A 57,671-nucleotide genomic window follows, 5' to 3' on the forward strand; every position below is an offset into this window, starting at 1 on the left:
CTCTACACCGGTTCCGACGACGGCAGCCATGACATCGGATCCGACGACGGTAGTCAGGACAATGGCTCCGATGATGGCAGCCAGGACAACGGTTCCGGCGATAGCGGCTCACAAGACAACGGTTCTGACGACGGCAGCCAGGATAATGGCTCCGATGATGGCAGTCAGGACAACGGTTCCGACGACGGTAGCCAAGACAGCGGCTCCGGTGATAACGGATCACAAGACGATGGTTCCGATGACAGTAGTCAGGACAACGGTTCCGATGATGGCAGTCAGGACAATGGCTCCGGTGATAACGGATCACAAGACGACGGTTTCGATGACGGCAGTCAGGATAACGGTTCCGACGACGGCAGCCAGGACGACGGTTCTGATGACGGCAGTCAGGACAATGGCTCCGGTGATAACGGATCACAAGACGACGGTTCCGATGACGGCAGCCAGGACAACGGCTCGGACGATGGTAGTCAGGATAACGGGTCCGGCGACAACGGCTCGCAAGACACTGGCTCCGATGACGGCAGTCAGGACAACGGCTCCGATGACGGCAGTCAGGACAACGGCTCCGACGACGGCAGTCAGGACAACGGCTCCGATGACGGCGGTCAGGACAATGGCTCCGATGATGGTAGCCAGGACAGCGGCTCCGATGACGGGAGTCAGGACAATGGCTCCAACGACAACGGTAGTCGTCCTTGTGATGACCCGGCGATGCGAGAGGTGGGTTGCCAGACTGATGTCGTTGACGGGCGCCTGGCAGGAGAGGCCGTAGTATCTGGTACGATGTGTGATGATGTGATGTCCGACCAGGCTGGCGGGCAGATCATTCAGACATACCAGGGCGACGATATTGTCCTAGGTGCGATTGGTGATAACTCCGCTTACCTGGGTGAAGGTGATGATGTCTACAAAGTTGCGGGCGATGGCGATGATTTCGTCATGGGCTGTGACGGCAATGATGTAATCCTGTCCGGTGATGGTGAAGATGTAATCCTGGGCGGTAAAGACAATGACATTATTTACTCCGGTGCAGATCGTGATGTGCTTGAAGGTGGCGATGGAGATGACATCCTCTACGGTGAGGGTGGTAATGATGTTCTCTTCGGCGATGCGGGCAATGATATTCTGAAAGCGGGTGAGGGTAACGATGTTATCCACACCGGTTCCGGAGAAAACTTCGCAGATGGCGGTAGTGGTGATGACTACATCGTAGGCGGCGTAGATAGCGATACGCTACTGGGTGATCTGGGTGATGACACTATGCTGGGCGGCGAAGGCGCTGATGTGCTCGTCGGTGGTGAGGGTGACGATACGCTCCATGGTGGTCTCGGCGATGATGAGATGTATGGCGGTGAAGGTAATGATGCGGCCTATGGTGGCGAGGGGGCAGATATCTTTGTTGCGCACAGCGGCGTAGATTACTTCGACGGCGGTGAAGGTGGTTGGGTTGATACAGTTAAGTTTGAAACCCAGGCATTTAACAGCTTTGTTATCTATGCGAACGGCGAGCGTCAGGACTTTGATGTTGCAGATCAGTCGCTCGCACTGGATGCGAATAGCTCGGGTGCTGTGGCGTTTGCTGACGGATCGGAAATTTCGTTCGCCAACCTGGAGTTGATCGAGTGGGTGTAATTTAAGCTCGGGTCTATTTGGTAAAAAACTGCCACAGATCTTTGTCTAATTGTGACATCGATGTGCGGCAGTTTTTTATTGCCTGATTAAAGCCGCTGCAGGCGTTTTTGGGCCTTGCTGTGGTCCTGTGCAGCGGCTTTCTCATACCAGAATTTCGCCATCTCTCTTGGGTTTGTGCCGTTTAGGGGCGCGCGCTCATTCTCGTACATTAGTCCCAGATTAAACTGTGCAGCTCTGAAGCCGCTGTATGCGGAGCGTTGGTAGAGCGAGAAGGCGCGTTTCAGTTGCTGGTCGTTTTCCAAGCGGATCGCAACTGTATTCTGTGCGCGATCGTGACCGCTGTTGGCGGCTCGTTCGTACCAGTGGTTGGCTTTCTCGGTGTCATTCTGTTGGTCGTACAGGCGTGCCAGGTTGTATTGGCTGAAAGCGTTGCCGGCTTTGGCGCCCTCTGTGTACCACCTCACGGCTTGCTGAGTATTACCGAGGTTCATGTGTAGCAATGCCAGGTTGTTCTGGGCGCGGGCGAAGCCTGCGTTGGCTGCTTGCTCGTACCAATAGAGGGCTTCCTCTTTATTCTCATCTTCGCAGAGCAGAGCGTAACGATACTGGCCAAATGGAATATTTCGTCGTGCCGCTTCTGCAAAACACTCTTTTTCAGTGGGGGTGTTTGCTTTGTTCTTGCTGGGTTTCGGAAGTGGCGTGTTATTGAGTCGGTTGATATCCAGCGTTTGTAGTTGCTCTCTCAGCCGGTTTAATGTGATTCGCTTATCAATCGACTTCTCCATCATTGCCTTGATTAGCCGTTGCATGGGTTCGGAGAGCGCAGTAGGGAGCTGCACTGGCTGCGTGCAGTGGTTTAGCATCTTATTGGCGTCTGATGTCGCGTGGATTTTAAAGGGTAGTTCGCCGGTCACCAGGTAGTGGAGAGAGACGCCGAGGGAGTAGATGTCAGACGCTGCTGTCTGGCGGCCAAAGTATTTTTCCGGTGCGGTGTAGCTAAAGTCTGTTTTGGCCACTTCGCTGCGCTGCTTGTAGGCAGGTTCCGCGATACCAAAATCGGTGAGGGTGAGTTTCCCGTTGTTATCGATGAGTACGTTGGATGGTTTGATATCCAGGTGGTGTGTCTTTTTCTGGTGTAGCAGGTGTAGGGTGTCCGCAATGAAAGAGGCGATGCGAACGGCTTCGCGTTCGTCCAAAGGACCATCACGATCAATGCGTGATTTGAGGGATTCTCCCTCAACGTAGCGTGTCAGAATGATCAGCTCATCTTTGTGGCGGATGGCTCTGAATAGCTGTTGGATGCCGGGGGTTCCGGAAACGGTATCGAGAGAAAGGACTTCCTGTTCAAAAACGGCGTGGTCGCTGACATCATTAAATTTCTTGGCAGCAAATTCACGGTACGGAGGTTCAGTTTCCTGTACGCGATAAACGGTTGAAAAACCACCGGTTGCCACCTCATTGATGATTTCGTATCCACACAGAAATGCCATTGCTTAGTCGGAGTCCTTAGATAAATTCACTTAAGGATTCTAACACTGAAAGTAGGGGGCTGTAGTAGAGAGAATGGGGTGCTGATATGTGATAAGTGGTCGGAGTGGAGGGATTATTCGGCTGCGCCTCACCCTGCGGGCCGTCGCTGCGCTCCGTGATCTCGCTTCGCTCGGTTTGGACTCCCCTTCGGGTGTTCTCATCCCTCACAAACGCCTGTGTTCTTAATAGACTGTATAGATATATTTGAGGTGAGGAAAAAATATAGATGGTCGGAGTGGAGGGATTCGAACCCCCGACCCTCTGCTCCCAAAGCAGATGCGCTACCAAGCTGCGCTACACTCCGACGATGTACATCATTGGACAGCAAGTGTGTCGATTTGATGTTGATGACTTACAGATCATTATAAAGTGTTCTGTAAGTTAATGTGATGGTCGGAGTGGAGGGATTCGAACCCCCGACCCTCTGCTCCCAAAGCAGATGCGCTACCAAGCTGCGCTACACTCCGACTTGGCTCCTCGAGCTGGACTCGAACCAGCGACCAATAGATTAACAGTCTACTGCTCTACCAACTGAGCTATCGAGGAACACTTAAGCTCTTACTTTACTGATTGATACCGAGGTTGGCTCCTCGAGCTGGACTCGAACCAGCGACCAATAGATTAACAGTCTACTGCTCTACCAACTGAGCTATCGAGGAATCGTCTCAACCAGTGGCGGCGTATATTAATGATGCCCCCGGGGACCGTCAAGCGTTTTTTTTCAAATAATTTCAATAAGATCAGTTGATCACAGTTGCTCCACTATTTACGTTATAATCGACCACTTATGAGTCAGTCAGTCTGATCAAGAGGGGCCGATTCATACTAAAGATGTATCTGGTTGTATTACGCCGTCACATATAAAAAAGAGTTGGTGCGGAATATTCTTTGCCGCAGTAGTTGCCCGAGGCTGATCCCTCAGGCGTAACTCGAAAAATAAACGTTGGTGTGATCCCAACAGAGGATGATTCAGAATGACCCAAATTCTTGGTAAAGACGCTCCGGTAGACGAGTCGATTACTCGAATGACCAACGGGTTGCGTCAGCTGGGCTTTGATCTCGAAGAGGTAAACTGGCTGAATCCAGTGCCTAACGTATGGTCTGTGCATGTGCGCGACCGTAATTGCCCATTATTGGTTACCAATGGTAAAGGTGCTTCCCGCGAGGCGGCTCTGGCCAGCGCTTTAGGTGAGTTTTTTGAGCGTCTGAGTTGCAATCACTTCTTTACCGGATACTTTTTGGGTAGTGCCATTTCCGAAGGCAACTTTGTGCACTACCCGAACGAGCGCTGGTTCCCGTTGGAAGGGGATGATATTCCTGCCGGCTTGTTGGATGAGCCGACTCTGCATCATTACAACTTCAGCGATGACCTGAAAGGGCCGATGCTGGTTGATACCAATTCAGGCAATGCCACCCGTGGCATCTGTGCGATCCCATTTGAGCGCCAGCGTACCGGTGATCAGGTTTGGATCCCGATCAATATTATCGGCAACCTATATGCCAGCAATGGCATGGCTGCAGGTAACAGCAAGTACGAAGCCCGCGTACAGGCGTTGTCCGAAATCTTTAAACGTCATATTAAGAATACGATCATCTCATCGGGTATCAGTCTGCCGGGTATTCCGGATGAGGTGGTGGCGCGTTATCCACAGGCACAGGCCGCGATTGATGCGTTGCGGGAGAAAGGCTTTGGCATCGTCGTTAAGGATGCATCCCTGGGCGGAAAATTCCCGCTGGTAAACGTCACCCTTCTGAATCCTGAAAACGGTGGTGTTGTAGCCTCGTTTGGTGCGCACCCTAAGTTTGAAATGGCGCTGGAGCGTGCACTGACGGAACTGTTGCGTGGTCGTACGCTGGAACAGCTGAATACATTTGCTCCGGCAAGTCTGGATATTCGTACGGTAGCGGATCAGAAAAACATCGAAACCCACCTTATTGATTCGACCGGCATCGTGGCCTGGGATCTGCTGGCGGGTGAGAGTGACTACGAATACACCGAGTGGAATATCGAAGGTGACAGTAAAGCTGAGTTTGACCACCTGTGTTATCTGATCCACCGCGTTGATATGGACATCTATATCACCGACTACGAGCACCTCGGCATGTATGCTTGCCGGATTATTGTGCCAGGCATGTCAGAGATCTATCCGGTTGAAACACTGGTGCGTGATAACAACGCTGCAGGTGTGCCGCTGCGTAAGCGATGCCTGAATCTGCCTGCGCTGGATCGCGCAGCTTATGAAGAGCTGTTGGAAGAGTTGGAAGACCTGGCGGTGGATGATCAGCGCCTGGTTGCCGAATTCCTCGGTATCGTGACTGACCCGGATACTCCATGGGAAACCATGCGGGTGGGCGAGCTGAAAGCGTTGCTTAACCTGATGGTGGATAACCTGGAAGCTGCATTGACATGGGTTGAATGGACATTGCAGTACGGTGAAGTCTCCAAGGAGCGCAGTGCGCTTTTCCTTTGTTTGGCCCAGTGTCTTGCCTTCGAACTGGATGGTGAGCGTAATCTGGCGAAATATGAATCTGTATTGCGCCTGGCACACAAGCAGGAATATGTAGACCGTAGCCTTGAAATGCTGAAGGGTGAGGATGTGCTGTCTGATCTGCCGTGTGATGATGGGCGTCTGTGCCAGTTTGGTAATCACAGCCGCATGCTGGAGGTTTATCAGCGTTTGCAGGATGCCAAGGCGCGTAGCGTTACGGCCTGAGCCCGAGTTCTTTTGATATAAGGCCATAGTGGATAACTTATCTACTGTGGCTTTTTTGTTTCCGGTGTTGATTCGGGTAATTAACGCACAAAATCAAAGGCTGAACAGGGCAGTAATTGAACGGTTTCTTCCACTTAGCTGAAAGTCCTTCAGGTAAGTCCGGTTATCCCTTTTTTGTCAGCTCCGGCTGGGCTAGAATCCATCACTTCGGTCTGTGGAAACAGACACCAACAGCGAAAAGAATTTAAGGGTTCAGATGCTCTTTCATAAGTTGCCTGATGACTTATTCATGCCGCTCTCGGGGCAAAACCGCCAGATCTATCAGGTGGTATTGTTGTCCCTGGCGGATCTGTTTTTTGATGAGGATCTGATTGATCCCTTCGTCCCGAAAGACTTGGTGCGTTCCTCGATTGAAGATACGGTTGTCCGTATGGGTATTCGTCGTTGGGTGCCGGAAGAGGAAGAGGGCGAAGAGCAGGTCGAGATGCCGCGCTCCAGCAGCGATTACGCCAATCGCATCTACCGTCGTCTGGTAGCAACTGGCTGGTTGGAAGAGGAGCAGCGGGTGTACCGCACCTATGTGCTGCTGTCACCATCGATCAGCTTCCTGTTGCGAACCCTGGTATCGATCTCCAAGCTGGAAAAACGCAGTTACGGTGGTGCCGTACTGAACGTACTCAGCTCCATGGAAGCGGCGATCAACGATCCGGCTGGGCGTGGTATCACGCTGGCGGAAGCGGCGCAGACCGCGTCTGACTTCAGTGCCCACCTGACCGACATGATGCTGGGCCTGCGTGAGCTGAAGATCAACCTGTCGCAGAGCAACAACCCGCAGGAGATCGTACGTAACTTCTTCGAACGTTTCGTAGAGCACATCCTGGTCTCCGACTACAAAACGCTGAAAACCAAGAACAACCCGTTCCGTTTCCGCCGCCAGATTCTGGCGATGCTGCGCGAGCTGCAGTTCGACACCTATAAAGTGGATCTGCTGGCCAAGCACTATCAGGAGCAGTACGAAACGGACTACCACGATGCGGAAAGCATGGTGCACCAGCACATCAACCGTATCATCCGCATCTTCGAGTCGGTGGATCAGCGTCTGGCGACCATTGACGACTTCCGTTATCGCCTCGAGAAGCGCGTGGCGGATACCGTCCGCTACATGGACAAAACCACACCGGGCATGGCGGCCCGTATCTCCCGTGCGATCACCGAGATCGCCCGTCGGGATGATTGCGAGCTGCCGCCAATTACCACGCTGGAGACACAGGGCTTTATCTGTGATCGCAGTGTGCGTTCACCGATCCGTCGCCGTGTACAGGCTGCGCCTCGTGTTATCACCCAGGCTGAGATCGATCCGCGTGTACTGGAACTGCGTCGTCTGTTTAAAGAGTACAAAGATCGCCGTGAGGTAACGCCGGATAAGGTGGAGATGTACCTGGAGCGCAACTTGATCGGCCGCGATCAGATCAGCGCCGGTGAATTCGATATCCAGACCATCGAAGACTACATCTGCTTCAGTTATGTACGCCACCTGCCTTCGATGGGGAAAAAAGCCCGCAAAACGATCGATAAGTACGAGATCCGTTTTGAAGAACAGTATGTCAATGTTGCCGGCATGGTTGAGTGTCGGGACTTCGTGATCCAAAGGAAACGCTAGATGTTAGGTGACCTGCAAAAAATCATCAGTCGCAGTGACAAGTACCAGGCCGCAGACTTCGCGCGGGCTGCCAACCAGCTGCTGACCCACCAGTTCCTTTATGCGGATCGTCCCGCACACCGTGAGGCCTACTTTCTGGTGGCGTCCCACGTGGACTATTTCACCAACCTGATGGAAGCGATCGGCTGGAGCTTTGTGTATCAGCCGGACGAAGCCTACATGGGCATCCTGCCAAAAGGTGAAGAGCGCTACATGCGTCTGAAGCTGGATGAATCCCTACTGCTACTCTGCCTGCGCCAGGTGTACGAGACCAAGCTGGAAGCGTTTGAAGTGGATGCTGGCAAAGCGTTCACCAGCACAGACGAGCTGCTCACCACCTACGAGAACCTGACCGGTAAAGAGCTACCTAACGAGACTCGGATGAAAGAGATCTTGTCTTTGTTCTCCCGTCATGGGGTGATCGAACGCGGTAAACCGGATGAGACCGATCCGAAGAACCTGCCGTTGAGCATCAATCCGGTGATCCGTCAGGTGGTGGTTGAAGACTATATCGGACAGTTGGAAGGGCTGTGCGAGAACGAAGTAGAAATTGAAGCCGAAGCTGCGGCGGAAGCAAACGAAGAAACAGAAGGGGCGGTTGCCGATGAAGCAGCTCAATAGAATTGTACTGGTTAACTGGTATGTACTGGGCGCGATTGAGATCCCGATCAAAGGCAGCGTAGCCATTGTCGGACCCAACGGTTCCGGTAAATCCTCCCTGCTGGATGCGATCCAGACAGTGCTGATGGGTGGTCACAAACGCCACCTGAGCTTTAACGCCTCTGCCGGTGAAAAGAGTGAGCGTAGCCTGCGCACCTACTGTCTGGGTTTCTTGGATGGTGACGGCAAGAAGAGCACGGCGCGTGAAGACTCATTGAGCTATATGGCGCTGAGCTTCTTTGATACGGAAACCGCAAAAGAGAGCTGTATCGGTATCGCCATCAGTGCGTCCACCGCATCGCCGGACGAAGAGATCCTGGGCCGCTTTATCCTGCCGGATTTTTCCATACACCTGGATGACTTCACGACCAAAGAGGGTGAAGGTCGCCTGCCACGCCCGTGGACCGATGTGCGTGACAACCTGCTGAAGCAGTGCCCGGATATGGTGTTGGAGAAACGCGCCAGCCGCTTTATCCGCGAGATGGTGACGCATCTGAGTTACGACCCGCAGATGCCGAACGATGACGATAAGTTCATCAAGAACTTCAAAAACGCCCTCAAGTTCGTGCCGATCGACAGCCCGACCCGCTTTATTCGTGAGTTCGTACTGGATGAGAACATCGTGCACGTGGGTGCGTTCCGTAAGTCCCTGGACGAATACCGGGCGATGGAGCAGAAGACCAAGGAGGTCTCTGATCGTATCGCTGAACTGGAAAAGGTTCAGGACGCCTGTAAGGGTATCGAGCGTAACGTTAAGAACGCCGTGGAATACGAGTGGGTGGTCCACGAGAGCCGCTTTGAAAATGCCGACCTGAAGAAAGAGGAATCGGAAGAGCGTCTCGAAACCAACCAGGAAAAAGAGCAGCAGCTGCAGCAGGATCTGGAAAACACCGGTGAAGAGCTGAACACGGTGATGCAGCAGCTGGCGGAAGCCCGCGCGGACTTGAACAACACCGACTCTGCTCACAAGATCAAAGCGCTGGAAACCACGATTTCCGCCAAAACCCACGAACACAGTGTGGTGGAAGAGCGTGTGCAGAACGTCTACAACCTGCTGCGCACCGCGGTGAGTTTCGCCAACTACGAAAAACACCTGCCGGAGAACTTCCTGCCGGTGGTGAAAAAGTCGGTTGAGCTGTGGCGTGCCGGTCAGGACATGATGGGTGCGGTATGGCCGCAGAACCCGGTGGAAGTGGATCAGAACCTGGAAGCGCTGAAGAACAGTGTGGATGCGGTGCGCCGCGATATCGCCCGCCGTTTCGAAAGCTCCGTAATCCGCATGAACGAACTGCGCAGCGAGATCCAGAGCCAGAAGAGCAACATGGAGCAGCTGAAGCAGGGGCGTGCGCCGGTACGTCGTAACACCCGCGAGCTGATGGAGCTGCTGGAAGAGTATGGCATCGAATCCACGCCGATCTGTGAGCTGGTGGATATCAACGACGACAAATGGCGTATCGCTGTGGAATCCTTCCTGGGAGCCCGTCGTGAAGCGCTGATCGTTGAGCCGGACCGGGTGAAAGAAGCGATCACCCTGTACCGTCGTAAGGGCCGTCACCTGAAGGGCTGCCGTATCGTTAACACCACCAAGTCTTCTGAGTGGCTGGATCGATACAAAGCCGGTTCCCTGGCGTACTTCATCGATACCGACAACGATCATGCCCGCGCGTACATGAACCGTGCATTGGGCGGGGTGATGGCGGTTGAAACCGAAACCGAGCTGCTGCGTCACGAACGTGCACTGACCTATGACTGCATGTTGCAGACCGAAGGTTCCACCACTGCGATCAACGAACAGCAGCCGATCATGGGTATCCGCCGTCGCGGTAACCAGCTGGAGATCCAGGGTAAACAGGTCGACCAGATGGTGTCCGAGTTCACCGAACTGGGCAAAAACCACGACTCCCTGGAGAAACTGCGTGATGCGCTGATCAGCCTGACCACCAGTCTGGCGGGTGTGAACGAGCGTGTATTTGATCTGGTGACCCAGCGTGAACAGCTGAACACCGAGATCGAAGGCTACCGTCAGGCCGTGATTGATCTGCACAACCAGGACGACACCGGTATCCAGAACCGCATTACCGAGCTGGTTGCGTTGCAGAAAGAGACCGAACAGAAGCAGAAGTCCCTGATGGACAAGCTGCAGAAAGTCCGTACCGCGATGATCAAAGACACAGCGGCGCTGGAAGTATTGGCGCAGGAGCTGGAAGAGCACGCGGCGGCACGTACCGTCTGTGAAGAGAAGCCAGTCTTCGACGCACAGTCTGCGCAGGAAAAACGCGATTACCTGGATGAGTCCTGCAGCGGTGAGCTGGAGCGCATTATCTTTGAAGCGGCGAAGAAAGCGCAGTCCGAACTGTCGCTGCATGAGAAGAAGAAAAACGGTGTGCGTGACGCCGTGGCACAGTACAAGGCCCGTTACCACGGTGGTGGCTTGAGTCATCAGCAGCTGGATAAGATCAGTGCGGATTCCACCCATGAGGAGCTGGAAGCGTTTGTAAACGAAACCATGCAGGCACTGCGCGATTCTGAACTGGCACAGTACAGCCAGAAAGCGGAGCGTGCCCGTCTGGAAGCAGAAACCGCATTCCGTTCCGACTTCGTGGCGCACCTCAACGACCAGATCAACAAGATCAAGGATCTGATCCGCGAGTTGAACCAGCACCTGAAGAACCGTCCGTTCCACCGCGAGATGTACAGCTTCGAAATGATGCCAAACCCGGAATTGAAAGACATTCTGGAGCTGGTGGAAGCCTACACCCGCATCGATCAGGCGAATGTCGGTTCCCTGTTCGACATGAAGTTCGACGAAGATAAACCGCACCAGGATGCACTGGCCAAGATCCACGACGTACTGAAGGACGAAGGCGAGAGCAGCCTGCTGCAGGACTACCGTAACTTCTACAACTTCGAGCTGGTGGTACGTGACCTGGAAGGTAACCGTAAGACCACGCTGTCCCAGCGTATCAAGACCGGTTCCGGCGGTGAGCACCAGGTACCGTTCTACGTGGCGATTGCAGCAGCACAGGGCGCAACCTACCGTCTGCGCGAGAGTGCCGATGGTAAGCCGCTGGGCGGTATGAGCCTGGCGGTGTTCGATGAGGCGTTCAACAAGCTGGACTCCGAGAACACCGTAACCTCTCTGGGCTTCATGGATGATCTGGGTCTGCAGACCATCATCGCGGCACCGGATGAGAAGTACTCTCTGCTCAGCTCCTGCATGGACACCATCATTAACGTCTGCCGTGATGGCCGTGTCGTGGATGTGGATGTGGAGTTCCCAACCACTGCAGGACGTGAACTGCTGAACTCCGATAACCCGCTGAAGATCATGAAAGAGATCGACGCGGCGGAAGCAGAAGCACGGAACGAACTGGAAGAAACAACAGCTGATACGGAAGCTGAGCCGGTTTAAACCGGTTCAGCGTTCAGCGCACTGATTGAAAACGCCCGTTGAGTGGCACCTCGTTCAGAGGTACTGCTGGCGGGCGTTTCCTTTTGATTTCAGGCGAGGCCCCGGGGGGGTGAAGTCAGGGATCAGGCTGACCATCGGCTGACGCTCCCGGAACAGATGCAAGCGATCACCGTGGGGTTGGCCGATCCACTCCCAAGGCCTGTCCAGCAGCATCAGACGCAGACTGTTGATCGAAGGGACTGGAATGCCACCGGATGAAGTGTTGCCCTGAGTACCCGGCAGCGCGATCTGCTCGCTGCGCAGGTCTTGGTACTGGCCATTGGCAAGCAGGCGCAACAGGTTTTCCGCGTGCCAGATCTCCGGCGCGATCTTCAGTGGCTTTAGCAGGCCGACTTTGGAAGGTGCTACAACCGAGCGCTCCTTGGAGAAAAACTTCCGTGCTGTGAGATCGGTGTGTACCCCCAACAGGGAGTTATCGCGTACGTTGCTGCTGAAATCCATCTGCTCAAGACCTGCGACCACGGCCGAAAGGTCCCAGTTGCAGGCACGGATCAGCTTCCAGGCCGGTTCCACAGAACGACGTGAACCCAGGCTGTACTTGATCGCATCCTTACCTTGGGTGCGGTTGGAGAGCAGGGTGATCTGCAGATGGGTACTTTGAAAATCTACCAGGCACTCAGGCTGGTCGACGAAACAATAAGGTGTTTCGCGACGGCAGAAGTCGATCCACTGTTGGCGACTGTTGAGTTGGGGTAGAACACGTATGATCATTAACGGGCTGTGATCGGAAGATTAGACAGCCGAACAGTATATAGAAACCGCAGGATAAGAACCATGAAGCTGCTAAATCGTTCCGCATTTGCCGTGACTCCCAAACAGCCATTTGTGGATTGGGCCAACAGCCTGGAGCAGGATGATGAAGGACTGAACCAAACCCTTTCCCTTGAAGAACATCAGCGTGAAGGCACCGTGTACCTGATCGATGAAGTGGAGAGTGACGCCGATTTTGACGCAGCATTGGCTGCGCACTGGGCTGCAATCTTCGAAAACGAACTGGCCGCCTGGGACGAGATGGCCGATGCCTGGCCAGAGCCGCGTAGCCAGGAACTGTTTGCTGAGTGGTTTGAAGTAAAACCGCAGGTGATGGCGCTGGATCTGGCCTCTCAGCCACTGATGACGGCTGTACTGGAGCCATAACACCTGTTCTGCTGCACCCAAGGATGGAGAGGATTGGTACCTCTGTGCGGTTGCGAAAAATGTTCAAGAACGCTATCAATAGAGGCCCTGTAAATTACGGAGCCCAGATAGATGGATCAACTGCCCAACAATCCGTATGGATTGGACCTGCATCCTTTACGGGGCGCGCTGTACGACGAGCTGCATTCGCGTCCCTTTCAGGTTATCCCCAGCCCGTCGCGGCTGACGTTCCTCGCGGTACAGATTCCGAATGAATCCCGCGAGCAGGAATTTGAGCACTTCCAGAAGATTTACGAACACTTCGGGCATCGGGCGCCTGAAGAAGATGGCGTGTGTTACGAAGCGGACTTTGGGCAGGTCCGTGTTCGTCGTGAAAAGCATCTGGAGTTCATCACTTATACGTTCGTGAATCTGGATGTGGAGGCGTGTGCTGACCCGTTCGACTGTTCTGGCATCAGCCGGATTCCGGAGGAGTGGTTAAGAGCATTGCCGGGCACCGTGGTGGTGTCTTTCCACGTCGCCATTGAAGATGCACGCCAGCAACCGGAGCCACCGCTGCCGGTAGTCAAAAGCTTCTTCGAGGGTATGCGTCTGGTGGGTAGTAGTCCACAGGATGGCGATGCCCGGGTGTGGACCACCTTCCGTCTGCACAGTGACGGCTTTGGCCGCTTCCTGATCTACAACAAGAGGATGAGTGACAGCCAGTTAGGTCGTCTGACCCAGCGTGTGATGGAGATCGAAACCTACCGCCTGATGGCGCTGCTGGGGTTGCCACTGGCCAGGAAGTACAACCCGGAATTGACCGATATGGATCGCCAGCTGGCGGAAACCACCAGTAACCTGGCGGCCAACGGCGACTTGGATGAGCGAATCCTGTTGGGTAAGCTGACCGATATGGCGGCCTGGGTCGAAGCCTGTCGTGCACGCACCACTTTCCGATTCAGTGCCACCCGCGCATACCATGACCTGGTACTCAAACGCTTGGCAGAATTGCGAGAGGACGAGGTCTCCGGACACTTAACCATCACCGAGTTTATGACCCGTCGTCTGACACCGGCGGTGCGAACCTGTGAATCGGTGAGCGAACGTCTGGAAAACCTGTCCCGCCGTATCGACCGGGTGTCGGATATGATGCGTACCCGTGTTGAACTGTCGATTCAGGGACAGAACCAGGAGCTGCTAGCGTCGATGGACCGCCGTTCCAAGATCCAGCTGATGATGCAGCATACGGTGGAAGGCCTGTCGGTGGCGGCGATCAGTTATTACCTGGTCGGATTGCTCAAGTATCTGATCGAAGCGCTGTATAATAGCGGTGTCCCGATTGATAAGAGCCTGACGGTGGGGATCTCGGTGCCGATAGTGGTGCTGGTCGTCTGGTTCGCAACACGTAAGATCCACAAGAAATTCCTCAAACTGGCGACCGAACGGGCCGACCAGGACGATGAGAAACATTAGATTCTTCAGGCTGGAGTGAAGTAAGCATGAGTGTTCAGGCAACAATCGAACAGAAACTGCAGGCGGGTATTGCCGTACAGCATATGGAAATTGAAAACGAGAGCCATATGCACTCCGGTCCTGCAACCGACAGCCACTTTAAGCTGACGCTGGTATCCGATGATTTTGCCGGCAAACGCCTGGTACAGCGTCATCAGGTGATCTACGGTCTGCTGGCAGAAGAGCTGCAGTCGCCCGTGCACGCGCTGGCAATGCATTTGTATACCCAGGATGAGTGGGAGAAGCGTGGCGCACCGGCACCAATGTCTCCAACCTGCCGGGGTGGTGAGTAACACCTCAGGGTTTGTGATCGAGCTAATAAAAAACCACAGGGTGTTGCCCGGTGGTTTTTTTGTGTCTGCTCCTCCTAATCCGGGCTCTTTTAACTCGGTTAGCGCACGCGCTCCCGTAGTGAGATGATCTCGCGGTCATAGTGGGTGAAGATCTCCTCCAGACAGCCACTGGCCAAGTTAAAGTAGATCTTGGATTCAATCTTTGGTGTATCCACCAGAACGCGGTACTGAATACACTGAATCAACTCCTTCAGCTTGTGCTGAGCTTGCTGAGGCAGGCCCAGGTTGCCCAGAAGGTTCTGGCTGGTCATCTCTATCTTACTGCTCAGATAGCTCATCTGAATGCGTGATACGCTATCACACTGGCCGGAGGCCGTAATTGCCGTACCGATCGCCCTGGCTTGGCCGATGTGTTCGGCGGCGACCAGAAGGTCATGCCACACCCGCTGCCCCTGCTCCTTTTGCTGGCAGAGTGCTGTCAGGTGGTGGGTTTCAGCGATATCCTCGATCAGGTAGATCAGGTTGGTCAGCAAGCGGTTATGCTGGTTGATGTTGTCGTCCCGCTCCAGCGACTTAAAGCGCGTGGTCAGGCGTTGCCAGTGTTCCTCGATTCCTTGCCAGCGGCTGTTTTCACGAATCCATTCATCCACTCGATTGATCACTTCCATCTCACGGCGAATCACGTTGTGCAGGTTGTTCAGGTCGTCCTGCAAGGCAGGGTTTCCGGCAATATAACCACTGCTTAGGCCACGATGCTGCTGCAGGTGCGCCAGCACAAAGCGCAGCTTCTCTAACCACTCCAGGCCACGTAGTTGTTGAGCGCGTCGAATACGGTTGTGCCGTAGCCGTAGCAATCCGGCAATAAGCGCAAATCCGATAGCGGCCGGAATGACAAAGATGATGACGTTTTCCGAGAGGGTCATGCGGCACCTCCTGTGGTGGAACGGTGGGTAAGGTTGGCTATATGACGGGCGACCCGGGCGGTTTCGCCCGCCATGTCACTGTTGGATTGGGCAACGGCTGCAACCTGTTCAATGTGTTGTGAGATATCCCGGGTTGCGCTTTCCTGCTGTTCAACGGCCGCCGCCACCTGGCTGATCTGGTCTGACACCATCTCGGTGCGCTCGGTGATATCGTTGAGGGCCTGTTCGACCTGATTGGTGTTTTCGACGCAACGCTCGCTGCTGGAAACCACGGCCTCCATCTGATCGTTCAGCAGGTTCATCTGTTGTTGAATCCCGTTGATCACGCTGCTGATCTCGACGGAAGCCCCGTGGCTGCGTTGTGCCAGAGCACGTACCTCTTCTGCCACCACTGAGAATCCGCGGCCGTGCTCGCCGGCTCGTGCGGCTTCGATCGCGGCGTTCAGGGCGAGCAGGTTGGTCTGGTCCGACAGATCGCGAATAAATTCAGACATGGATGAGATCTTGTCCGAACGTGTCCGTAATGTGGCAAAGAGCGACGATGTTTCTGATGCCAGTTGGGCAACGGATGTGACCTCGTTGCGGGTCGGGACCAGCACCCCTATGCCTTCAACCGACAGATCACGGGCTGAGCGGGCGGCGGTGAGGGTATCGCCGATGTGGCGTGTCACTTCCTCAACGCTATGGCTGATTTGGGTGACAGCGGCGGCCGTGGAGGCGGTTGCCTGTGATTGCTGATCGGTATTTTGCGCGACATTGCTCGCATTGTTGGACAGCTCTTCGACTGAGTAGCTGATCTCATCGACGATCTCTGCGGCTTCTGAGTTTTTCCGCTCCCTATCCTTTATGTGCGTGGTAATAAGTAAGGCCAGTGTTGAAAGAGGGCCAACAATCTCAGCTGCTGGATCGGTATCGGATCCGTTGAGTTGTACGGTAATGGTTTGCAGGTCCTGAGTGATCAGGCGTAGGTAGCCAAGGATGATATATCCCAAGATAAGCAGGGGCGGTAAGCCATAGATCTGAGTATCTGTCAGACTAACCGTCGTCACAGAGATAAACAGCAGGGCAGCGATTATTGTACTGATGAGGCGATTGCCACCTGCATTTACCAAAAACAGAATAGGTTGCAGCATAGTTTCATTCCTGAAAGTCCTCTCTTTTGGTGCGATGCACAAAGTGTTCCAGAGCAACCCTTCAGGAATAATTTATAGGTTTTTGGGGGGCGGGACGTTCCTTTAACCCAGATTAATACGCTTTTACGCACTGAAATGGTGCGATCAAAAAAATCGGATGTCCTAAATTAGCGCCTCTATTGCAGGAAGTGCGCAAAAAAAGAGCGCATCCGCACGCTTTAAGGGGCTGGCATGCTACTTGCTGTTTGAACGCAAATGCATCAGCAACAAGGTATATAAGCAATGGATATGGAACTGTTCCCTTGGTATCAGCCGATTGTGGAAACAGCCAGTGGTCGTATTGCCGGTTATGAAGCGTTGGCGCGCACCCGCAATCAGCAGGGTGAGGTGGTATCTGCAGGCGCCTATTTTTCTGATCCCACGATAGAACCCGATGAGCGTATCAACGCGGATCGCCATGTGCGCTATCAGGCGCTGTCTGCGTTAAAAGAGATTCCTGGGGATAGCTTTATTAGTATCAACCTTTCACCGGAATGGTTGCAGTATGTGGCTGAAGCGGGTGAATTACCGACGCTGGCGATGTTGGAAGAGCTTCAGGTAGATCCATCTCGTGTGATGATCGAAATCACCGAATTAAGCGGGGATCTGGACCTGATCTGCCAGGCCGTATCGCTGTACCGCGAGGCTGGGTTCAGGATCGCTATTGACGATTTTGGCGCTGATTTTTCCCAGCTGGACCGGGTAGCACTATTACTGCCAGACGTAGTGAAACTGGATATGAAGTTGTTGCGTGACGGCTTGGATAACCCGCGTAACGCGTCGATGATCCAGGTGCTGGGAGAGATGGCATCTCGTCTGGGGGCGAAGGTGCTGTGCGAAGGTGTTGAAACGGAAGAGGCGTATTTCTTGGCGCTTACCTGCAATGCCTATTACATGCAGGGCTTCCTGTTTTCAGAGGCGCGCTCCCACGCACTGCCAAGTGACCACTTTAATCGTCAGTCGACCCTATTGCGGGATAGCTATCGCGATATGGCATTGGACAGCTCCACCCGCAGCCAGTGGCTGGCACAGAAAGTCAGTGCGGAACTGGTTGGCTTGCGCGAGCAGATCCGTGCCAAGGGTGTGGTTGCGGGGACAATCGACCTTGAGCACTATCTGCCCACCGGACAGATGTTGCGGTTTTATATCTGCGATCGTACCGGGACACAGATTTCGCCGAACTATGAAAACCGGTCCGGTGCATGGAAGATCAACCGTGAACCGGAAGGCTGCGATTGGAGCTGGCGCCCGTACTTTATCGAGTTGATGGCGTCTGATGATATCGAGCAGCGCCTGGTGTTTTCCGAGCCGTACCACGACATCTACGCTGGTGAGCTGTCTCAGACTGCCGCGTTGCTGATCGATGAGTCACATATCCTGCTGGCGGATCTGCGCAGTGGTCAGGTGGATGGCGATCTCTTCCACAATGGCCGCGGTATGCGCGCCCGCTCAATCGATGTCCTTTAGAGGCTAACGTTGTTCTGGGGCTGGAGCAGTGGTTTGCTCTGGCTCCTTGCCCAGAAACATCGCCAATACACCCCCGGCGCATACTAGCAGTGTACCGATGATCGCCAGGTGATCGGGAATCTGCTCCCAGAACATCCAGCCCCAGAAACCGGTAAACACCACGCCCAGGTAGTTCAGTGGCGAGATCACCGAGGCTTTGGCATAGCGGTAGGCCTGGGTATAGAGCCACATCACCAGCCAGATCGATAGGCCGATCAGCAGCAGCGGCAGCCAGGCTTCCGCAGGCACCGGTTGCCAGCTCAGCAGGGCCAGCGGGGCGGCCGTTACGGTAGAGATTGCGAAGTAGTAGAAGATGATCAGGTTGCTTGACTCGGTCAGGGTCAGGAAGCGGGTGGTTACCATGGAGCCCGCCAATGCGATGGCCGATCCAAAGCCGATCAAATGCCAGAAACTCAGGCCGTCAGAGCCCGGTTTAAGAATCAGCAATACGCCCGCCAAACCGATAAAAATTGGCAACCAGCGCAGGGCGGGAATCCGAATCCCTTTCCACAGTAACAGCAACAGCGGTACACAGAGCGGTGCCGAGTTACGCAGCAGTGCAGCATCCACAAGTGGTACGTAATTCAGGGCCAGGTAATAGCAGTAGAAGCAGGCCCAGCCGGAAATACCGCGCACCAAGTGTAACCCGGGTTGTTCGGTTTTCAGTGCACTTGGACCTTTGCGCACCAACCAGGGCAGCATCACGGTGACACAGACCAGGTACTGACTAAAGACGATGGTTTCGATGCTGACCATCGCCGAGGTGTACTTGATCAGGGCTGCGGCGATACTCATCGTCAACGAGGTACCAATCGCAAATGCGATGCCCAAAGAGAGGTTTTGCGGTGTGCTGCTCATGCGGTCTGTGCCGGTTGCTTTTTGTCAGTTCTGGGGGAGAGGACTGCTTCTGAACTGACAGCCTCTCTGCCTTAAATTACAATAGGTTAGTTTGTTTCTGTACTCAGGTAGAAAACATGGATACGGTTTTGCAGTTTATTCAGCTCAACTGGCTGAACCTTCTGGCAATGGTGTGGTTCCTGATCTGTTTCAAGGGCTACATGTACTACTCCAAAAAGCGGAGTTATGACACGGCCTGTCTTGCCAGTATTATGCATATGTACCGGACTGAGTGGATGATGCGCATGCTGGATCGCGATATGCGCATCGCCGATGCGACGGTGGTCGCAAATCTGGAGCGTAGCGTATCATTTTTTGCCTCAACTACAATGCTGATTCTGGCGGGTTTGATGACCGTGTTGGGGTCAACCGAGCAGGCGATCAATGTGATCGCAGACATCCCATTTTCAATGGAAGCCACCCGCCAGGAATGGGAGGTGAAGCTGCTGGTGATCATTGCGCTCTTTATCTACGCCTTCTTTAAGTTCACCTGGAGCCTACGCCAATACGGCTTCGTCTCAGTGATGGTGGGTGGCGCACCGGGGCCGGAAGACCAGATCAGCGAGCAGGAGAAGCAAAGTATTGCTAACCGGATTGCGATCATGAGCTCCATGGCTGCCAACCACTTTAATTTTGGTCTGCGATCCTATTACTTCAGCCTGGCGATGCTGGGTTGGTTTATTAACCCCTGGTTGTTTATGGCACTTTCCACCGGTGTGGTATACGTGCTGTATCGCCGTGAATTTAAGTCCTCAACCTTGAAAACCCTGATGATGAGTGTTGGTCCTGTCGATGAGAAATCCTGAAATTGAAGCACGCTGCCAGCGATTTATGGACGCGCTGGCCCATGTCCGCAAACTGGGATTGCGTGTGATCAAGGCCGATGAGCGCCGGGTAACCCTGGTGCTGCCGGTTCAGGATCAGCTGAAAAGTGACAAGACCACCACCTACCTGCTAGGTGGTGCACTGACCACCCTGATCGATACTGCCTCTGCTGTATCTACGCTCTGTGTGCTGCCGGAATTTGAGATCGCTCCAACGCTGGATCTGCGTATCGACCACATGAAGGCACCGGAGAAAAACCAGCCGCTCTATATCCAGGCGGAATGTTACCGCACCACCCGCAGCGTGATGTTCACCCGAGCTACCGTGTATCAAACCTCTGTCGATGAGCCGGTGGCTTTTGGTATTGGTACCTTTATGCGTCTGGGCACCGATGTGGTGGATCCGAAGATGAAAGCGCTGGTGGAAGGTGAGATTGAGAGTTACGACGATGATGGGGAGGTGAGGGCATGATCAGTCTTGAACAAACCGTTGCCAAAGCGCATGAAACCGGTGACTACAACCCGCTGATTGAGCTGATCCCCTATGCCAATGTAATCGGCGTTAACTGTGAGCGGTTCGGCGAGGAGATGGTATTCCGCCTGCCGCGCAATCCAGACAACCTCGGCAACCCAACCCTGCCGGCAATCCACGGTGGTGTGATCGCCGCGTTTATGGAGCTGTCTGCGGCGTTTCAGGTGTTGCTGCAAACCACTACGCCCGAGCTACCGAAGATCATCGATTTCTCCGTAGATTACATGCGCGCAGGGCTTGATCGTGACACCTTTGCCATGTGTCAGCTTGAGCGTCAGGGCCGTCGTGTCACCAACTGCTCGGTAATCGCTTGGCAGGAGAAACGCAGCGAACCGATCGCCACCGCTCGCGCCCACTTCCTTGTTAAACCTAGTTAGGGAACCTGCTAATAAGTCCGATACTTTCTCTGCGGTCGATAAAACAGCTTAATGCGCGAAAGGAAGCGCAGTGGAATGATTGGTCCTTTCCAAGCTTCCTGACAAAGCAGAAAGCTGTTTTAGCGCCCGCCCTTTGGGGCATTCAGAGCAATCCGATATCTGTGTTAACGGTTTTCGCCAGGCAACCAGCATGGCTGTAACCGCTGCCTTGATCTCGAATCGCTCTGAATGCCAGAGGCGTTTCGGACTTGTTAGCAGGTTCCTATCTTAAGGGAAATTAAAAACAGCCCTTGAAATAGATGACCCAGCCCCAATCTTGGTATGAAACCAAAGAAGATCGGTTGTTAAGGCCGGTCGAGATTACGTTTCAACTGAAAGTTTGGGCTAGTCATCTATGAGCACAGAAACACATTCCGAAACCCACGGATTTCAGACAGAAGTAAAACAGCTACTGCACCTGATGATCCACTCCTTGTACTCCAACAAGGAGATCTTTCTGCGTGAGCTGATCTCTAACGCGTCCGACGCAGCAGAGAAACTGCGTTTTGAAGCGCTGTCTAACGGCGAACTGTACGAAGACGACGGTGATCTGAAGATCCGCATCGAGTTTGATAAAGATGCGAAGACCGTCACCATCGACGACAACGGTATCGGTATGACCCGCGATGAGGTGGTTGAGCACCTGGGGACTATCGCTAAATCCGGTACCTCTCAGTTCTTCTCCCAGTTGACCGGTGATCAGGCGAAAGACAGTGCGCTGATCGGTCAGTTTGGTGTGGGCTTCTACTCCTCTTTCATCGTTGCTGACAAGGTTGATGTATTTACCCGTAAGGCGGGCGCTGACAAAGCGGATGGCGTGCACTGGAGCTCTACCGGTGAAGGTGAATTCACCATCGCGACCACCGAGAAAGCGGGTCGTGGTACCCGCATCGTGCTGCACCTGAAAGAGGGTGAAGAAGAGTTTGCCGATGGCTGGCGCTTGCGCTCTCTGGTACGCAAGTACTCCGACCACATCGCCATTCCTGTGATCATGCAGTCCGAGCCAATGCCTGCGGCAGAAGGCGAAGAGGAAAAGGCGCCGGAAGATGAAACCGTTAACAGCGCAACAGCACTGTGGACTCGTAACAAGTCCGAGCTGAGCGACGAAGACTACAACGAGTTCTACAAGCACATCTCCCACGATTTCACTGATCCACTGACCTGGGCGCACAACGCTGTAGAGGGTAACCTGGAGTACACCAGCCTGCTGTACATCCCGGCTCGCGCACCGTTCGACCTGTGGAACCGCGAAGCACCACGTGGCCTGAAACTGTACGTGCAGCGTGTATTCATCATGGATCAGGCGGATGAGTTCCTGCCGCTGTACCTGCGCTTCCTGAAAGGTGTGGTGGATACCAAGGACCTGTCCCTGAACGTATCCCGTGAGATCCTGCAGAAAGACCCGAACGTCGACAAGCTGCGCAGCGCGTTGACCAAGCGTGCCCTGGATACCCTGATCAAACTGGGCAAAAACCACCCAGAAAAATATCAGGAGTTCTGGAACGAGTTCGGTCAGGTGATCAAAGAAGGTCCGGCGGAAGATCACGGCAACAAAGAAAAGATTGCCAAGCTGATGCGTTTTGCGTCTACCCACAACGACGACGCAACCCAGAACGTATCGCTGGAAGATTACGTATCTCGCATGCAGGAAGGTCAGGACAAGATCTACTACGTTGTAGCGGATAACTACCAGACTGCGAAGAACAGTCCGCACCTGGAGATCTTCCGTAAGAAAGGCATCGAAGTACTGCTGATGACCGATCGTATCGACGAGTGGATGATGAGCCACCTGTTCGATTTTGACGGCAAGTCCTTCCAGGATGTAACCAAAGGTGAGCTGGACCTGGGCGAAGCGGAATCTGAAGAAGAGAAGCAGGCACAGGAAGAACTGGCGAAATCCAAGGAAGCGCTGATCGAGCGTCTGAAAGAGAAGCTGGACTCCAAAGTGTCCGAAGTACGTGTGACCCACCGTCTGACCGACTCACCAGCGTGTCTGGTGATCGGTGACCACGACATGGGTGCGCAGATGCGTAAGATCATGGAGGCGGCAGGTCAGGCAGTGCCTGATGTGAAGCCGATCTTCGAGATCAACCCGGAACACCCTCTGATCAACAAGCTGGATCAGGAAGTGGACGAAGACCGCTTTGCTGAACTGGGGCTGGTACTGTTCGAGCAGGCTGACCTGGCAGCGGGTGGCCAGCTGGAAGATCCAGCGGCGTACGTGTCCCGACTGAACAAACTGTTGCTGGAACTGTCTAGTTAACAGCTAAAGCGAAATTTGAGTTTGAGTTCTGTTTAAAAGGCGGCCTACAGGCCGCCTTTTTTGTGCCTGTTAAAAATGTGTGTTGTTTAGGGCGGGGGTGAGCCAGATCAAGGTTCGACTACAAGTTTTGGCATTCAATAGGGAAAAACTCTTGTGATGCTGGAGATTACAAAAAATGAAAAAGACAGTTGTTTCCCTCTTTGCTGCTATGCTGATTTCGAGCCCGGTAATGGCAGATGGTCAGGCGGTTTTCGAGAAACATTGTAAGGCGTGCCACGATACCGGGTTGGCCGGCGCACCAAAAACCGGTGATGCGGCTGCATGGCAGCCACGTATCGCAAAAGGTATGGATGCGATGCTGACAACCGTTAAATCAGGTAAAGGCGCAATGCCACCAAAAGGTACCTGTGCAAGCTGCGATGATGCGGGTCTGACTGGCGCAATTCAGGTCTTTGTTGATCTGGCAAAATAAATCCAACACTACATCGCACGCAGCTCAGGTCTGGATAAGGGAGTACAGACACAGATGATTGATCCAGGCGACAAGGTTATGCTCGACTCGCTCCTTGTGAGGTTGGAAACGCTGGAGCTGGAGTTGCGTACGGAAATCGACAGTCTGAAGGAACATGCAAAACCCGTTGCGTTGGACCAACAGGCTGTCGGACGCGTCTCGCGTGGTGACGCGTTGCAGCAGCAAAGCATGGCCCAGGCAAACCTGGCCCGTTGCGAGCAGCGACTGGAGCAGGTGTACCACGCCATGCGCCATCTTGAATCTGACGACTACGGATACTGTGAGGTTTGTGACGAGCCAATCAGTCTTGCTCGTCTGCAGGCTTATCCGGAAAGCCGCCTATGTATAAAATGTCAGCAAAATGCTGAATAAGTTTTTGATCTGCGAGGCAAATGCTAAAGTGCTTTGCCTTCGTTGTATCCCACGTTAGCGGTCCAGTTAATTCAATCGCCGCCTGTGCTTCAGGCGTTGGCGCGTATCATCTCGCTGCTTAATCTACCCAAGGTGCGAATTGCATCTTCCACTTCCTCGGATGGGCATCTGTTGTAATTCAGGCGCATCTGATTTCGGTACTTGTCGGTTGTTGTAAATACCTGGCCTGGGGCGAAACTGATACCGTACGCACGTGCGCGACGGTTTAGCTCCATGGTGTCGACATCACCCGGCAGCTCTACCCAGATGACAAAGCCACCTTGCGGGTAGGTCATACGGGTGTTCTCAGGGAAATAGCGCTGGATCAACTCGATCAGGATATCCCGGCCGCGCTGATAGTTACTGCGCATTCGGCGCAGGTGACGTTCATAGGCACCTTGGGCAATAAACTCCGCCATCGCCAGTTGCGGCAGTGTGGAGATGCTGATGCTGGATATATAGCGGATATGCAGGATCTGCTCCTGATAGCGGCCGGGTACCACCCAGCCGACCCGCAATCCGGGGGCGACTGTTTTTGAGAACGAAGAGCACAGAATCACCCGGTCTTCGGTATCGAAAGACTTCAGGCTGCGCGGACGGGGATACTGAAAGGAGAGGTCACCGTAAATGTCATCTTCGATCAACACCACATCGTGCTGATTGCACAATTCAACGATCCTAGGGCGATCCTTTTCCGGTATGGAGTAGCCCATCGGGTTGTTACAGGTGGGCGTCAGCACCAAGGCTTTCACCGGCCACTGGGAGAGCGCCAGCTCCATCGCTTCGAGGCTGATACCGGTATCTTTGTGGCTAGGGATCTCGATCGCTTTCAGGCCGCAGGCTTCGATTATCTGTACCGCACCGAAGTAAAACGGTGAATCAACGGCGACCACATCCCCCGGTTGGGTGACGGCACGCAAACTACACGAAAGGGCTTCCTGGCAGCCGTTCGTAATCAGGATCTCGTCCGGATGCAGCTGCAGACCCGCATCCACGCCCAGGCGGGCGATCTGGTGGCGTAGTTTTTTATTGCCGCGAAAGGAATCGTACGCGTAGTTACGCATCCCTTGGCGGCGGTTGATGTCTGCCAGCTCTTTGGTGAGCGGTTTTAGGGTGGGGCTGTCCAGATCCGGGACCGCCCAACCCAGATTGAGAACATCACTGGCGTCGTCTGCTTCGAGCATCGTCATGATATCGTGCCAGGCCGATATCTCGACCGGTTGCTGGGGTAATGGTCGGATCTCCGGCTGTATGAGTTGGGTGTTACGCGCTTTGACGAAGTGACCGGACTTTGGGCGTATCTCTGTAAAGCTTCGCACCTCAAGCAATCGGTATGCTTCCTGCACTGTAGAGATACTGACGCCGTATTCCTTCGACAAGTCACGGATTGAGGGCAGCTTTTGGCCGACGCTGTAGTAACCGCCTTCAATACGGGTGATGAGTTCATCCGCTACCTGTTCGTACAGTGTGTTTGCCACGCCCCGAATCCTCCTGGCTACCGGTACAGATCCTACTAAAACCAACCGGTGCAGTTCAGATAGATATATATCTGTACTGGTATATGTTGTCTGTTTTTAGATCTGTATTGGTTTTGTGCTCCAGCTTAAGCTTTTCTCCTGTGAATTACTACGGAGATAGATGGCTATGAAAAGGAGGATGATCAAGAGATTAAGTTGGATAGTGGAGGTCGGTGAGTGCTGGTATGCGCGCTATCGACAAAGGCGCCAATTGCTGGCATTGGATGACCAGATGTTGAAGGATATAGGGCTGACCCGGGCAACGGCACTGCATGAAGGTAAAAAGCCGTTCTGGCGGCAATAAAAGGAGAGTTGGTATGAATTACGGCTATTACACGCTGGACGTATTTACTAACCAGAGGTTTGGCGGCAACCCGCTGGCAGTTTTTCCCCAGGCAGAAGGAATCGATGGCGCGACGATGCAGCAGATTGCCCGTGAGCTGAACCTGTCGGAAACGGTGTTTGTAGGAGATCCGGTAGCCGAGAATCAGTTCCCGATCAGAATTTTTACACCGGCAAGTGAGTTGCCATTTGCCGGACACCCAACGGTAGGTACGGCGTTTCTGCTCGCAAAGCTCGGATTGGCGACGGGTGAGCAGTTGGTGCTGAAAGAGGGTGTGGGTGATGTGCCGGTGGAGGTATCACTGCATCAGGGCTTTGCGCGTTTTAAAGTGGCGCAGTTGCCTGAGGTTTCAGAATCACACCTGACAGAACAGGATGTGGCGGATCTGTTGGGTATCAATAAGGAGGCAGTGGTGCGCAAACCTATTGTGTCGAGCTGTGGTATTCCGTTTCAGATGCTCGAGTTGGCTGATCAGGAAACCGTCGACCAGGCTGAGTTAAACCTGGGTGTTTGGAAAGAACGCTGCCCGGACAATTCCCTGAGTGATCTGTACCTGTTCAGCCGGAAAGAGGATGGGCAACTGTACACACGTATGTTTGGGCCGGCATTTGGTATTCCGGAAGATCCGGCAACGGGCAGCGCAGCTGCCGCGCTAACGGGTGCGCTTGCACTGGAAGCGGTTCAGCAAAATTTTAAGCACGAAGTGCTGACTTTTATGGTGGAGCAGGGTGTGCGTATGGGGCGCCCAAGCCGCATCGAATGCGGGGCAACCTTTAATGACGGTGTGGTAACTGAACTTTCGGTGGCCGGGCAATCAGTGCTGATCAGCGAGGGGCGCTTTCTGTTATAGGGCTGGATGGCATAGTCACTGTATGAATGTTATCTAAGTTGTTAAAAAAGAAGGCACAATTGCGAAAGACAACGGCTCCTCTACAGGCTATGCTGTAACGATAACTATAAAATACAGATCGGAGGCGTGACGATGTTTCAAGAATTCTACCCTATCCGTTTGGGCAACCTGGATGGTGTAAGTGAGCTTGTAACGCCTGACCATGAACGTAAGCCGGGTTCGTTACGCAGTCCTGCCTTAGAGGTGATGACCGACTTTGAACGAACCTGGCCGGTGACGGTCAGTGAAACCCTGCAGATTGATGAAGCGTTGGAACACATGAAAGCGCAGCATGTGCGTATGCTGTTTGCTGTAAATGGAGATCATCAATTGAGTGGGGTGGTGTCGTCTGCAGACATCGAAAGCGATAAACCTCAGAGTGTGATGCAGCAGCATAACTGTGAACGCGATAAGGTTGAGGTGCGCCACCTGATGCTGGATGCTTTGCACATGAAAGCGCTGACCTTTGATCAGGTACGCTGTGCCAAGATCGGTGACGTGATGCTGACCATGAAAAGCTCCGGTGATCACCACGTGCTGGTGACTGACGAGAAAGAACCAGGCCACACACGTATTCGTGGCATCATCTCCGCCAGCGACATCTCCCGATACCTGCGCATCAACTTTGAAGTGATGTATGAAGCCGGCTCATTTAATGAAATTGAGCGTTTGATAAAGCGTGGCCAAGCGTCCTGAACGAGAGCTCTAAAAAAGATTTCCCAGCTTTCATTGTTGCACTATACTTCGCCGCAAATCCGTCTGAACAGCCGCCACTATCCTTAGGCGGCTGTGTTTCTCAACCTTGGGGTGATCCCCCGATTTCTCTGTGAGTACCCATATAGATGAACGTTGCTGAGAAGATGTGCCCGCAGGTGTGGCAAAAGATCAAAAAGCTTGCGGAAACCCACGAGACGCCGTTTCTGGCGCTTGATCTCAACAGCATTAAAGAGAAGTACGACGAGCTCGAGCAGGGGTTCGACTACGCACGTATCTTCTACGCGGTTAAGGCCAACCCGGCAGACGAGATTATCGAACTGCTGGCTGAACGCGGTGCCAACTTTGATATTGCCTCCACCTTCGAGCTGGATAAGGTGATGAAGTTTGGTGTGTCACCGGACCGCATGAGCTTTGGTAACACCATTAAGAAGGCCCGCGATGTGGCTTACTTTCACGAGCGTGGCATTGACCTCTTCGCGACCGATTCCGAACCGGACCTGCGTAACATTGCCAAGCACGCACCGGGTGCCCGTGTGTACATCCGTGTCCTGACCGAAGGCTCGGAAGGTGCGGACTGGCCGCTGTCCCGTAAATTCGGCTGCAACCCGGAGATGGCGATTGAGCTGGCCGTGCTGGCTCGTGATCTGGGGCTTCAACCTTATGGTGTCTCTTTCCATGTGGGTTCCCAGCAGCGTGACATCGATGTGTGGGACGGAGCGATCGCCAAGGTTAAGGTGATCTTCGAGCGTCTGGCAGAGGAACATGGCATCACGCTGAAGATGATCAACATGGGCGGTGGTTTCCCGGCAAGTTACCTGCACAAAACCAACGAGTTCAACACCTATGTTGAAGAGATTACCCGCTTCCTGAAGGAAGATTTCGGCGAGGAGCTCCCAGAGATTATCCTGGAGCCTGGGCGTTCGCTGGTGGGGGATGCCGGTGTACTGGTGTCCGAAGTGGTACTGATCTCCCGTAAGTCGGCTACGGCGCTGGAGCGTTGGGTCTATACCGACGTGGGGCTGTTCAATGGCCTGATCGAGACTATGGGTGAAGCGATCAAGTACCAGATCCATACCGATCGGGACGGTGAAGAGGAAGAGGTGATCCTCGCGGGGCCAACCTGTGACAGCCTGGACATCATGTACGAAGATCACAAATACACCCTGCCGCTCTCTATGCAGGAAGGCGATAAGATCTACTGGCTTTCCACAGGTGCGTACACCACCAGTTACAGTTCGATTGAATTTAACGGCTTCCCACCGCTGAAATACGTCATTCTGTAACACGATTTCCCCAAAAAACGGGTCGGAAAGTGACTTCTGACCCGCTCTTCTCTGCGTTTTTACATATTTCTGTCTATTCTTACACAGTCGATAACGTGTCACCGGTCCTACGGTGTGCCTAAGGACGAGTCGTTAAACAGAAGGATGCCAATCGGTGTCTGGGTATACGGTTTCAACTCAGGTAAACAGTGTATGAGCAGACAGCCGCTCGTTACGTTCTTTGTGATGTTGCTGTTCACCTTGCCTGTATGGGCAGATGGATGGAATGAGCTGACGGACGAAGAACGGGCTTGGTTAAAACAGCACCCGGTTATCCGGTTGGGCGTGGATCCGCAGTGGCCGCCGTTTGAGTATCTGGACGACGGCGAATACAAAGGATTGGCTGCAGACTATATCAGTCTGATCAGCGAGCGCCTCGGCGTTAAAATGGTGGTAACCCCCAATCTCACCTGGCCGGAGGTGTTGAAAGCGGCACGATCGCGTGATGTCGACCTGTTGCCAGCGGCGATGCCCACGGGGGCCAGGCGTCAGTATCTGGAATTTACTTCCACCTACCTTAACTTTCCCATGGTCATCATCAGTCAGCGTAAGCGCGGCGCCGTCGGCGGATTAAGTGCGTTACGCGGCTCCAGCGTGGGCGTCGTCAACCAGTACGTGTCCCATGAGCTTTTGAAAAAGAACCATCCCGAGCTGTATCTGGTGCCGACCACAACCCTGGCGCAGGGCTTAGAAAAACTAGCGTTGGGGGAGATCGACTACTTTGTTGGTAACCTAGCATCCGCGACCTACATGATTCGGACACTGGGATTAACCAACCTGCAGGTTGCCGCTCATACCCCGTATTCCTTCCAGCTGGGTATGGCCGTGCGCAAGGATTGGCCGGAACTGGTATCAATCCTTAATAAATCCCTTATGACAATCAGCGACAGGCAGCACCGGGCGGTGCAGAGTAGCTGGTTTACGCTGCCTACCGCTGTAGAGGAGCGTTTTCTGACATTCATCACCATCGTGCTGGCGGTAGTAGCGGCGTGCGTGTTGATGATTATATTCTCGGTCGTCTGGATCGGACGTTTGCGGGTTGAGGTGTCCCAGCGCAAAAAGGCAGAGCAGGCGCTGCGCCAAAATGAAACCAAATTGCTCGATTCACAGCGCATCGCCCGGATTGGATCGTGGCAATGGTGTCCGGATACGCACGAAGCGCACTGGAGTGATGAGGTATTCAGAATTCTGGGGATATCCAAAGGGGAATCAGAATTTACCTTTGATAACTTTCTGGAACGCGTGCCCCGGGACGACCGTACAGATGTGCGTATAGCGATCGAGCAGGCGCTCGACCTGGGCAACAGAATGTGTCTGGAGCATCGCATCATGATGGACAGCGGCGAGCTGCGGCATGTGGAGCTGCAGGGGCGACTGCAGTCCGAAATAGGCCGGCTGGATGGCACCATCCAGGACATTACCGAGCGGAAACGGATTGAGCTGTTTTTTCGGGGGCTGTCGGAGGATATTGCGGGCCTGAGCGGTGAAAAATACTTTGAGGCGATGGTTGCCTTCCTATGTCGGTCGTTTGGCTGTTCCTATGCGATCATCGGCAAACTGCTCTCAGATTCTACCGGTGAAGTGCGCACGCTGGCCGTTCATGCCAACGGTAAACACCTGGATAACTTCAATTATCTGCTCGAAAACACCCCTTGTGAGAACGTCATTAAGAACCGAGCCTGTGTCTATCCTCAGGACGTACAGCAGCTGTTCCCGAATGATCAGATGCTGGTCGAGATGGGCGTCGAGAGCTATGCCGGTGTGCCACTGCATGATACGGCCGGGCAGTGTGTGGGGGTGGTGGTTTTACTGGATGATAAACCGCTGAAAGGGATTGAGAATGTTGGCTCTCTCTTGCAGATAACCTCGACCCACGTCAGCGCAGAGTTGCAACGGCAAATTCTGGTGAACCAGCTGCAGATGACGGCGAGCGTATTCGAAAATACCCGCGAAGGCATTCTGATAGCGAATGCTGAGCGGCGTGTAGTGAAGGTGAATCGCGGCTTTACGGAAATTACCGGTTTTACCGAGTCTGAAGTGATCGGCCTAAAACCGGATGAGCTGTTCTGTACCAGTCACCATGACGACCGATTTATCGAGCAGCTTTGGTGGCAGGTCAATCAGGCAGGCTCCTGGCAGGGGGAAGTCTGGAATCGCAGTCAGCAGGGGGTGGTGTTCCCTTGTCTGCAGAGCATTGAGCAGGTGACGGACGAAGAGGGTGTGGTACAGCAGTATATCAGTGTGTTCACCGATATCACCGAGCAGAAGCGCTCCGAAGAGCGTATCCAGTACCTTGCCCACTACGATGTGCTAACCGGGCTGCCCAACCGTATTCTCTTCAATGACCGTCTGAAACACGCCATTGAGCGAGCAACCCGTCAGGAAGGCATGCTGGGTGTGCTCTTTATCGACCTTGACCGCTTTAAGTATGTAAACGACACCTTGGGGCACGATCAGTGGGACAATCTCCTCAAACTGGTCGCGACCCGCCTGAACGCTTGTGTACGCCAGGCGGATACCGTGGCTCGCCTGGGTGGTGATGAGTTTACGATTCTGCTCGAGGATATCGAGCGCCCCGATATGTTGGCGTCAATCGCCGATAAGATCCAGCACTCGCTCAATCAGCCGATCGACTTGAGCGGTCATCAGGCAGTTGTGGGGTGTTCCATAGGTCTCAGTGTATTCCCTGAAGATGGTTGCTCCTCCGATCAGTTGCTCAAGCATGCCGATACAGCGATGTACTCGGCAAAAGAGAGTGGCCGCAACACCTACGCATTCTATTCACCGGAGCTGAGTCAGAGCAGCCACGAACATTTCCGTCTGGAGCAGGAGCTGCGTAAGGCGATCGAACAGCAGCAGTTGATCCTGCACTACCAGCCTTTGATTGATACCGATAGTGACAAGGTTGTAACGGTTGAAGCGCTGGTGCGCTGGCAGCGACCGGATGGTGAGCTGGTGTCGCCAGATAAGTTTATTCCTCTGGCGGAGGAAACAGGCCTCATCGTGCAGATGGGCGAGTGGATACTGAACAGTGCCTGTGCCCAGGCCCGCCGTTGGAATAAGCAGGGGCTGGATGTAAAAGTGGCCGTGAATATCTCGGGCATACAGATTATGCGCAGGGATTTTGTGGATCAGGTTGAGCGGATGCTCACTGCCAGTGGGTTGTCACCAGCACTGCTGGAGCTGGAGGTGACGGAAAGTTATGTGATGAATACCAGCGACGGTGGTGTCATCGAAGCATTGACCAAGTTGCGTGAACTGGGCGTGAGTATCTCGATCGACGATTTTGGTACCGGCTATTCGTCACTGAGTTATCTGAAGCAGCTGCCGGTTGATGTGCTGAAGATTGATCGTTCCTTTATCAGCGATATTCCTCAGGATCAGGACGATGAGAAAATTGCCTCAGCGATCATCGCTATGGCCAAGAACCTTGGTCTGAAAGTGGTGGCTGAAGGGGTCGAAACGGATCAGCAGATGCAGTTCCTGCAGGCCCGTGGTTGCGACCTGGCCCAGGGCTACTACATCGCACGTCCAATGCCGCCGGAAGAGGCGGAAGCGTTTCTGGCCCGTAAACGGAGCCAGGCTTACGCCATTTCCTGACAGTTACTGTTCATCCGTTTGTACTCTTCAAACAGCGCCCGGGGGACCGGGCGGCTAAACAGGTAACCCTGGAAGCTGTTGCAGTTACGACGCTGCAGGCAGGCTTTCTGGGCTTCTGTTTCTACACCCTCTGCAATCACGCTGATACCCAGGTTGTGAGCCATGGCGATAATCGCCTGTACAATGGCCAGGTCGTCCGGGTCGTCGGTGATGTTGCGCACAAAGGAACGGTCAATTTTCAGCTGGTCCACAGGCAGGTGCTTGAGGTGGAACAGGGAGGAGTAGCCGGTACCGAAGTCATCAATGGCGAAGTGGATGCCCAGCTCCTTCAGTTGCATCATCTTGTCGGCGGTGCTTTCAACGTCGATCAGGACGGCACTTTCCGTCAGCTCGAATTTCAGCAGATTCGGGTTAGCACCGGTCTCCTGCAGAATACGCTCAACCGTGGTGACAAAATCTGACGCACTGAACTGGTGGGCACTGACATTGACGGACAGGGTGAGTTTATTCAGTTCTGGATCGTTGGCCCAGCGCGTAAGCTGCTGGCAGGCGTTCTCCAGCACCCAGGTACCCACCTGTACGATCAGGCCCGTTTGTTCAGCCAGCGGAATAAACTTCGCAGGTGGAATCATACCTTTTAGCGGGTGATTCCAGCGCAGCAGGACTTCGGCACCTGTCGTCTCACCATGCTGGGTTTGTACCTGGAAATACAGCTCCAACTGGTCCTCGGTGAGAGCACGTCGCAGTTCTGCTTCGATTTCGGCCTGCAGGTACAGCTCCTGCTGAATTTTTGGATCGAAGAAGCGCAAGGTATTACGACCGGATTCCTTCGCCTGATACATGGCGACATCGGCACGTTTGAGCAGGTCCTTGGCGCTCTTGTCACGATGATCGAACAAGCTCAGGCCGATACTGGCGGTGCCGTGATAGTCCCCCTGCTTGAGACGGTAGGGGTTATTAAGGGCGGCAACCACCTTCTCGGCAACCAGTTCCGCATCCAGCGCTGCCTGTTGGTAGTCCTGATTCAGCTCTTCCAGAATGATAATAAATTCATCCCCGCCCAGGCGGGCAACAGTGTCGACCTCACGCACACAGCTGCGCAGGCGCTTGGCGACTTCCACAAGCAGGCTATCCCCCACGTCGTGTCCGCGGGTGTCGTTCAGGGTTTTAAAGTTGTCCAGGTCGATAAACATCAGCGCGCCAAGCTGAGGACGTCGCTTGCGCAACATAAGTGACTGCTTCAAGCGGTCCAGCAGCAGTCGTCGGTTCGGCAGACCTGTGAGCGAGTCGTAGAACGCCAGGTTGTGTATATCCGCTTCCGCCTGCTTGCGCTGGGTAATATCCATAAACGCGGCCACATAGTTGGTGACCTTTTCCTGGTCATCGGTAACCGCGGTGATGGTCAGCCACTCGGGGTAAATCTCACCGTTCTTGCGTTTATTCCAGATCTCACCCTGCCAGTACCGGTTCTCCTCCAGGTCGCTCATCATATTGGCGTAGAAATCCCGGTCGTGGCGTCCGGAGCTGAGGAGCGATGGTTTCTTGTTCACCACCTCTTCGGCGCTGTAGCCGGTCACATCGCTAAAGGCGTTGTTGACGCGCAGAATTTTATGGTCGGTATCGGTGATGATCATGCCTTCCTGCGAGTTGAAGGCAGTGGCAGCGATATGGAGTTCCTGTTCCGCCTTTTTGCGGTCTGATATATCCCGCGACAATACAACAAACCGTGGCGCTTCATCGGCTCGGGTGTGGCGGCGGGCGATGGAGAGCTCAAAACAACGGGGGCCGTCTTTACCGTTAAGGGTGATTTGGGTGCCGTGGTTGCGCCCGTTAATCAGCGCATCCTGAAGGGCCTGCAGCAGCGCATCACAGGCTTCAGCTGGCATGATCTGTTCGATGTGATGGGTCAGGATAGGTGCTGACTGATCATCGCGCCCGGCTTTGGTGATCTGGCTGCAGTCGTAGTAATGACCATCCAGATCAATCTCAAACAGTTGGTCCGGAATGGTTTTCAGCGTTGCCTGCAGCTGATCCGCCGTACGCCGGTGTTTTAGTTCGCTGGCACGCAGGGCCTTTTCTGTTTCTTTGCGGGTGCGCTGGTGGCTGAGGGCCATACACAACAGCACGGTAACAGCAGGGTAGAGCAGCAATACCGGTAGCGTAATGGCAGAGGTAATAGCAAAGGCGATGCTCTGGGGTAGAAAGATAAGGGTTATCAAAAGCATGACCAGATGGACCGCCAGGCCGAAGATATACAGTTCGGTCCAGTGCAGTGCCCGCCCTTCGGCGTTGCGGTAGTGGCGCCAGATTAAGCCGATCGCGCCGGAGGAAATGATAAAGGCGATACCCGCCATCATCCCCTGGCCGCCTTCCAGTATGCGAAACAGCACCGTGAACAGGGCTGTCACCAGGGTGGGGATCAAACCAAAGAACAGCCCTGCGGTCGAGAGCAGAACGGAACGGCTATCAATGATCACGCCATCGGTGATTTGCATCGGGGTTGCCATGATTGCAATCCCGATCAGGCCCAATGCGATACCACTGAAGTGTGATTTGTAGGGAATGGATGCGCGCGATGACAGCAGCACTGCATCATAGATGGTACCCATAGCCAGCAGGAGTGCCGCGTTGTTTGCTAATGCAAAATATGGAGAGTCGTACATCATCACTTAGATCGTCTCGCGCAACCTTGCTCGTGTTTGAATTCCGTTTCGTATATGTCGATACAGAAGGTGTATCCAAAGAGCGGAACAGCCGCTAAAAAAGCACTACAGATACTAGTAGATTCAAACAATGATGGCTATTGGGTAGAGTGGGTTAGTGGCCGGTATTGCGTTTATTTATGATGAGGACGTGAAAGGTGTTGTTTCTAATCCATTGAAATATAATGATTTTTAATGTGTTCTTGAACTTTCGTGGATGAACTATGCGAGTGTTGATCTGGATCAATTAAAACGCATTGTTGAATGTGGGCGGGAAATGGAAAGCCCTGCACATGGCAGGGCTTACGGCAGACGTGGATAAAAGCGTTCGTTTAGTTGAGGCCTGCAAAGATGGTGCTGGCTTTGTTGATAGAATTCAGCAATTTTTCTGAGGAGCGGTTTACCAGGCCAGGCACAAAGGTATCACCTTTTGCTGGTTTAACCCGTTTGAACTGACGCTTGATCTTCTTGAGCGCCGCATCGGATTTACCCGCATCGATGTTGACCGGATCAATCCCTTCCATCAGATCCATCGTCTCCTGAAAGTCGGTGTAGCTGTTCTCGTAACTGCTACGGTATTTGTCCTGATAACCCCAGGCCATCAGAGCATAGGTGCCCGCGATACGCTGGCTCAGCATCGCCTGACGGCCGCTCAGCCGGATCAGCTTGCTGTTGGCGGGTTGATTGGCAGTAATGATGGAGTCGATCACCTGTGCAGCGCTCTGCATCAGTGCTTCACTCTGTTCGCGTACGTTTTCCGCACTGTTTTTACTTGGGGCTTTGGTCAGCTCGGGTTTTAGCTTTTCCCACAGTGCATTTACAGCACTGAGATTTGCGCGGGTGGCATCGTCGTTGGCGAAGCTGCGCAGTTCGCTCATATGAGAGTCAAAGGCCGAGATTGTTTCCCGTAGCTCGGTCTCTGCCTTACGTGCCCGGATGCCTTGGCCAACAAGGGCATAGTCCTTCAGCATCCGCTGGGTATACATACGGATTTCGCTGGCTTTTAACAGGGCCTCTTCCGGTGAGGCTATTTCGGCATGGGCGCTGCCTGCAAAGCTTAAGCTAAGCAGGGTAAGCAGTGTGCCGATCATCGTGAGAATATTCTTATTGTTCATCATCTTCACTCTGATATTAAAATTCCTAAGATGGGGCTAACCCAGCAGGTTTTGAACCCGGCTAAGCAGTCCCTCCTCGGTCCAAGGTTTGGTTAGGTAGTCGGAAACACCGGCGGTAGCGGCCTCTTCGCGGTGTTTCTCGGTTGAACGGGAGGTGATCATGATCACCGGTACGTCCTGAGTTGTGGCATTGTTGCGGATCGCAGACGACAGCTCGATACCGGACATGCGTGGCATCTCCAGGTCGGTCAGGACCAAGTCGGGCGGATCTTTACGGATCTGGTTAAGTGCATCCAGGCCGTCAATCGCGGTGGAGACTTCGTAACCGGTATCCTTTAGCAGCGTTGCCAGGGATTTACGGGCACTGATGGAGTCATCAACAACCATCAGCTTTGGCAGGTCCGGCACTGCGTGTTGCTCCAACAGTTCCTGGTATTCGATACGAGAGGACTGCTGATGCAGGATACGTGACGGCAAGTCGATAATGGGTGCTGCTTCACCGTTCGCCAGAATGGTTACGCCAGGGATACCTGGGATATCCGGTACATACTGGCCCATCTCTTTAAAGACCAGCTCGCGGTGGGCAACGATCTCTTTCACCATCAAGGCGACTTTTTCGCCCTGACCCAGGTTGATGATCAGCACCGGATGGATGGCACCTTCGGTGTATTCAACGCGGGGTTCAGCCAGCAGCATCTCGAGACTCAGCAGCGGATACTCCTCTTCGCCGACCACGAAACGTTCGCCGTTTTCGCTTTCGCGACGTTTGCCGTCGAGGGAGAGAATACTCTGTTCGATTCCGTGACTGGAGAGGGCTACAAGCTGGCGGCCTGCACGCACCAGCAGGGCACGTATCATTAGGGAGCTGGACGGCATCTTCAGCTCAAAGCGTGATCCCTGTCCTCGTTCGGAGTCGATGTTCAGGGTGCCCTGCATACGCATGATCTGCTGGTACACCACATCCATGCCGATACCTCGACCCGAAAGCTGGCTGACTTCGTCGCTGGTGGAGAAACCCGGTACCAGGATCAGGCGCTGCAGTTCCGCATCGCTGAGCATGGTGTGCTCTTCGATCAGGCCTTTTTCACCGGCTACGCGGCGGATCTTGTCGGTGTCGATACCGGCACCGTCATCGCTACAGCTCACCAGGATCTGGTCGTTCTCCTGCACAAAGCGCAGGGTCAGAGTGCCTTCCTCCGGTTTACCGGCCGCCCGGCGCTCTTCCGGTGTTTCCAGGCCGTGGTCGACCGCGTTACGGATGATATGCATCAGCGGGTCGGTGAGCTGGGCCAGAATCTGGCTATCGATCTGTACCTCTTCCCCCTCAATCACCAAGCGTGCCTGCTTGCCCGCGGCACGGCAGGCCTGGCGCATGATGCGCTGTACACGGGAACTGATCGTTTTCACCGCAACCAGTCGGGTGCTGAGGATGTTTGCCAGGTTCTCTTTCTGCAGACCGGTCTGGGTTACGTGCAGATCGGTCAGGTTACGGATCTGTTCATCCATCTCCTGCTCGACTTCACGGACGTCGGCCGCGGATTCGTGCAGGCGGGAGAGGCTGGTGTGCATCTCGTTGTAGTTGTCCATCTCCAGCGGGTCGAAGCCCTCGGATGCCGGATCAAGCTCGGGATGCAGGGTGTAGTATTCGTTTAGCTGCTGCTCCAGTTCGAAGATGATCCGCTGCAAGTGACGCTGACGTTCGCGGTTAACACGGGTCAGGGTACGCAACTGGGTGATCGATTCGTCGACCTGAGAGGTGAGGGTGTTGGATTCCCCGGTAATACGGAACAGGGTATCCAGCAGCGACTGAGGAACACGCAGGAAGTTTTCTTCACGGCGGGTCTGGCCGTCGGATTCAGCAAACTGTTGTACAGTGGTTTCTGTCTTGGTGTCTGCCGTCGGTGCTTTGGATTCAGCACGTGCACCTTGGGCGGCAGCGGCGCCTTCGGTTTTCAGCAGGTAGGACCAGTCCAGAACGGTTTGCAGTACCTCCAGCGCGTCTTCTGGAGGGGCGGCATGCTCGGTCACCGCTTCGCCCATCGCCGCCAGACAGTCGGCCGCTTCCAGCAGATCGTCCTTCAGCTGTTTCCCCGGCAGCAACTGGCTGTCCACCAGTGTATCGAGGATATCCTCCATACTGTGGGTCAGGTTGGCCAGTCCCTGAATGCCCGCCATGTTGCCCAGGCCCTTGATGGTATGGGCGATACGACGGGCGGCATCCAGGTTGGTCAGGCTGTCCGCTTCGATCATCTGCTGCAGGTTACTGAGCAGATCCTCGGTCAGCGTTGGCAGCTCCGCCACCAACATATCAAACAGGTTCGGGTCGAGATCATCCTGTACCGTAACGCTGATGTCATCCGCGCTAGCAGTTTGTTTGACGATCTCATCGACTGTACGGACTGAAGCCAGGGCCAACATGCCACGCAGGAAGGCGGCTTGATCTTCGCTTAGCGGACACGGCAGGGCAGGGCTTGCGCACAGGTCGATCAGGGTGTTCTGGATCTCTTGGTTTTCAATCTCACCGAGGTGTTCCTGAACAGTACGCAGACACTGAGTCAGCTGTTCGTAGGTATCATCGTGGGACTGGCTGTGCTGTTGTTCCAACAGCGACAGGTTCAGCTCCAAACCACCCAACAGCATGTGAATGCCGCGCAGGTGCAGCGTATCCAGCGCGCGGCGGATCGGTGTCAGGGCTTCGATGGTATCGGTTGGCAGGCCGCTGTCATCGGTGTCGCTTTGTTGCCAGCGTTCAACCAAGCTGCTGAGTGATTCGGTCAGCATTTGTAGTACGGCAGGATCGACGTTTGGTCCGGCCTCTTCCAGCAGGCCAAAGTCGATCTCACAGAATGTATGCGCTTGCTCCGAGTTTTCTGACGTCGGCTCTGCGGGCGTCTTTTCCTCAGCAGTTACTTCTTCCACCGGCACCAACGTATCGATCTCAGCGTCGAACTGCAGACGCTGGTGGTCCTCGTCGAGGAGCTCTTCCAGGAACTCTATATCGTCGGTAACTACCGGCTCCGGCCAGCCGCTGTCGCTAAGTGAGGCCAGAAACGCCGCGGCACTCTGGTCTGACGGCGCCCGTAAAAGGGTTGTGAGCGCTTCAGTCAGATTTCGAGGAAGTGTGTTGTCGCTGGTGTCCTGACCCAATAGCTCGGCGGCAAGGGCGCAGCTGTCAGCAAAACCTGAAAGTTCCGCTTCGCTAAAGCGATCAACCAGGTCGTGCAGGATGTTGATCTGTTCAGCGTTGTCTTCAGTTGAAGCCAACAAACGAGCAGCTTGTGCAATAAGTGACTCTTCAATAAGGGGCTCTTCTGAAGGCAACTTTGGCTGAGTTGCGGATTGTGCTTCCGCTTCCGGAGTTGTTTGCGGTTCAACAGGCGTGTGCGCTGTGCTATTTAGCTCGTTAGCGCGTTCTGGCAGTGTCTCCTTTACCAGATGCACTTCGTCGAGCTCGATGTTCTCTTCTCTGGCATCTTCACCAACCAGCACCACTTCGGTCAGCTCTATCGCATCTTCGTCTGCGGAATTTTCTGCGCTGTTCAGGCGCAGAATATCGTCCTGCAGGATTTCGGAAAGAAACTGCGTATCATCGTCGGCGACCGGCTCAGGCCAGCCGCTGTTACCCAGTAGCGATGTGAGCTGCTCGATGGCAGTCTGGTCACCCCGGCTCAGTGCGCTAAACGCGCCGGCCGCTTCAACCATCAGATCCAGTGCGGACTGATCGTTGGGATAACGCTCTTCCGGGCAGACCTGGCTGAGCAGTTCACCGTAGAGGGCGAGGGCATCGGCAAGGCCGGTGAAATCGGCCTCGCTGGCTTTATCGATCAGGGTATACAGGCACTCGGAAAGTGCCTGATAGCATTGTGCTGTTTCATCGCCCGAGCTGCATAGAAATGCTCGCTGAGCGTCGAAAAGCTGCGCAACCTCTGTACGTACATCAAACGACATAGTTACCACCTATAACTGGTCCTGATCGGTGATCAGGACGCAGCAAGTTTAAACACACTGATGGAACGCTGAAGTTCTTCTGCTGCTTGTACCAGCTCGTCAGACAGTTGCGCCTGCTGCTGCATCTCGGCGTTGGTTGCGTTGGAGGTTTCGCCGATGTTGTTCGCACGCTCACGCAACTGCTCGGCCACCTTGGCCTGCTTAACGGAGTTTTGTGCGATGCGCATTACGGAATCTACCAGGGTCTGTGTAGTCGCACGGGTTTCGTCCATACGCTCACCCGCTTCCTCCGCCAGACGGGTACCCTCGACAACGTCGGTGATTACGGTGTTCATTACGTTGATAGTATCGGCTGTCTCAAGCTGGATGTTGTTCACCAAACTTTCGATTTCCGCGGTCGCCTCTCGGGAGTTCTCCGCCAGACGCTGTACCTCGTCTACTACCACCATCAGACCGCGACCGGCTTCACCGGCAGATGCGGCGTGCATACTCGCGTTCAGGGACAATACGTGGGTACGTTCGGAGATATTGTTGATCAGGTTTACGATACCGCCGATCTCCTGGGAACGTTCCCCCAGGCGTTTAATTCGTTTTTCCGCCTCGTGAATGGTCTGACGGATCTTGGTGATACTGTCGATAGTCTGGGATACGGAATCCATCGCCGTCTCAGAAGTCTTGATCGCCTTCTGGGAAGCGTTGTTGGAGAGCAATGCCAGCTTGGAGATCAGCTCCATCGCCTTGATTGCAGAATCCAGGCCCTGCAGGGTTTCGAGGATCTCCTCCTGCTCGCGGGTTGCATAGTTCAGCACGGTTTCGGACTGCGATTTCACCTGTACCGACGCGTTGTTTACGCGGTTGGATACGGCGTTTACATCGTGCAGTACCGATTCGATGGAGGATGCCAGCTGGTTGATGGAGTCGGCAATCGCACCGGTTACGTCTTCCGCTACCGGTACACGTACGGTCAGGTCTCGCTGACTGATTCGGAATACGTTCTGGATCAGTTCGATGATGGAGCTGTTGAGGCGGCGGTTCTCTTCCTCTTTCTCGGACAGCGCTTTTTCTTTCTCGTCCAGCAGGGCGTCAAGAATGGTTGCCAGCTGACCCAGTTCGTCGCGGGTTTCCAGTTCGCTTCGTGCGGTTACGTCACCTTCACGTACGCGGTTTACCGTTTGCTGAATACGGTTGATCGGGTCGATTACGCCGTATTTTGCGATCGACATCGCTACCGCCATCGCCACGATCATCAGGCCCATGGAGATAAAGAAGTAGGTCACCATGTCCAGCGTATCGGCGGCCTGCTGATCTTCGTTCTGCATGTTGTAGACGCCGGTCAGCTTATCCAGCTCTTCGATCGCCGGTACCAGGTTCTGGATGATGAAGTGAACCTGACTGAACTGGGTGGAGCTTCGGTCGATTGCCGCAGACAGTTCCTCAAACAGCTCTTGCGCTTCACGCATATTTTCCAGTACCGCCACCTTGTTCTGCTGGTAGCTGGTCACCTTGGCCGCTTCAAGCTGGTTGATCATGCGGGTCAGGTTTTTGTTCACCTGCTCGGTGGTTACTTCCACACCACCACTGGCGATATACTCGTCGATGGCGCTGCGGGTCTGGTCAAACTGGTCACGCAGCCAGGTGCGCTCCAGCCAGATGATCAGTGCATCGGTTTCCCACAGCAGGTCACGCAGCTCTTTCGCCAGACCTTCGCCAGAGGTCAGGCCCGCTTCCATCAAGGCCTCAGAACCGTCGTAGAAGGTATCCTGGTAATCATCGATGAAGGCGTGGAACTCTTTGATCTGCTGTTTATCTTCTTCGGTTCGCAGGTAGCCTTGCAGCTTGGTGAGGTTATCGTCGATCTGTGCTGTCGCCGCGTTAAACTGGTTCAGCTGTTCCAGGTCTCGGTCGATCTGGAAACTTTTCTCGTAGAAACGGGCAAGGGCGATGTTGATCTCGATGCCGTTGATCAGCTTGGTAAATTCAGCCAGCTCGTTGGATCGGACCTGCGCTTTCTCCTCGATTACGATGGTCTGATAGTAAGCTGCGCCCATGAACGTCAGGCCGATTACCAGGAGGGCCAGGGACATAAAGAACTTGGTCGGTATCTTAATGTCGCTGAAGCTCTCAATCTTCCTGGACTCCAATAAGCTGTCAGATTCCAAAAACGAACTCATTACCTTCGTACCTCGTCAGAGTTTATCCGTCTGCCTGTGCAGTCACAGGCGGCTACGGGGGCGTTGGCGTGGCGCCACCCGTGTCATTAAAAGCGTTCTTTAACCGCAGCGAAAAACTGGCGGTGGTTCAGTTCAGCCCAGACCGTACCTTTGTGTTTTACGTAGCCGTGGGTGTGCGGGCGCAGCGCTTCACTCAGGTGACTGGCTGCGGTGTCATCCAATGGCGTTGGTGCTACAAGGGCGGCAGGGGGCTCAGATAGCAGTATGCCCACCATGTAAGGCTGCTCATCCAGCAACAGCACCCAGCGCTGGGATTGATCGCGGGTGCCGGTATCACCGTCCTGGGCAAGGGCTGCCAAGTCAAACACCGGCACCGTTTCACCACGGTGGTTAATAAAACCGCTGAACCAAACAGGAGTAGTGGGGATACGGCAGATACGCGGGCGGCTGATCAATTCAGAATACAGTTCCCTAGGTACCATCAGGTGGTTGCCTGCCACTTCGAAACCGTGGCGGACTTCCTGAAAGTTTTCAGGCGGCTCTGTAAGATCGAACAGTTCAGCTTCCATCTACCGTCTCCTTAGGTCGTCTCTTGCTATCGGGACTGACGCATTCCGTCCCGAGTCTGGCGCTGCTTACAGCAGCTCGCGTACGTGATTAAGAATCTCTTCGTCTTCGTACGGCTTACCGACGACGGCTTTTGCTCCCTGAAGCTGTGCCCATACCTTGTCTGCTTCCTGGTTTTTGCTGGAAACAATCACAACAGGAATATCTTTAGTGGCTGCGTCCTGGGTGATTTGGCGACATGCGGCAAAACCGTCAACTTCTGGCATCACCACGTCCATAAAAATCAGATCAGGTTTCTCTTCCTGCGCTTTCTGTACGCCTTCGCTGCCGTTGGTGGCAACAATAACTTCTGCGTCGATGGAGTTGAGGAGTTTACAGATGTGCAATTGCTGAACTGTGTCGTCTTCAACTACGAGGATTTTAGGTGATGGCATGTTGGGTCCCGTTCGTTTCTCTTGCTTATTCGCGAATTGACCGATTTAAAATCGGTTCTTTTAGTCTTTTTTAAATTCAGCTACCCAATTGGACACACGATTAATCACCTTCTGGAATTCATCCGGGTTAATCGGTTTTGTCAGGTAGGTCGAGCACCCGGACATAATGCCCTTCACCTCATCCAACGGAGAGTTTTTGGAGGAGAGCATAATAATCGGGGTTTTTTTCAGTGCTGGTTGCTCGCGCATTCGGGTACAGGTTTCAAAGCCGTCGATACCCGGCATGACGATATCCAGAAACATAAAGTCGTATTGGTTGCTTGCCACTTTATCCAGTGCGCTCTCGCCGTCATCGGCAAAGTCGATCTCAACCGCTTGGGGTAACTTCTGTAGTTCTGTTGCCAGGGCTTGTTGCATCGCATGGCTGTCGTCCACAACCAGCACGTTATAGCCGTTGCGTTCGCTGATGGTCTCTTCCGCTGCGCGGTGTGCGCTTTCCGCCTGGGCTTCATACTTCTGGAACAGGTTCTCTTTGTCTTCACCTGTGCTCTCTGAATCCCCGGTGTTGTACTCCTCGTTCTCGGAGGTCATCTGGTCCAGGGTGCGAACAACGCGGGAAGAGACAAGCGGGTAGCCCAGGTGGGAAAGGCCGGTATCTGTGGGTTTCTCTTTGGAGACGACGATCAGGCGAGACTGGTAGCCGCGTGGCAGTGCGGCAATTGCTTCGGCGTCGAGATTTTCAATGCCAAAGACAAGTAATAGGTCTGGTAGGTTGTTAGGGTCAAACTCGGTCAGCAGGTAGCGGTTATTTTTGGAGAGCTTGAGAATTTTTTCGAGTTTAACCAGCTGGTCGGCAGGAAAACCAAACGATCCGATATTCATCTTTTATCCTGTCTGAGTACTAATTTTAGATCACCGGGCATTCGTCAAAATACAGCCAGGATATCCACGCCTGAGATTAACGGTGCACCGAATGCGTGCCTAAATCAGTACAGTATTATTCTTATTTTGTTCGGTAGCTCCTCTACCGAACTATTTTGTACACCAATACGGTTCCTTAGGACAAGTCGCAGGGCCTAGAAAAGGAGGGCAAATACGGCTTGTTATACGTTTGTTTAACACTGTTAAACGTTGCAAAGACGAATGCAGGTGCAGCAACTCCAGTTAATTGGGGTAAATGCAATGGCTCAAAAAAGTTAATCTGATCGCCAGTGATCGGTTCCCGCGCAGCTGAGGTCACGAAGCGTTGAATCTTTATCGCTTTTTATGCTTCCTATTGCGGCGTTATACGGTGTTTTTATTAAGGAAAAACTAAAAAAGCCACGGCAAATGCAGTGGCTTTTTTGTGTCGTACTTACGGTGGCTGATCAGGCTTTGACGTTCTGCTTCAGCAGGTCAGTGATCTGATCCAGGGCAACTTCCTGTTTGTCGGCATCGCGACGGCCTTTGTACTCTACGGTGCCGGCCTTGATGCCGCGGTCGGAGATCACCACGCGGTGTGGAATACCGATCAGTTCCATATCGGCAAACTTCACCCCTGGGCTGACTTTGGCACGGTCATCCAGCAGTACATCGTAACCCGCTGCAGTCAGCTCTTCGTACAGACGTTCAGCTTCAGCACGTACTTCTTCGGATTTCTCGTACTTCAGTGCCACAATCGCAACGGTGAACGGCGCGATGGACTCTGGCCAGATGATGCCGCGGTCGTCGTTGTTCTGCTCGATTGCAGCCGCTACGACACGGGTCACACCGATACCGTAACAACCCATATCCATCACAACAGATTTGCCGTTCTCGTCCAATACAGTCGCATTCAGCGCTTCGGAGTACTTCTGGCCCAGCTGGAAGATGTGGCCCACTTCGATACCACGCTTGATCACCAGCGTACCCTGGCCGTCCGGGCTTGGATCACCTTCAACCACGTTACGCAGGTCTGCCACTTCCGGCATCTCTACGTCGCGGCCCCAGTTCACACCGAAGTAGTGTTTACCATCGATGTTCGCGCCCGCGCCGAAGTCAGAAGACTTGGAAACCGCACGGTCGATGATGCATGGGATGTTCAGGTTTACAGGGCCCAGGGAACCAGCGCCAGCGCCGATCACGTCGCGGAACTCGTCTTCGGATGCCATGGTCAGAGGTTCAGCAACCTGCGGCAGTTTCTCTGCCTTGATCTCGTTCAGCTCGTGGTCGCCACGTACAATCAGGGCAACGAAGTCTGCTTCGCACTCTTCAGATGCCTTGACGATCAGAGTCTTGATGGTTTTCTCGATCGGCTGATTGTACTTCTCTACCAGATCCGCGATGGTTTTTGCGTCTGGTGTATCAACCAGGGTCATCTCCTGAGTTGGTGCTGCCAGGTCACCTTCCGGTGTCAGGGCTTCAGCCAGCTCTACGTTCGCTGCATAGTCGCTGGTATCGGAGAACGCGATATCGTCTTCACCGGACTCAGCCAATACGTGGAACTCGTGAGAAGCGTCGCCACCGATAGAACCGCTATCGGCCTGTACCGGACGGTAGTCCAGACCCAGGCGGTCGAAGATGCTCACGTAGGTCTGGTGCATCACATCGTACGTTTCCTGCAGGGATTCTTTGCCGATGTGGAAGGAGTATGCATCCTTCATGATGAACTCACGGGAGCGCATCACACCAAAACGTGGACGGATCTCGTCACGGAATTTGGTCTGGATCTGATAGAAGTTCGCCGGCAGCTGCTTGTAGCTCTGCAGCTCGTTGCGCACCATGTCGGTGATAACTTCTTCATGGGTCGGGCCTACGCAGAATTCGCGGCTGTGGCGATCGTTTACGCGCAGCAGTTCTGGGCCGTACTGCTCCCAGCGGCCGGACTCCTGCCACAGTTCTGCAGGCTGGATCGCGGGCATCAGGACTTCCTGAGCGCCAGATTTGTTCATCTCGTCACGAACAATCTTTTCTACTTTGCGCAGGGTTTTCAGGCCCATTGGCAGCCAGGTGTACAAACCGGACGCCAGTTTACGGATCATACCAGCACGCAGCATCAGCTGGTGGCTGATAACCTCTGCGTCGGATGGGGTCTCTTTGAGAGTAGCAATCAGATATTGGCTTGCGCGCATAAATCCTTAACCCATGAATGAATTCTGTCTTTGAAAGGCGGACATTTTAGGGTGCGGGCAGCGGCCTGCCAAGCGTTGCAACGGATCAATTAGTCGTGCGAGGGAGAAAAGGGCCGTTATTCGGTGGATTTTGTGGGGTATGTGCGCCTGTCACAACGCACATACCCATTTATAGAACGCGCTGTCAGGCGCTGTTCTTCAGCGTAACTTCACGTTGTGGGAACGGAATCTCAATACCTTCTTCTTTAAAGACGTTGTACAGCGCCAGGTTCACCTGGTACTGCACTTCAAAATAACGCTGTGTTGGCACCCAGTAACGGTAGCCGATATCCACGGATGAGTCGCCAAAACCTTCGATGCCCACCTGTGGAGCGGGTTCGGCGGTTATCTCGTTAAAGCCGGCGAGGGTGTTTCGCACCACCTCGATGGCATGATTGGCATCGGCGCTATAGCTGATACCGATGCTGGCTTCCACCACTTTATTACCAAAGGAGTTGGTGATCACTTCGCCGACAATGTGCTTGTTCGGGATCGTGATGATTTCGCCGTCTTCGGTGGAGAGCAGGGTATAAGCCAGCTTGATCTCTTCCACCACGCCGGTGATCTCGTTAATGGTAATGGTGTTGCCAACCACGAACGGACGGGTAAGGACGATGGTAAAACCCGCGCCGTAGTTGGAGAACACTCCCTGTAACGCCAAACCGGCACTCAGGGAGATGGCACCGATCGCAGCAACGAATGGGGCGACACTGATGCCAAACTTGCCCAAGCAGATCACCACGATCATAGCGATAAACAGCAGACGCACGCAGTTGGAGATAAACAGACGCAGCGTGACGTCGATCTCGTTCCGCTCGCAGATGCGCAGGGTGATGTTGCTGATCCAGCGGGCGATTATCAGGCCGATTATAAAAATGATAATCGCGCCGATGACCTGAAAGCTGTAGTTGACGAAGAAGTCGACGATGAGGGTGTAGAAGTGGGTGAGGGCTTTAAGTTCCTCTTGCATCGCAAAGGCTCCCTGATGGCGATTTTAGCCAGAGAGCCGTTGCAATGTGCGTTGCTCCCTAGCGTTCTGAAACAAACTGGAACAGATCTTCCAGTTGGTGTTCATTAAACACCGGAATGCCGTTGCGTAAAAGCTCTGAAGCGGCCGCGCCACTCCCTTCGGTCAGTTGGCCAGAAAACGAACCGTCATAGATTTGGGTATTGCCACACGAGGGGCTGTTGGCCTTCATCAAGGCGCAGCACACTTTTTCTTTCTTGGCGCGTTCCAGTGTTTTTTCCGCACCCAATAGGAAAGCAGGAGTGACATCTTCACCGGTGCGATCGGTGATCAAAATCGGAAACTTAGACTGGGTTTCTGCCGGAGGGCGAGGTGTTGGCAATCCGCCCGAGCTTTCAGGGCAGATTTTGACGAGTCGACCCTCGTCGTTCCAGCGCTGAATCACCGGGTGATCGATGAGTGAGTGACCGCCGTCATAACGGACTGAGTCGCCCATCAGACAAGCACTTACAAGTATTTTTCCCATAACTAGAGCCGTTGTTATTGTTATTGTCGCGGGCATATTCTACTCACGCGCTAACACTCTGCAAGGCGCTGAAATTGACGGAGGTCACTCAGTTTTTAGTTTGGCTGCTTTTTGTACATCAGTTTCTGTGCTAATGCCGCGAGATAATCCGCTCCACCATATTGCTTTGCATGTTGGCCAGGCGCAGGGTGGACCGGTTCATCTCAAGGGTTTTCTCGGCTTCATCCGAAACTTGGTTGGCTGCGTTGCTGATGGTGTGGATCTGCTCATTCACCTCCTGGGTGGCCGCGCTTTGTTGATGGGTAGAGCTGGCAATCTCTGAGGTCATACCGCTGATGACATCGACCGCGCTCAGAATGGAGATCAGATTGTGACCCGCTTCTTCAATACGATGCACGGTGGAGTCGGCCAGGTGCTGACCACTTTTGATTGCTGACGAGATGTCGCGGGTTTCTGCTTGCAGGCCCTCGATGATTTTACCGATCTCCTGTGTGGACATGCGGGTCCGTAAGGCGAGTGAGCGAACTTCGTCAGCAACGACAGCAAAGCCCCGTCCGTTCTCTCCAGCGCGTGCGGCTTCAATGGCCGCGTTCAGGGCCAGCAAGTTGGTTTGTTCGGCAATATCGTGGATGACCTCCACCACCTTATCGATCTGGGAGTTACGGGCTTCCAGGCTTGTCAGGTTTTCACCGATGGTGTCTATTGCGGCATCCAGTTGTTTGATTGCATCAACGGCTTGGTGAACCACACCGGTACCTACCTCCGCATCCTGCTGCACCTGATTGACCTGATCCAACGCGAGTTGGGTGTTTTCCGCCATGTTGCTGGTGGTGGCGGTCATCTCCTCGACGGTTACCGCAATCTGTTCAAGGGCGTTGGTCTGTGCCTGAAGATTATCGAAGGTCGCATTCATCACCTTATCGGAGGTGTCAGAGCTGCGTTTGACCTCGTTCGATGCATCCTGAATGCGGCGTAGCACGGCATCCAGTTGGGACTGTAGCTGGCACTGAACCAGTTCAAGCTGCCCAATATCATCGGTCGTTCCCGTGTAGATCAGTTGTTTGACTGGATGGCTGACAATACTGCGGCTGGAATTTACCAGTCGCTTGAATCTACGTGTCAGTAATTTGCAGCCTGTTATAACCATGAGCGCTGAAATCGACGCAGCGATGTAGGAACCTACGCCGGGGTGTTGCCATAGCGTCCAGCCGGCCAGAGGAGATAGCGACAATAAGGTGGCCAGGCTGAGACGGGTTCCCAATTCAAGCGGCTTGCGAGAGAGTGCTTTGGGTGTCTTGCCGCGGAGTCGCTGCTCGTAGATCGATTGAGCAAAACGCATGACCTGTGCGGACGGTTGTCGATAGACCACCTGATATTCGGTGACGGTGTCATTCTCCAAGGTGGGGATGATGTAGGTATCCAGCCACATATCGTCACCACGACGGTTGCGATTGAGGATGATCCCCATCCAGGGCTGACCGGCAGTCACCGTTTCCCATAGTTGATCAAACGGCCCCGCAGGCATTTTGGGGTGGCGCAGTATTTTGATGTTTTTGCCGTAAAGTTCGTCTCGGGCGTAACCGGATAGTCGGCAAAAGTCATCGCTGACATAGCGGATATTGGCATCCGGATCGGTAGTCACTACAAGGATGTCGTTATCCGATGGACGTTTATTTTTATCGTTATTCATCGTGTATACGGTCTCTCCAAGTCTTTGTATTCCATGCGAAAGTGTTGCTGCAGAATCCAGCAGAAACCGTGCCATGCCTGACGTCTGGCCCGCGAAGGCCGTTTTATGCGGTGTGGAAGCCAGTTAACCGAATTGAGAGTTGATCATTTGATGAGGTCGGGCTGACGGAGTGAGGCATTTTCATCAGCGGATTAATCTTTTGGATATGCCGCACTTGCAGCATGTTCCGCCTGCGATTGGCCGACAGCGTACGAAGGCAGGAGCCTGCAGGGTAATTTAGGTTGTTTGGCTGAACCTGGGTTTGTATTTGGCTTGATAGATTGATGTTTACGTAAACGTAAATTTGGGGTATAGATTAGGGTAAACCCTTAAGTGGAGACCCTGATGGACCTTTCTCTGACAGAAGAACAACAACTCATCCAGGACACCGCAAAACGTTTTGCCGAGACCGAATTGGCGCCTGTTGCGGAAAAACTGGATCAGACCAAAGATAAATCCATCCTGTTGGAAAATTGTAAAAAGCTCGCTGAATTGGGCTTTATGGGCCTGAACATCAAAGGCCAGTATGGCGGTACTGAGGCTGGCGTTGTTGCGTTCAGTCTGGCGATGACAGAGATCGCCCGTGCCTGTGCATCTACCGCTGTGACCATGTCGGTAACCAACATGGTGGCGGAAGTGATCCAGGCGATGGGTACCGAAGAGCAGAAAGACAAATACCTGCCGCTGATCTGCAGCGGTGAATACCGTGCGGGCAGCTTCTGCCTGACTGAATCCGGTGCGGGTTCCGACCCTGCCTCTATGCGTGCGAAAGCGGTGAAAACCGAAAACGGCTACGCAATCTCCGGTACCAAGCAGTGGATCACCAGCGCTGAGTTCGCCGGTGTATTCGTGGTGTGGGCGGTAACCGATCCGGAAGCGAAGAAAGGTAAAGGCATCACCTGCTTCCTGGTCGAAGCCGGTACGCCGGGTATTACTGTAGCGCCGGCTGAGAAGAAGATGGGCCAGCACGGCTCTGCAACCAACGAAGTGCACTTTGAGAATGTAGAAGTGCCGGAATCTGCAATCCTGGGCAAATTGAACGATGGCTTCCGTCTGGCAGTGGCCGAGCTGGCCGGTGGCCGAATCGGTATCGGTTCTCTGGCGTTGGGTGTTGGTCTGGCGGCGATGGACTATGCGACCGCATACATCCAGGAGCGTAAGCAGTTTGGTCGTCCGATCTCTGACTTCCAGGGACTGCAGTGGATGATGGCGGACCGCTACACCGAACTGGAAGCGGCGCGTTTGCTGTTGATGTCTGCGGCGGATCGTAAAGAGCGTGACCTGCCGTTTGCCAAGGAAGCCTCCATGGCGAAAGTGTTTGCCAGCGAGAAGGCAAACCAGGCGTGTTACAGCGCCCTGCAGATGTTGGGTGGCTACGGCTACATGCAGGAGTACCCGCTGGAGCGCTATACCCGCGACGTGCGTATCACCTCGATCTACGAAGGTACCAGTGAGATTCAGCGTGTGATTATCGCGCGTGAAATCCTGCGTGAGTTCAGCTAAGGGTCACCGCATATGAAACCTCTCGCCGGGCTTAAAGTACTCGATTTCTCCACCCTGTTACCGGGGCCGTACGCCACCATGTTGCTGGCTGATATGGGCGCGGAGGTGGTGCGTGTCGAGTCGCCTGTGCGGGATGACCTGGTGCGCAACATGAAACCGCAGATTGACGGTCAATCTGCGGCGTTTCGTTACCTGAACCGGGGTAAGCAATCGATCACTCTGGATCTGAAACATCCTGATGCTCAGTCCATCGTGCATAGATTGGTGGAGGAGTTCGACATCGTTGTTGAACAGTTCCGTCCGGGGGTGATGCATCGACTGGGGTTGGGATATGAGGATCTGAGCAAGGTTAAGCCTGATCTGATCTATTGCTCCATCTCGGGTTACGGCCAGGTCGGTGCCTATGCTGAAAAAGCGGGGCACGATATCAATTTCCTCGCCCTTGCCGGTGTCTCCAGTCATATGGGACGTGCCGGGCAGGGGCCTTGTCCTCTGGGTGTGCAGGTCGCAGATATTGCAGCGGGTTCCCATCCGGCTGTGGTGTCTATTCTGGTAGCCGTGATTCAGCGAGACCGTCAGGGCAAGGGTGCCCAGATCGATATCTCCATGGCGGATAACAGCATGGCGCTGCAGGCGTTGCTGGCACCGGGTGCTCTTAACGGCGGCCGTGAAGATGGCTACGAAACCCATTTCCTTAACGGGGCTGGGTTCTACGACTACTACCCAACCCGCGACGGGCGTTTTATGGCGGTGGGAAGTCTTGAACCGCAATTTAAGCGTGCCTTGCTGGAAACCCTTGAAGCATCTGAGCTGGCAGAACTCGATGACAAAACGCTGAAAGTTCAGCTACGCGAGATCTTCCAGAGTCAGGACCTGGCTTTCTGGCAGCAGGCGTTTGCCGATGTCGATGCCTGCGTTGAACCTGTGCTGACCATGACGGAAGCGGCAGACCATCCCGCTTTTGTGTCCCGGGGACTTATTCAGAAGAACAATAAAAACGGTGAGGTGCAAGTTGCACCGGCGATCCGCTTTAACAACGAATCCACGCCATTGCCTGCAGAAGCACCACTGCGCGGTGCTGACACGGACACAGTCCTGCAGATGGCGGGAATGAACAACGATGAAATAGATAAACTCCGGACGGCAGGTGTGTTTGGCTAAACGCCACACAGTTCATGTCTCTACCGGGGAAAGAATAACAACGATAAACGAGAGAAAGAAAATGACTACGGAAAACTACCAGGCATATTATGATCAGTTTGATCCGGCGATGATCGAAGAGAAGATGATCGGTAATCTGAAGGACGGTTTTAACGTCTGTGAAGAGATCGTTGATAAATGGGCCGATGGTGATGGCGTAGCGCTGAAGTACGAAGGTGCGACCCGCGAAGCCTCTCAGCTGACCTTTGCTGAGCTGAAAGAGAAAGCGGCTCAGTTCGCCAACTACCTGGAGTCTCAGGGCATCGGTAAAGGCGACCGCGTTGCGGCGCTGCTGCCACGTACCCCAGAGTTGATGGTTGTCATCATGGGTACCCTGCGTGCCGGTGCTGTTTACCAGCCGCTGTTTACCGCGTTTGGTCCAGGTGCGATCGAATACCGTGTACAGCAGGCGGGTACCAAACTGGTAGTCACCGATCCGGCGAACCGCTCCAAGCTGGACGACGTGCAGGGTTGCCCATCTATCCTGCTGGTTAACCGCGCGGCGGCTGACGAAAAGTATGCGGCTGACCGTGACTTCTCTGAGCAGGTAGACAGCCTGTCTACCGAATTTGCACCGGTACGCGTCGGTGCAGAAGATCCGTTCCTGCAGATGTTCACCTCCGGTACCGTAGGTAAGTCCAAGGGTGTTGCCGTACCTTCCCGCGCAATTCTTTCTTTCTACATCTACATGCGCTTTGCGATTGGTCTGCGTCCGGAAGATACCTACTGGAACGTGGCTGATCCAGGCTGGGCATACGGTCTGTACTATGCCGTTGTTGGCCCGCTCCTGCTGGGAAATACCACTCACTTCTGTGAAGCGGCATTCACCCCGGAAACCACCTACGACATGCTGCGTAAGTACAACATCACCAACCTGGCCGCGGCACCAACTGCGTACCGTATGCTGATGGCGAACGACAACGTACTGTCTGCGGATGATAAGTTTGATCTGCGTGTTGCAAGCAGTGCGGGTGAGCCGCTGAACCCGGAAGTTATCAGTTGGGTTGATAAGCGTCTGGGCTGCCCGGTAATGGACCACTACGGTCAGACCGAAACCGGCATGACCGCATGTAACCACCACGACCTGGAGCAGGATGTGGTACGCGTCGGTTCTATGGGCTTCTCCATGCCAGGTCACCGTGTAGTGGCGCTGGATGCGGACTACAACGAGATCGCAGAAGGTGAAACCGGCCAGCTGGCGGTGGATGTGGATAACTCTCCGCTGTTCTTCTTCCAGGGTTACACCTGGCAGGAAAAGAACCCGTTCCACGGTAAATACTACCTGACCGGTGACGTGGTAATGAGCCACGGCGACGGCAGCTACTCCTTCACCGGCCGTGACGACGACATCATCACTACCGCGGGTTACCGTGTAGGACCTGCGGATGTGGAGAGCACCCTGATCGAGCACGAAGCAGTGGCTGAGTCTGGTGTAGTCGGCAAGCCGGATCCGAAACGTGGTTCCATCATCAAAGCGTACGTTGTGATCAAGCCGGAGTTCGACGCCAACGAAGAGCTGGCAGAAGAGCTGAAGCAGCACGTACGTAACCGCCTCTCCACTCACGCATTCCCACGTGAGATCGAGTTTGTGCAGGATCTGCCTAAGACACCAAGTGGCAAAATCCAGCGCTTCATCCTGCGTAACCAGGCCCGCGACGAAAGCGAGACTGTTACCGCTTAACGGAGATTGCCTGAATGAAACCGAGCAACCCGGACTACGAGTCTGAGACTCGCCGGGTTTTCGATCAGGCACCGTTTATCCGTCAACTAGGGGCTGAACTCCTTGAGTTCAGCCCCGGTCTTTGTCGGACCCGGATAATCCTGAACGAAAACCACAAACAGCAGGACGGTTTTGTCCATGCCGGTGTTCAGGCCACACTGGCGGATCACAGCTGTGGCACTGCAGCGGCGACGTTGATCGCCCAAGGTCAGCGGGTTCTGACCGCCGACTTTACCGTTAACCTGCTGCGTCCCGCCCAGGGCCACACACTGGAATGCGAAGCTAAGGTGATCAAACAGGGTAGAACCCTGACGGTCGCTGAAGGTGAGGTGTATGCGGTTGGTGAACAGCGTAAGCTGGTGGCCAAGGCGACAGTGACACTGGCAATCGTAACCGTGGACTAATCGAGAGGTAGCGCGATGGAGATGAATTTCGAAGAGATGCGGCAGTTCCTGGCGGATCATTTCCCGCAGGGAGAACAGTACGGTGAGTTGCTGGAGTTGGGGGATGGTACCTCTACCATGCGCCTGCCGGTGGATGACCAGCACCTGCGCCCCGGTGGTACGGTATCCGGTCCTGCCATGATGGGATTGGCCGATGTGGCAGTTTATGCTGCACTGCTGAGCCGAATCGGCCCGGTTGCCCTCGCGGTGACCACTAACCTGAATATCAATTTCCTGCGTAAACCCGCCTCCGATATGGACATCATCGCCAAAGCACAGATGCTGAAGGTGGGTAAACGGCTCGGCGTGGGTGAGGTGTATATCCTGTCCGACGGTGATGAAGATCCGGTTGCCCACGCGACCATGACCTATTCGATCCCAGCGCCGGAGAACCGTTGATGAGTCTGAGCTGGAATGAACGGATACTGACCCTGCCCGATGGGCAGCACGTCCATGCAATGCACGGTACTCAGTCTTCTGGGAGTGACAAACCGACGCTGGTGTTTCTGCACGAAGCACTGGGCCATATCCGTATGTGGAAGCAGTTTCCGCAGCGGGTGGCCGAGGCGACTGGCTGTGACGTGTTTGTGTACGAACGCTTGGGTTACGGCGAATCGTCCCCGATTACTTTGCCACGCGCCGACGACTATCTGGTACCGGAAGGTGAACAGCGGGTGGGCGAAGTGCTGGATGCTGCAGGTATCGGAGAGGTGATCCTGATTGGTCACAGTGACGGCGGTACCATCACCCTGATCGCGGCGTCTGTGTTGGGTGATCGAGTGAAAGCGATCATCACCGAAGCGGCGCATCTGTACGCGGATCACCTGACACTGGCAGGTATTCGTGAAGCGGTTGAGCGTTATAACAATTCCGATCTGCCAGAGCGACTGGCACGCTATCACGGCGAGCGTACCGATCTGCTGTTTCGTGCCTGGTCAGAGACCTGGTTGCGGGAGAGTTGTCACCAGAATATGGATTTCAGCCGCTGGCTGTCGGGTATCAGCTGTCCGGCGCTGATCATTCAAGGGAAAGACGACCAGTACGGTGTACCTGAACAGGTCACTGATATCTGTGCGGGTATTGGTGAGAATGCCACGCCTCTCTACCTGGATGGCTGCGGTCATGTTCCGCATCTGGAAGCGGAGCAGCCGGCGCTGGAGGCGATGGTGCCGTTTATCCTGCGTCAGTTTGAAGAAGAAACTGTGGAGATCTGAGTGTGAAGGCGTTGGGCTTTGCTTCGCAATGGCCAACCTACGTGTGTGGTGTGTTCAGCAAGTAGGTTGGCCAACGCAACGCGTTGCCCAACTTAATCAGGTGATTTGCGCTTGAAGGTGTTGGGCATTGCTGCGCAATGACCAACCTACAGATATGTGCTTAGCTTGCTTCCGCAAGTTTTGCCGCCTGCTGCACCAGCTCTGGCAGGCTACCTGCGCGCATTTTGCTCATCACGCGTGCGCGGTGAACTTCAACGGTTTTCGGGCTGATGCCCAGCTCCTCCGCAATCTCACGGTTGGCTTTACCCACAACCACCAGACCCATCACCTCTTTTTCACGACGGCTCAGGCTGTCGTGGCAGGCCTGGATCTCACCCAGTTCGCTTAGGTCTTTGCGCATCTCTTCCGCGCGGCTCAGCGCTTTATCCACCAGGCGCAGCAGCACTTCGTCATCAAATGGCTTTTCCAGGAAATCCAGGGCGCCGTTTTTCATTGCGCTCACCGCCATCGGGATATCACCGTGGCCGGACAGTACGATGATTGGCAGCTGGATACCGCGGTCCTGCATGATCTGCTGCAGGGCCAGGCCGTTGATCTCCGGCATACGTACGTCGAGCAGCATGCAGCCGATCTCGCCGTTGAAGTTATCCAGAAACGCTTGGGCAGACGGGTAGGTGATCACTTGATGGCTGGCGGATTCCAGCAACCACTGCATAGAGTCACGAAAATCTTCGTCATCGTCGACGATATAGATAGTACCTGTCACGCTTGCTTGCATTATTTATCCCTTAACGGAAGTTTCAGATGGAAATGGGTTCCGGTCTTGCCGTCGCTCTCGGCCCAAAGCTGTCCGCCATGGGTTTCGATAATGGTGCGGGAGATGGACAATCCCATTCCCAGACCGGTGGATTTCGACGTGTAGAACGGTTCAAACAGGTTAGCCAGCCCCTCACTTGAAATCCCTTTGGCTTCATCCTCCACCGAGATATAGATATACCCCCCGGCGTTGCGGGTGCTGATAATAACGGGTCTGTATGCCTTATCACAATCGCTGTATGCCTCGATTGCGTTTCGCATCAGGTTCAGCAGCACCTGTTCGATCTGGACTTTGTCCGCCAACAACGGTGGTGCATCCTCGTCCAGATGGAAATCGAAGGTGATGTTATGGTCAATGGCTTCCTGATGCAAAAAGTGGCTTACCTCGTGGCAGGCATCATTAACCGAGAACTCCAGACGCTGGTATTCCGTCTTACGCACGAAGGCCCGCATACGCTTGATAATCTCGGCGGCACGTTTGGCCTGCTTGGTAATCAGCTCCATGGAGCGGGTGACGGTATCCACTGCATCGTCGGGTTTATCTTCCAGGCGACGCTGGGTGCCCCGGCAGTAGTTGAGGATCGCTGCCAGTGGCTGATTGATCTCATGGGCCAGGCCGGTCGCCATCTCACCCACGGATAGCAGACGTGACATGTGTGCCAGTTCTAGCTGGTGGCGTTTGGCTTCCTCTTCCGCCTTGCGGCGCAGGGTGATGTCTCGGCCGATGATGGAGTAGTACTCCACCTTGTTGTTCTCGCGGCGGTTACGGTGGGCGATGATTTCACGCACCTCCGCAACACGGTTCAACTGCTCCGGCAGATGCATCGGTACGCTGCCGTACCAGACACCGTGAATAGCGGCGTGATCCAAGGCGTCATTCAGCAGCGATTCGATCACATCCGGTGCAAACAGCTGATTCAGGTAATAGATTACCGGAGTGTCTTTTTCTGTCCCCAGCGTGTGGTAGGCGGACTCGTTCAGATAGGTCAGCTTACGGGTGTCATGGTTGCA

44 protein-coding genes, 4 tRNA genes, 1 other RNA gene and 1 pseudogene (1 of these 50 running past the window's edge) are annotated in these 57,671 nt (G+C 54.2%); 26 read left to right on the forward strand and 24 right to left on the reverse strand.

The window, feature by feature from the left end; all coding sequences use genetic code 11:
- A pseudogene (locus ACEQ15_RS05890) lies at positions 1–1,635 on the forward strand (hypothetical protein); the annotation flags it as partial.
- 86 nt (positions 1,636–1,721) lie between these two features.
- Here ACEQ15_RS05890 and ACEQ15_RS05895 read toward each other — a convergent pair.
- The 6 genes from ACEQ15_RS05895 to ACEQ15_RS05920 form a co-directional block, all read right to left on the reverse strand.
- Positions 1,722–3,125 (reverse strand): serine/threonine-protein kinase, encoded by a 1,404-nt coding sequence (locus tag ACEQ15_RS05895; protein ID WP_370278163.1) that lies wholly within the window; start codon positions 3,123–3,125, stop codon positions 1,722–1,724.
- A 96-nt stretch (positions 3,126–3,221) separates the two neighbouring features.
- Positions 3,222–3,346: non-coding RNA, RtT sRNA (locus ACEQ15_RS05900), on the reverse strand.
- Positions 3,347–3,392: 46 nt separating this feature from the next.
- Positions 3,393–3,469, reverse strand: a tRNA-Pro gene (locus ACEQ15_RS05905).
- Positions 3,470–3,555: 86 nt separating this feature from the next.
- Positions 3,556–3,632: transfer RNA gene (locus tag ACEQ15_RS05910), tRNA-Pro, on the reverse strand.
- A 3-nt stretch (positions 3,633–3,635) separates the two neighbouring features.
- Positions 3,636–3,711: transfer RNA gene (locus ACEQ15_RS05915), tRNA-Asn, on the reverse strand.
- A gap of 37 nt (positions 3,712–3,748) precedes the next feature.
- Positions 3,749–3,824: transfer RNA gene (locus tag ACEQ15_RS05920), tRNA-Asn, on the reverse strand.
- Positions 3,825–4,139: 315 nt separating this feature from the next.
- On the opposite strand from ACEQ15_RS05920, the gene ycaO reads away from it, so the two are divergent.
- The 4 genes from ycaO (at position 4,140) to ACEQ15_RS05940 (ending at position 11,650) form a co-directional block, all read left to right on the forward strand.
- Positions 4,140–5,879 (forward strand): 30S ribosomal protein S12 methylthiotransferase accessory factor YcaO, encoded by a 1,740-nt coding sequence (gene ycaO / locus ACEQ15_RS05925; RefSeq protein ID WP_370278164.1) that lies wholly within the window; start codon positions 4,140–4,142, stop codon positions 5,877–5,879.
- 256 nt (positions 5,880–6,135) lie between these two features.
- Positions 6,136–7,539, forward strand: coding sequence for a Wadjet anti-phage system protein JetA family protein (locus ACEQ15_RS05930; protein WP_370278165.1), 1,404 nt, complete (start codon positions 6,136–6,138; stop codon positions 7,537–7,539).
- Positions 7,540–8,199, forward strand: a complete 660-nt coding sequence (locus tag ACEQ15_RS05935) for a DUF4194 domain-containing protein (protein WP_370278166.1) — start codon at positions 7,540–7,542, stop codon at positions 8,197–8,199.
- The gene (locus tag ACEQ15_RS05940; protein ID WP_370278167.1) at positions 8,183–11,650 is read left to right on the forward strand and encodes an SbcC/MukB-like Walker B domain-containing protein; all 3,468 of its coding nucleotides are present in this window, start codon (positions 8,183–8,185) and stop codon (positions 11,648–11,650) included. Before ACEQ15_RS05935 ends, ACEQ15_RS05940 begins: the two co-directional genes overlap by 17 nt.
- Positions 11,651–11,704: 54 nt before the next feature.
- Here ACEQ15_RS05940 and ACEQ15_RS05945 read toward each other — a convergent pair whose 3' ends face one another.
- Positions 11,705–12,421: a hypothetical protein gene (locus ACEQ15_RS05945; protein WP_370278168.1), complete on the reverse strand. Its 717-nt coding sequence runs from the start codon at positions 12,419–12,421 to the stop codon at positions 11,705–11,707.
- Positions 12,422–12,484: 63 nt separating this feature from the next.
- On the opposite strand from ACEQ15_RS05945, the gene ACEQ15_RS05950 reads away from it, so the two are divergent.
- The 3 genes from ACEQ15_RS05950 (at position 12,485) to ACEQ15_RS05960 (ending at position 14,634) form a co-directional block, all read left to right on the forward strand.
- On the forward strand, positions 12,485–12,847 hold the full coding sequence (locus tag ACEQ15_RS05950) for a hypothetical protein (RefSeq protein ID WP_370278169.1): 363 nt from the start codon (positions 12,485–12,487) through the stop codon (positions 12,845–12,847).
- Positions 12,848–12,958: 111 nt separating this feature from the next.
- The gene (locus ACEQ15_RS05955) at positions 12,959–14,302 is read left to right on the forward strand and encodes a DUF3422 family protein (RefSeq protein WP_370278170.1); all 1,344 of its coding nucleotides are present in this window, start codon (positions 12,959–12,961) and stop codon (positions 14,300–14,302) included.
- 26 nt (positions 14,303–14,328) lie between these two features.
- A complete protein-coding gene (locus ACEQ15_RS05960; protein ID WP_282353782.1) occupies positions 14,329–14,634 on the forward strand; it encodes a BolA family transcriptional regulator in 306 nt (101 codons plus the stop codon).
- Between the two features lie 98 nt (positions 14,635–14,732).
- Here ACEQ15_RS05960 and ACEQ15_RS05965 read toward each other — a convergent pair whose 3' ends face one another.
- Together ACEQ15_RS05965 and ACEQ15_RS05970 are read right to left on the reverse strand one after the other, a co-directional pair.
- Positions 14,733–15,557 carry a nitrate- and nitrite sensing domain-containing protein gene (locus ACEQ15_RS05965; RefSeq protein WP_370278171.1) on the reverse strand — a complete coding sequence of 275 codons (825 nt, stop codon included), beginning with the start codon at positions 15,555–15,557 and terminating at the stop codon, positions 14,733–14,735.
- On the reverse strand, positions 15,554–16,690 hold the full coding sequence (locus tag ACEQ15_RS05970; protein ID WP_370278172.1) for a methyl-accepting chemotaxis protein: 1,137 nt from the start codon (positions 16,688–16,690) through the stop codon (positions 15,554–15,556). Before ACEQ15_RS05970 ends, ACEQ15_RS05965 begins: the two co-directional genes overlap by 4 nt.
- A gap of 282 nt (positions 16,691–16,972) precedes the next feature.
- Here ACEQ15_RS05970 and ACEQ15_RS05975 point away from each other — a divergent pair, with 282 nt between their 5' ends.
- Positions 16,973–18,196 carry an EAL domain-containing protein gene (locus ACEQ15_RS05975; protein WP_370278173.1) on the forward strand — a complete coding sequence of 408 codons (1,224 nt, stop codon included), beginning with the start codon at positions 16,973–16,975 and terminating at the stop codon, positions 18,194–18,196.
- 3 nt (positions 18,197–18,199) lie between these two features.
- Here the strand turns inward: ACEQ15_RS05975 and ACEQ15_RS05980 are convergent, their stop codons facing one another.
- Positions 18,200–19,093, reverse strand: a complete 894-nt coding sequence (locus tag ACEQ15_RS05980; RefSeq protein ID WP_370278174.1) for a DMT family transporter — start codon at positions 19,091–19,093, stop codon at positions 18,200–18,202.
- Between the two features lie 116 nt (positions 19,094–19,209).
- Here ACEQ15_RS05980 and ACEQ15_RS05985 point away from each other — a divergent pair, with 116 nt between their 5' ends.
- From ACEQ15_RS05985 to ACEQ15_RS06010, 6 genes are all read left to right on the forward strand, one after another.
- Complete coding sequence (locus tag ACEQ15_RS05985) at positions 19,210–19,938, forward strand: DUF599 domain-containing protein (protein WP_370278175.1); 729 nt, start codon at positions 19,210–19,212, stop codon at positions 19,936–19,938.
- Positions 19,925–20,428 (forward strand): PaaI family thioesterase, encoded by a 504-nt coding sequence (locus ACEQ15_RS05990; RefSeq protein ID WP_370278176.1) that lies wholly within the window; start codon positions 19,925–19,927, stop codon positions 20,426–20,428. The genes ACEQ15_RS05985 and ACEQ15_RS05990 overlap by 14 nt, the downstream gene beginning before the upstream one ends.
- The gene (locus tag ACEQ15_RS05995) at positions 20,425–20,865 is read left to right on the forward strand and encodes a PaaI family thioesterase (RefSeq protein ID WP_370278177.1); all 441 of its coding nucleotides are present in this window, start codon (positions 20,425–20,427) and stop codon (positions 20,863–20,865) included. The genes ACEQ15_RS05990 and ACEQ15_RS05995 overlap by 4 nt, the downstream gene beginning before the upstream one ends.
- A 394-nt stretch (positions 20,866–21,259) precedes the next feature.
- A complete protein-coding gene (gene htpG / locus ACEQ15_RS06000) occupies positions 21,260–23,167 on the forward strand; it encodes a molecular chaperone HtpG (protein WP_370278178.1) in 1,908 nt (635 codons plus the stop codon).
- A gap of 175 nt (positions 23,168–23,342) precedes the next feature.
- Positions 23,343–23,639 (forward strand): cytochrome c5 family protein, encoded by a 297-nt coding sequence (locus ACEQ15_RS06005; protein WP_370278179.1) that lies wholly within the window; start codon positions 23,343–23,345, stop codon positions 23,637–23,639.
- A gap of 54 nt (positions 23,640–23,693) precedes the next feature.
- Positions 23,694–24,050: a TraR/DksA family transcriptional regulator gene (locus ACEQ15_RS06010; protein WP_370278180.1), complete on the forward strand. Its 357-nt coding sequence runs from the start codon at positions 23,694–23,696 to the stop codon at positions 24,048–24,050.
- 89 nt (positions 24,051–24,139) lie between these two features.
- Here ACEQ15_RS06010 and ACEQ15_RS06015 read toward each other — a convergent pair whose 3' ends face one another.
- A complete protein-coding gene (locus tag ACEQ15_RS06015; protein ID WP_370278181.1) occupies positions 24,140–25,567 on the reverse strand; it encodes a PLP-dependent aminotransferase family protein in 1,428 nt (475 codons plus the stop codon).
- A gap of 178 nt (positions 25,568–25,745) precedes the next feature.
- On the opposite strand from ACEQ15_RS06015, the gene ACEQ15_RS06020 reads away from it, so the two are divergent.
- The 5 genes from ACEQ15_RS06020 to ACEQ15_RS06040 all read left to right on the forward strand — a co-directional run bounded on the left by ACEQ15_RS06020 (position 25,746) and on the right by ACEQ15_RS06040 (position 32,477).
- Complete coding sequence (locus ACEQ15_RS06020; RefSeq protein WP_370278182.1) at positions 25,746–25,910, forward strand: DUF1127 domain-containing protein; 165 nt, start codon at positions 25,746–25,748, stop codon at positions 25,908–25,910.
- Between the two features lie 13 nt (positions 25,911–25,923).
- The gene (locus ACEQ15_RS06025; RefSeq protein WP_370278183.1) at positions 25,924–26,799 is read left to right on the forward strand and encodes a PhzF family phenazine biosynthesis protein; all 876 of its coding nucleotides are present in this window, start codon (positions 25,924–25,926) and stop codon (positions 26,797–26,799) included.
- A 132-nt stretch (positions 26,800–26,931) separates the two neighbouring features.
- A complete protein-coding gene (locus ACEQ15_RS06030; RefSeq protein ID WP_370278184.1) occupies positions 26,932–27,534 on the forward strand; it encodes a CBS domain-containing protein in 603 nt (200 codons plus the stop codon).
- 146 nt (positions 27,535–27,680) lie between these two features.
- Positions 27,681–28,838: a type III PLP-dependent enzyme gene (locus ACEQ15_RS06035; protein WP_370278185.1), complete on the forward strand. Its 1,158-nt coding sequence runs from the start codon at positions 27,681–27,683 to the stop codon at positions 28,836–28,838.
- A gap of 192 nt (positions 28,839–29,030) precedes the next feature.
- Positions 29,031–32,477, forward strand: coding sequence for an EAL domain-containing protein (locus tag ACEQ15_RS06040; protein WP_370278186.1), 3,447 nt, complete (start codon positions 29,031–29,033; stop codon positions 32,475–32,477).
- On the opposite strand, the gene ACEQ15_RS06045 is transcribed toward ACEQ15_RS06040, so the two are convergent.
- From ACEQ15_RS06045 to ACEQ15_RS06095, 11 genes are all read right to left on the reverse strand, one after another.
- Complete coding sequence (locus tag ACEQ15_RS06045; protein ID WP_370278187.1) at positions 32,462–35,143, reverse strand: EAL domain-containing protein; 2,682 nt, start codon at positions 35,141–35,143, stop codon at positions 32,462–32,464. The genes ACEQ15_RS06040 and ACEQ15_RS06045 overlap by 16 nt on opposite strands.
- 368 nt (positions 35,144–35,511) lie before the next feature.
- The gene (locus tag ACEQ15_RS06050; RefSeq protein WP_370298688.1) at positions 35,512–36,297 is read right to left on the reverse strand and encodes a type IV pili methyl-accepting chemotaxis transducer N-terminal domain-containing protein; all 786 of its coding nucleotides are present in this window, start codon (positions 36,295–36,297) and stop codon (positions 35,512–35,514) included.
- Positions 36,298–36,330: 33 nt separating this feature from the next.
- Positions 36,331–40,242 carry a response regulator gene (locus ACEQ15_RS06055; protein ID WP_370278189.1) on the reverse strand — a complete coding sequence of 1,304 codons (3,912 nt, stop codon included), beginning with the start codon at positions 40,240–40,242 and terminating at the stop codon, positions 36,331–36,333.
- A 32-nt stretch (positions 40,243–40,274) separates the two neighbouring features.
- Positions 40,275–42,413, reverse strand: a complete 2,139-nt coding sequence (locus ACEQ15_RS06060) for a methyl-accepting chemotaxis protein (protein ID WP_370278190.1) — start codon at positions 42,411–42,413, stop codon at positions 40,275–40,277.
- Positions 42,414–42,499: 86 nt separating this feature from the next.
- The gene (locus ACEQ15_RS06065) at positions 42,500–42,982 is read right to left on the reverse strand and encodes a chemotaxis protein CheW (RefSeq protein ID WP_370278191.1); all 483 of its coding nucleotides are present in this window, start codon (positions 42,980–42,982) and stop codon (positions 42,500–42,502) included.
- 66 nt (positions 42,983–43,048) lie between these two features.
- A complete protein-coding gene (locus ACEQ15_RS06070; protein WP_370278192.1) occupies positions 43,049–43,414 on the reverse strand; it encodes a response regulator in 366 nt (121 codons plus the stop codon).
- 60 nt (positions 43,415–43,474) lie between these two features.
- A complete protein-coding gene (locus ACEQ15_RS06075; protein WP_370278193.1) occupies positions 43,475–44,296 on the reverse strand; it encodes a PleD family two-component system response regulator in 822 nt (273 codons plus the stop codon).
- Positions 44,297–44,781: 485 nt separating this feature from the next.
- Entirely contained in the window at positions 44,782–46,503 is a 1,722-nt protein-coding gene (locus ACEQ15_RS06080) for a proline--tRNA ligase (protein WP_370278194.1), read from the reverse strand.
- A 184-nt stretch (positions 46,504–46,687) separates the two neighbouring features.
- Complete coding sequence (locus ACEQ15_RS06085; protein ID WP_370278195.1) at positions 46,688–47,512, reverse strand: mechanosensitive ion channel family protein; 825 nt, start codon at positions 47,510–47,512, stop codon at positions 46,688–46,690.
- Positions 47,513–47,570: 58 nt separating this feature from the next.
- Positions 47,571–48,071: a DUF523 domain-containing protein gene (locus ACEQ15_RS06090; protein ID WP_372530377.1), complete on the reverse strand. Its 501-nt coding sequence runs from the start codon at positions 48,069–48,071 to the stop codon at positions 47,571–47,573.
- 94 nt (positions 48,072–48,165) lie between these two features.
- The gene (locus ACEQ15_RS06095) at positions 48,166–49,725 is read right to left on the reverse strand and encodes a methyl-accepting chemotaxis protein (protein WP_370278197.1); all 1,560 of its coding nucleotides are present in this window, start codon (positions 49,723–49,725) and stop codon (positions 48,166–48,168) included.
- A 384-nt stretch (positions 49,726–50,109) separates the two neighbouring features.
- Between ACEQ15_RS06095 and ACEQ15_RS06100 the strand changes: the two genes are divergently transcribed.
- The 6 genes from ACEQ15_RS06100 (at position 50,110) to ACEQ15_RS06125 (ending at position 55,844) form a co-directional block, all read left to right on the forward strand.
- Positions 50,110–51,267, forward strand: a complete 1,158-nt coding sequence (locus ACEQ15_RS06100) for an acyl-CoA dehydrogenase family protein (RefSeq protein ID WP_370278198.1) — start codon at positions 50,110–50,112, stop codon at positions 51,265–51,267.
- A 12-nt stretch (positions 51,268–51,279) separates the two neighbouring features.
- Entirely contained in the window at positions 51,280–52,428 is a 1,149-nt protein-coding gene (locus tag ACEQ15_RS06105) for a CaiB/BaiF CoA transferase family protein (RefSeq protein WP_370278199.1), read from the forward strand.
- A gap of 61 nt (positions 52,429–52,489) precedes the next feature.
- The gene (locus ACEQ15_RS06110; RefSeq protein WP_370278200.1) at positions 52,490–54,148 is read left to right on the forward strand and encodes an AMP-binding protein; all 1,659 of its coding nucleotides are present in this window, start codon (positions 52,490–52,492) and stop codon (positions 54,146–54,148) included.
- Between the two features lie 14 nt (positions 54,149–54,162).
- Positions 54,163–54,591, forward strand: coding sequence for a PaaI family thioesterase (locus ACEQ15_RS06115; protein ID WP_370278201.1), 429 nt, complete (start codon positions 54,163–54,165; stop codon positions 54,589–54,591).
- A 15-nt stretch (positions 54,592–54,606) separates the two neighbouring features.
- A complete protein-coding gene (locus tag ACEQ15_RS06120) occupies positions 54,607–55,029 on the forward strand; it encodes a PaaI family thioesterase (RefSeq protein ID WP_370278202.1) in 423 nt (140 codons plus the stop codon).
- The gene (locus ACEQ15_RS06125) at positions 55,029–55,844 is read left to right on the forward strand and encodes an alpha/beta fold hydrolase (RefSeq protein WP_370278203.1); all 816 of its coding nucleotides are present in this window, start codon (positions 55,029–55,031) and stop codon (positions 55,842–55,844) included. Before ACEQ15_RS06120 ends, ACEQ15_RS06125 begins: the two co-directional genes overlap by 1 nt.
- 160 nt (positions 55,845–56,004) lie before the next feature.
- On the opposite strand, the gene ACEQ15_RS06130 is transcribed toward ACEQ15_RS06125, so the two are convergent.
- Positions 56,005–56,622 (reverse strand): response regulator transcription factor, encoded by a 618-nt coding sequence (locus tag ACEQ15_RS06130; protein WP_282353723.1) that lies wholly within the window; start codon positions 56,620–56,622, stop codon positions 56,005–56,007.
- Positions 56,622–57,671: the 3' portion of a PAS domain S-box protein gene (locus ACEQ15_RS06135; RefSeq protein ID WP_282353721.1), read on the reverse strand. It continues 450 nt past the right edge of the window; 1,050 of the gene's 1,500 nt are visible here — the last part of the coding sequence; its start codon lies beyond the right edge, outside the window; its stop codon occupies positions 56,622–56,624. The genes ACEQ15_RS06130 and ACEQ15_RS06135 overlap by 1 nt, the downstream gene beginning before the upstream one ends.

Origin of the sequence: Pontibacterium sp., assembly GCF_964228735.1 — a bacterium.
Lineage (GTDB): Bacteria > Pseudomonadota > Gammaproteobacteria > Pseudomonadales > Balneatricaceae > Pontibacterium.

Coding starts and splice junctions, on each gene's coding strand:
- ACEQ15_RS06010 (WP_370278180.1), top strand. CDS start 23,694: ATGATTGATCCAGGCGACAAGGTTATGCTCGACTCGCTCCTTGTGAGG.
- ACEQ15_RS06120 (WP_370278202.1), top strand. CDS start 54,607: ATGGAGATGAATTTCGAAGAGATGCGGCAGTTCCTGGCGGATCATTTC.
- ACEQ15_RS05965 (WP_370278171.1), bottom strand. CDS start 15,557: ATGACCCTCTCGGAAAACGTCATCATCTTTGTCATTCCGGCCGCTATC.
- ACEQ15_RS06055 (WP_370278189.1), bottom strand. CDS start 40,242: ATGTCGTTTGATGTACGTACAGAGGTTGCGCAGCTTTTCGACGCTCAG.
- ACEQ15_RS05945 (WP_370278168.1), bottom strand. CDS start 12,421: ATGATCATACGTGTTCTACCCCAACTCAACAGTCGCCAACAGTGGATC.
- ACEQ15_RS05930 (WP_370278165.1), top strand. CDS start 6,136: ATGCTCTTTCATAAGTTGCCTGATGACTTATTCATGCCGCTCTCGGGG.
- ACEQ15_RS05935 (WP_370278166.1), top strand. CDS start 7,540: ATGTTAGGTGACCTGCAAAAAATCATCAGTCGCAGTGACAAGTACCAG.
- ACEQ15_RS06095 (WP_370278197.1), bottom strand. CDS start 49,725: ATGAATAACGATAAAAATAAACGTCCATCGGATAACGACATCCTTGTA.
- ACEQ15_RS05940 (WP_370278167.1), top strand. CDS start 8,183: ATGAAGCAGCTCAATAGAATTGTACTGGTTAACTGGTATGTACTGGGC.
- ACEQ15_RS06050 (WP_370298688.1), bottom strand. CDS start 36,297: ATGATGAACAATAAGAATATTCTCACGATGATCGGCACACTGCTTACC.
- ACEQ15_RS06115 (WP_370278201.1), top strand. CDS start 54,163: ATGAAACCGAGCAACCCGGACTACGAGTCTGAGACTCGCCGGGTTTTC.
- ACEQ15_RS06130 (WP_282353723.1), bottom strand. CDS start 56,622: ATGCAAGCAAGCGTGACAGGTACTATCTATATCGTCGACGATGACGAA.
- ACEQ15_RS05975 (WP_370278173.1), top strand. CDS start 16,973: ATGGATATGGAACTGTTCCCTTGGTATCAGCCGATTGTGGAAACAGCC.
- ACEQ15_RS05895 (WP_370278163.1), bottom strand. CDS start 3,125: ATGGCATTTCTGTGTGGATACGAAATCATCAATGAGGTGGCAACCGGT.
- ACEQ15_RS06125 (WP_370278203.1), top strand. CDS start 55,029: ATGAGTCTGAGCTGGAATGAACGGATACTGACCCTGCCCGATGGGCAG.
- ACEQ15_RS05985 (WP_370278175.1), top strand. CDS start 19,210: ATGGATACGGTTTTGCAGTTTATTCAGCTCAACTGGCTGAACCTTCTG.
- ACEQ15_RS06025 (WP_370278183.1), top strand. CDS start 25,924: ATGAATTACGGCTATTACACGCTGGACGTATTTACTAACCAGAGGTTT.
- ACEQ15_RS06085 (WP_370278195.1), bottom strand. CDS start 47,512: ATGCAAGAGGAACTTAAAGCCCTCACCCACTTCTACACCCTCATCGTC.
- ACEQ15_RS06005 (WP_370278179.1), top strand. CDS start 23,343: ATGAAAAAGACAGTTGTTTCCCTCTTTGCTGCTATGCTGATTTCGAGC.
- ACEQ15_RS06070 (WP_370278192.1), bottom strand. CDS start 43,414: ATGCCATCACCTAAAATCCTCGTAGTTGAAGACGACACAGTTCAGCAA.
- htpG (WP_370278178.1), top strand. CDS start 21,260: ATGAGCACAGAAACACATTCCGAAACCCACGGATTTCAGACAGAAGTA.
- ACEQ15_RS06030 (WP_370278184.1), top strand. CDS start 26,932: ATGTTTCAAGAATTCTACCCTATCCGTTTGGGCAACCTGGATGGTGTA.
- ACEQ15_RS06110 (WP_370278200.1), top strand. CDS start 52,490: ATGACTACGGAAAACTACCAGGCATATTATGATCAGTTTGATCCGGCG.
- ACEQ15_RS06105 (WP_370278199.1), top strand. CDS start 51,280: ATGAAACCTCTCGCCGGGCTTAAAGTACTCGATTTCTCCACCCTGTTA.
- ACEQ15_RS05970 (WP_370278172.1), bottom strand. CDS start 16,690: ATGCTGCAACCTATTCTGTTTTTGGTAAATGCAGGTGGCAATCGCCTC.
- ACEQ15_RS06020 (WP_370278182.1), top strand. CDS start 25,746: ATGATCAAGAGATTAAGTTGGATAGTGGAGGTCGGTGAGTGCTGGTAT.
- ACEQ15_RS06100 (WP_370278198.1), top strand. CDS start 50,110: ATGGACCTTTCTCTGACAGAAGAACAACAACTCATCCAGGACACCGCA.
- ACEQ15_RS05955 (WP_370278170.1), top strand. CDS start 12,959: ATGGATCAACTGCCCAACAATCCGTATGGATTGGACCTGCATCCTTTA.
- ACEQ15_RS06090 (WP_372530377.1), bottom strand. CDS start 48,071: ATGCCCGCGACAATAACAATAACAACGGCTCTAGTTATGGGAAAAATA.
- ACEQ15_RS06045 (WP_370278187.1), bottom strand. CDS start 35,143: ATGATGTACGACTCTCCATATTTTGCATTAGCAAACAACGCGGCACTC.
- ACEQ15_RS06075 (WP_370278193.1), bottom strand. CDS start 44,296: ATGAATATCGGATCGTTTGGTTTTCCTGCCGACCAGCTGGTTAAACTC.
- ACEQ15_RS05990 (WP_370278176.1), top strand. CDS start 19,925: ATGAGAAATCCTGAAATTGAAGCACGCTGCCAGCGATTTATGGACGCG.
- ACEQ15_RS05950 (WP_370278169.1), top strand. CDS start 12,485: ATGAAGCTGCTAAATCGTTCCGCATTTGCCGTGACTCCCAAACAGCCA.
- ycaO (WP_370278164.1), top strand. CDS start 4,140: ATGACCCAAATTCTTGGTAAAGACGCTCCGGTAGACGAGTCGATTACT.
- ACEQ15_RS05960 (WP_282353782.1), top strand. CDS start 14,329: ATGAGTGTTCAGGCAACAATCGAACAGAAACTGCAGGCGGGTATTGCC.
- ACEQ15_RS05995 (WP_370278177.1), top strand. CDS start 20,425: ATGATCAGTCTTGAACAAACCGTTGCCAAAGCGCATGAAACCGGTGAC.
- ACEQ15_RS06060 (WP_370278190.1), bottom strand. CDS start 42,413: ATGAGTTCGTTTTTGGAATCTGACAGCTTATTGGAGTCCAGGAAGATT.
- ACEQ15_RS06080 (WP_370278194.1), bottom strand. CDS start 46,503: ATGCGCGCAAGCCAATATCTGATTGCTACTCTCAAAGAGACCCCATCC.
- ACEQ15_RS06040 (WP_370278186.1), top strand. CDS start 29,031: ATGAGCAGACAGCCGCTCGTTACGTTCTTTGTGATGTTGCTGTTCACC.
- ACEQ15_RS05980 (WP_370278174.1), bottom strand. CDS start 19,093: ATGAGCAGCACACCGCAAAACCTCTCTTTGGGCATCGCATTTGCGATT.
- ACEQ15_RS06065 (WP_370278191.1), bottom strand. CDS start 42,982: ATGGAAGCTGAACTGTTCGATCTTACAGAGCCGCCTGAAAACTTTCAG.
- ACEQ15_RS06035 (WP_370278185.1), top strand. CDS start 27,681: ATGAACGTTGCTGAGAAGATGTGCCCGCAGGTGTGGCAAAAGATCAAA.